Source organism: Stenotrophomonas sp. CFBP8994, from assembly GCF_034044835.1.
Taxonomy (GTDB): domain Bacteria; phylum Pseudomonadota; class Gammaproteobacteria; order Xanthomonadales; family Xanthomonadaceae; genus Stenotrophomonas; species Stenotrophomonas rhizophila_A.
The window spans coordinates 225,833-283,045 of sequence record NZ_JAXCWT010000003.1; the positions used below are offsets into that span (position 1 = coordinate 225,833).

Annotated in this window: 50 protein-coding genes and 1 pseudogene (1 of these 51 running past the window's edge); 20 read left to right on the forward strand and 31 right to left on the reverse strand. The window is 66.6% G+C overall.

All coding sequences use genetic code 11. The annotated features are described in order from the left end of the window. Positions 1-61 precede the first annotated feature (61 nt). On the forward strand, positions 62-952 hold the full coding sequence (locus tag SOM39_RS09515) for a DUF2145 domain-containing protein (RefSeq protein ID WP_320458203.1): 891 nt from the start codon (positions 62-64) through the stop codon (positions 950-952). A 29-nt stretch (positions 953-981) separates the two neighbouring features. Beyond that, complete coding sequence (locus SOM39_RS09520; protein ID WP_320458204.1) at positions 982-1,506, forward strand: hypothetical protein; 525 nt, start codon at positions 982-984, stop codon at positions 1,504-1,506. A gap of 13 nt (positions 1,507-1,519) precedes the next feature. Here the strand turns inward: SOM39_RS09520 and SOM39_RS09525 are convergent, their stop codons facing one another. Both SOM39_RS09525 and SOM39_RS09530 read right to left on the reverse strand, forming a co-directional pair. After that, positions 1,520-2,374, reverse strand: coding sequence for a nucleotidyl transferase AbiEii/AbiGii toxin family protein (locus SOM39_RS09525; protein WP_184124414.1), 855 nt, complete (start codon positions 2,372-2,374; stop codon positions 1,520-1,522). Continuing rightward, positions 2,367-3,278, reverse strand: a complete 912-nt coding sequence (locus SOM39_RS09530; protein ID WP_320458205.1) for a hypothetical protein — start codon at positions 3,276-3,278, stop codon at positions 2,367-2,369. Before SOM39_RS09530 ends, SOM39_RS09525 begins: the two co-directional genes overlap by 8 nt. A gap of 281 nt (positions 3,279-3,559) precedes the next feature. On the opposite strand from SOM39_RS09530, the gene SOM39_RS09535 reads away from it, so the two are divergent. Beyond that, complete coding sequence (locus SOM39_RS09535) at positions 3,560-4,114, forward strand: queuosine precursor transporter (RefSeq protein WP_217539028.1); 555 nt, start codon at positions 3,560-3,562, stop codon at positions 4,112-4,114. 335 nt (positions 4,115-4,449) lie between these two features. On the opposite strand, the gene glnE is transcribed toward SOM39_RS09535, so the two are convergent. Next, positions 4,450-7,284: a bifunctional [glutamate--ammonia ligase]-adenylyl-L-tyrosine phosphorylase/[glutamate--ammonia-ligase] adenylyltransferase gene (gene glnE, locus SOM39_RS09540; RefSeq protein WP_320458472.1), complete on the reverse strand. Its 2,835-nt coding sequence runs from the start codon at positions 7,282-7,284 to the stop codon at positions 4,450-4,452. A gap of 534 nt (positions 7,285-7,818) precedes the next feature. Between glnE and SOM39_RS09545 the strand changes: the two genes are divergently transcribed. After that, complete coding sequence (locus tag SOM39_RS09545) at positions 7,819-9,333, forward strand: acetyl-CoA hydrolase/transferase family protein (RefSeq protein WP_249833650.1); 1,515 nt, start codon at positions 7,819-7,821, stop codon at positions 9,331-9,333. Positions 9,334-9,552: 219 nt separating this feature from the next. Here SOM39_RS09545 and hglS read toward each other — a convergent pair whose 3' ends face one another. From hglS to SOM39_RS09590, 9 genes and pseudogenes are all read right to left on the reverse strand, one after another. Then, positions 9,553-10,917, reverse strand: a complete 1,365-nt coding sequence (gene hglS / locus SOM39_RS09550) for a 2-oxoadipate dioxygenase/decarboxylase HglS (RefSeq protein ID WP_320458206.1) — start codon at positions 10,915-10,917, stop codon at positions 9,553-9,555. A gap of 241 nt (positions 10,918-11,158) precedes the next feature. Next, positions 11,159-11,713 carry a hypothetical protein gene (locus SOM39_RS09555; RefSeq protein ID WP_320458207.1) on the reverse strand — a complete coding sequence of 185 codons (555 nt, stop codon included), beginning with the start codon at positions 11,711-11,713 and terminating at the stop codon, positions 11,159-11,161. A 4-nt stretch (positions 11,714-11,717) separates the two neighbouring features. After that, positions 11,718-12,467, reverse strand: coding sequence for an HAD family hydrolase (locus SOM39_RS09560; RefSeq protein ID WP_249833647.1), 750 nt, complete (start codon positions 12,465-12,467; stop codon positions 11,718-11,720). Positions 12,468-12,562: 95 nt separating this feature from the next. Further along, positions 12,563-12,979 (reverse strand): calcium-binding protein, encoded by a 417-nt coding sequence (locus tag SOM39_RS09565; protein WP_095364451.1) that lies wholly within the window; start codon positions 12,977-12,979, stop codon positions 12,563-12,565. A 219-nt stretch (positions 12,980-13,198) separates the two neighbouring features. Then, a complete protein-coding gene (locus SOM39_RS09570) occupies positions 13,199-13,576 on the reverse strand; it encodes a hypothetical protein (RefSeq protein ID WP_068848803.1) in 378 nt (125 codons plus the stop codon). 59 nt (positions 13,577-13,635) lie between these two features. Then, positions 13,636-14,363, reverse strand: a pseudogene (locus SOM39_RS09575) (M15 family metallopeptidase). Further along, positions 14,317-15,876, reverse strand: coding sequence for a serine hydrolase domain-containing protein (locus tag SOM39_RS09580; RefSeq protein ID WP_320458208.1), 1,560 nt, complete (start codon positions 15,874-15,876; stop codon positions 14,317-14,319). The pseudogene SOM39_RS09575 and the gene SOM39_RS09580 overlap by 47 nt, the downstream one beginning before the upstream one ends. Before the next feature lie 48 nt (positions 15,877-15,924). Continuing rightward, positions 15,925-18,951, reverse strand: coding sequence for a TonB-dependent receptor (locus SOM39_RS09585; RefSeq protein ID WP_320458209.1), 3,027 nt, complete (start codon positions 18,949-18,951; stop codon positions 15,925-15,927). 61 nt (positions 18,952-19,012) lie between these two features. Further along, a complete protein-coding gene (locus tag SOM39_RS09590) occupies positions 19,013-20,497 on the reverse strand; it encodes a transglutaminase-like domain-containing protein (protein WP_414715866.1) in 1,485 nt (494 codons plus the stop codon). Positions 20,498-20,629: 132 nt separating this feature from the next. Between SOM39_RS09590 and SOM39_RS09595 the strand changes: the two genes are divergently transcribed. The 6 genes from SOM39_RS09595 (at position 20,630) to SOM39_RS09620 (ending at position 26,733) form a co-directional block, all read left to right on the forward strand. Then, positions 20,630-22,072, forward strand: coding sequence for an SH3 domain-containing protein (locus SOM39_RS09595; RefSeq protein ID WP_249833643.1), 1,443 nt, complete (start codon positions 20,630-20,632; stop codon positions 22,070-22,072). Next, positions 22,072-23,178 (forward strand): dipeptide epimerase, encoded by a 1,107-nt coding sequence (locus tag SOM39_RS09600; RefSeq protein WP_068848791.1) that lies wholly within the window; start codon positions 22,072-22,074, stop codon positions 23,176-23,178. The genes SOM39_RS09595 and SOM39_RS09600 overlap by 1 nt, the downstream gene beginning before the upstream one ends. A gap of 29 nt (positions 23,179-23,207) precedes the next feature. After that, complete coding sequence (locus SOM39_RS09605; protein ID WP_320458210.1) at positions 23,208-24,056, forward strand: MurR/RpiR family transcriptional regulator; 849 nt, start codon at positions 23,208-23,210, stop codon at positions 24,054-24,056. A gap of 17 nt (positions 24,057-24,073) precedes the next feature. Beyond that, entirely contained in the window at positions 24,074-24,868 is a 795-nt protein-coding gene (locus SOM39_RS09610; protein ID WP_320458211.1) for a L,D-transpeptidase family protein, read from the forward strand. Then, positions 24,865-26,160 (forward strand): APC family permease, encoded by a 1,296-nt coding sequence (locus tag SOM39_RS09615; protein ID WP_320458212.1) that lies wholly within the window; start codon positions 24,865-24,867, stop codon positions 26,158-26,160. The genes SOM39_RS09610 and SOM39_RS09615 overlap by 4 nt, the downstream gene beginning before the upstream one ends. A gap of 210 nt (positions 26,161-26,370) precedes the next feature. Then, complete coding sequence (locus tag SOM39_RS09620; protein WP_068848783.1) at positions 26,371-26,733, forward strand: hypothetical protein; 363 nt, start codon at positions 26,371-26,373, stop codon at positions 26,731-26,733. A gap of 69 nt (positions 26,734-26,802) precedes the next feature. Here the strand turns inward: SOM39_RS09620 and yiaA are convergent, their stop codons facing one another. Next, positions 26,803-27,234 carry an inner membrane protein YiaA gene (yiaA, locus tag SOM39_RS09625; RefSeq protein ID WP_068848781.1) on the reverse strand — a complete coding sequence of 144 codons (432 nt, stop codon included), beginning with the start codon at positions 27,232-27,234 and terminating at the stop codon, positions 26,803-26,805. Positions 27,235-27,376: 142 nt separating this feature from the next. Here yiaA and SOM39_RS09630 point away from each other — a divergent pair, with 142 nt between their 5' ends. Next, entirely contained in the window at positions 27,377-28,534 is a 1,158-nt protein-coding gene (locus SOM39_RS09630; RefSeq protein WP_320458213.1) for a PQQ-dependent sugar dehydrogenase, read from the forward strand. Positions 28,535-28,760: 226 nt separating this feature from the next. Here the strand turns inward: SOM39_RS09630 and SOM39_RS09635 are convergent, their stop codons facing one another. The 5 genes from SOM39_RS09635 to tsaD form a co-directional block, all read right to left on the reverse strand. Next, complete coding sequence (locus SOM39_RS09635) at positions 28,761-29,384, reverse strand: hypothetical protein (RefSeq protein WP_320458214.1); 624 nt, start codon at positions 29,382-29,384, stop codon at positions 28,761-28,763. 128 nt (positions 29,385-29,512) lie between these two features. Then, positions 29,513-31,687: a beta-glucosidase BglX gene (gene bglX, locus SOM39_RS09640; protein WP_320458215.1), complete on the reverse strand. Its 2,175-nt coding sequence runs from the start codon at positions 31,685-31,687 to the stop codon at positions 29,513-29,515. Positions 31,688-31,769: 82 nt separating this feature from the next. Continuing rightward, the gene (locus tag SOM39_RS09645; RefSeq protein ID WP_093532980.1) at positions 31,770-33,032 is read right to left on the reverse strand and encodes a mechanosensitive ion channel family protein; all 1,263 of its coding nucleotides are present in this window, start codon (positions 33,030-33,032) and stop codon (positions 31,770-31,772) included. 102 nt (positions 33,033-33,134) lie between these two features. Further along, positions 33,135-33,488: a dihydroneopterin aldolase gene (gene folB / locus SOM39_RS09650; protein WP_093532979.1), complete on the reverse strand. Its 354-nt coding sequence runs from the start codon at positions 33,486-33,488 to the stop codon at positions 33,135-33,137. Positions 33,489-34,332: 844 nt separating this feature from the next. After that, a complete protein-coding gene (gene tsaD / locus SOM39_RS09660) occupies positions 34,333-35,358 on the reverse strand; it encodes a tRNA (adenosine(37)-N6)-threonylcarbamoyltransferase complex transferase subunit TsaD (protein ID WP_068848772.1) in 1,026 nt (341 codons plus the stop codon). Between the two features lie 167 nt (positions 35,359-35,525). On the opposite strand from tsaD, the gene rpsU reads away from it, so the two are divergent. The 6 genes from rpsU to SOM39_RS09690 all read left to right on the forward strand — a co-directional run bounded on the left by rpsU (position 35,526) and on the right by SOM39_RS09690 (position 40,879). After that, entirely contained in the window at positions 35,526-35,741 is a 216-nt protein-coding gene (rpsU, locus tag SOM39_RS09665; protein WP_002808376.1) for a 30S ribosomal protein S21, read from the forward strand. 115 nt (positions 35,742-35,856) lie between these two features. Beyond that, positions 35,857-36,303, forward strand: a complete 447-nt coding sequence (locus tag SOM39_RS09670) for a GatB/YqeY domain-containing protein (RefSeq protein WP_093532977.1) — start codon at positions 35,857-35,859, stop codon at positions 36,301-36,303. A 179-nt stretch (positions 36,304-36,482) separates the two neighbouring features. Further along, positions 36,483-37,433: a YihY/virulence factor BrkB family protein gene (locus SOM39_RS09675; RefSeq protein ID WP_083214047.1), complete on the forward strand. Its 951-nt coding sequence runs from the start codon at positions 36,483-36,485 to the stop codon at positions 37,431-37,433. A gap of 64 nt (positions 37,434-37,497) precedes the next feature. After that, positions 37,498-39,222, forward strand: coding sequence for a DNA primase (gene dnaG, locus SOM39_RS09680; protein ID WP_095364463.1), 1,725 nt, complete (start codon positions 37,498-37,500; stop codon positions 39,220-39,222). Positions 39,223-39,246: 24 nt separating this feature from the next. Beyond that, positions 39,247-39,834, forward strand: a complete 588-nt coding sequence (locus SOM39_RS09685; protein ID WP_320458216.1) for a beta-lactamase hydrolase domain-containing protein — start codon at positions 39,247-39,249, stop codon at positions 39,832-39,834. 52 nt (positions 39,835-39,886) lie between these two features. Then, complete coding sequence (locus tag SOM39_RS09690) at positions 39,887-40,879, forward strand: bile acid:sodium symporter family protein (RefSeq protein WP_184124380.1); 993 nt, start codon at positions 39,887-39,889, stop codon at positions 40,877-40,879. A 301-nt stretch (positions 40,880-41,180) separates the two neighbouring features. Here the strand turns inward: SOM39_RS09690 and SOM39_RS09695 are convergent, their stop codons facing one another. From SOM39_RS09695 to SOM39_RS09720, 6 genes are all read right to left on the reverse strand, one after another. After that, positions 41,181-41,921: a hypothetical protein gene (locus SOM39_RS09695; protein ID WP_320458217.1), complete on the reverse strand. Its 741-nt coding sequence runs from the start codon at positions 41,919-41,921 to the stop codon at positions 41,181-41,183. 482 nt (positions 41,922-42,403) lie between these two features. Further along, positions 42,404-43,228 carry a calcium-binding protein gene (locus SOM39_RS09700; RefSeq protein ID WP_320458218.1) on the reverse strand — a complete coding sequence of 275 codons (825 nt, stop codon included), beginning with the start codon at positions 43,226-43,228 and terminating at the stop codon, positions 42,404-42,406. A 72-nt stretch (positions 43,229-43,300) separates the two neighbouring features. Further along, positions 43,301-44,188: a heme o synthase gene (gene cyoE / locus SOM39_RS09705; RefSeq protein ID WP_068848761.1), complete on the reverse strand. Its 888-nt coding sequence runs from the start codon at positions 44,186-44,188 to the stop codon at positions 43,301-43,303. After that, on the reverse strand, positions 44,185-45,381 hold the full coding sequence (locus SOM39_RS09710) for a COX15/CtaA family protein (RefSeq protein ID WP_068848759.1): 1,197 nt from the start codon (positions 45,379-45,381) through the stop codon (positions 44,185-44,187). Before SOM39_RS09710 ends, cyoE begins: the two co-directional genes overlap by 4 nt. Positions 45,382-45,391: 10 nt before the next feature. Beyond that, complete coding sequence (locus SOM39_RS09715) at positions 45,392-45,967, reverse strand: hypothetical protein (protein ID WP_184124378.1); 576 nt, start codon at positions 45,965-45,967, stop codon at positions 45,392-45,394. A gap of 13 nt (positions 45,968-45,980) precedes the next feature. Next, entirely contained in the window at positions 45,981-46,712 is a 732-nt protein-coding gene (locus SOM39_RS09720) for an SURF1 family protein (RefSeq protein WP_320458219.1), read from the reverse strand. Positions 46,713-46,769: 57 nt separating this feature from the next. On the opposite strand from SOM39_RS09720, the gene SOM39_RS09725 reads away from it, so the two are divergent. Then, a complete protein-coding gene (locus SOM39_RS09725) occupies positions 46,770-46,988 on the forward strand; it encodes a twin transmembrane helix small protein (protein ID WP_068848753.1) in 219 nt (72 codons plus the stop codon). A 12-nt stretch (positions 46,989-47,000) separates the two neighbouring features. Here the strand turns inward: SOM39_RS09725 and SOM39_RS09730 are convergent, their stop codons facing one another. The 5 genes from SOM39_RS09730 to coxB are packed head-to-tail and all read right to left on the reverse strand — an operon-like array spanning position 47,001 to position 51,226. Next, positions 47,001-47,879, reverse strand: a complete 879-nt coding sequence (locus SOM39_RS09730) for a cytochrome c oxidase subunit 3 (RefSeq protein WP_068848751.1) — start codon at positions 47,877-47,879, stop codon at positions 47,001-47,003. A gap of 20 nt (positions 47,880-47,899) precedes the next feature. Next, a complete protein-coding gene (locus SOM39_RS09735; RefSeq protein ID WP_068848749.1) occupies positions 47,900-48,481 on the reverse strand; it encodes a cytochrome c oxidase assembly protein in 582 nt (193 codons plus the stop codon). Further along, positions 48,478-48,606: a hypothetical protein gene (locus SOM39_RS09740; RefSeq protein ID WP_320458482.1), complete on the reverse strand. Its 129-nt coding sequence runs from the start codon at positions 48,604-48,606 to the stop codon at positions 48,478-48,480. The genes SOM39_RS09735 and SOM39_RS09740 overlap by 4 nt, the downstream gene beginning before the upstream one ends. 8 nt (positions 48,607-48,614) lie before the next feature. Continuing rightward, positions 48,615-50,225 carry a cytochrome c oxidase subunit I gene (ctaD, locus tag SOM39_RS09745; RefSeq protein ID WP_320458220.1) on the reverse strand — a complete coding sequence of 537 codons (1,611 nt, stop codon included), beginning with the start codon at positions 50,223-50,225 and terminating at the stop codon, positions 48,615-48,617. A gap of 59 nt (positions 50,226-50,284) precedes the next feature. Continuing rightward, positions 50,285-51,226 (reverse strand): cytochrome c oxidase subunit II, encoded by a 942-nt coding sequence (gene coxB / locus SOM39_RS09750; RefSeq protein ID WP_217538214.1) that lies wholly within the window; start codon positions 51,224-51,226, stop codon positions 50,285-50,287. A gap of 442 nt (positions 51,227-51,668) precedes the next feature. On the opposite strand from coxB, the gene putA reads away from it, so the two are divergent. Further along, on the forward strand, positions 51,669-54,893 hold the full coding sequence (gene putA, locus SOM39_RS09755; RefSeq protein WP_320458221.1) for a bifunctional proline dehydrogenase/L-glutamate gamma-semialdehyde dehydrogenase PutA: 3,225 nt from the start codon (positions 51,669-51,671) through the stop codon (positions 54,891-54,893). Positions 54,894-54,962: 69 nt separating this feature from the next. Here the strand turns inward: putA and SOM39_RS09760 are convergent, their stop codons facing one another. Beyond that, entirely contained in the window at positions 54,963-55,610 is a 648-nt protein-coding gene (locus tag SOM39_RS09760; RefSeq protein WP_320458222.1) for a hypothetical protein, read from the reverse strand. A gap of 333 nt (positions 55,611-55,943) precedes the next feature. On the opposite strand from SOM39_RS09760, the gene SOM39_RS09765 reads away from it, so the two are divergent. Beyond that, on the forward strand, positions 55,944-56,435 hold the full coding sequence (locus SOM39_RS09765) for a ThuA domain-containing protein (protein ID WP_320458223.1): 492 nt from the start codon (positions 55,944-55,946) through the stop codon (positions 56,433-56,435). Positions 56,436-56,641: 206 nt separating this feature from the next. On the opposite strand, the gene SOM39_RS09770 is transcribed toward SOM39_RS09765, so the two are convergent. After that, on the reverse strand, positions 56,642-57,213 hold the 3' end of the coding sequence (locus SOM39_RS09770; RefSeq protein WP_210132165.1) for an outer membrane protein transport protein. The gene runs 772 nt beyond the window's last position; 572 of the gene's 1,344 nt are visible here — the last part of the coding sequence; the start codon falls outside the window, past its right edge; the stop codon is at positions 56,642-56,644.

Here is a 57,213-nt window from a genome sequence, read left to right on the forward strand (position 1 = left end):
CACACAGCCTGATGCCGCTATGATGCCGACGCGGCCCCGTACCGCTGGAGACTGAAACGCAATGGATCTGCCCTGCCCCGGATTGCCTGAGCACCCGCCATTGAAGCGCCTCGCGCTGCCGGCACTGCTGTGCGCGGCGTTGCTGCTGGCCGCGCCTGCGGCACAGGCGCAATCCCAACAGCCCGAATGCATGGAGCGCCACCCTACCCCGGCCGCGCTGGCGTCGATGTTCGATGTGGCACAACGCGCCGATGAAACACTGGAAGCGCTCGACGGCGTGGATGTGGTGGTCATCGCGCGCGGTGGCCAAGACCTGAGCAGATACGGCCTGCGCCACAGCCACCTCGCCTTCGCGGTCCGCGAGGACGATGGCAGCTGGCGCGCGGTGCATCTGTTGAACCACTGCAAGTCGCCGGAGTCTTCGCTGTTCCATGAAGGGCTGAGCAACTTCATCGGCGAAACCGGCACGCATACCGATCTGCGCGTGGGCGTGCCCACGCCTGCGGTGCGCGCAACCTTGAAGGCCATGCTCACCGCGCCGGGCATCCAGGCCAAGGCGCTGCACGAGCCGCGTTACAGCGTGGTGGCCTACCCCTTCAGCGTTGAATACCAGAACTCCAACCAGTGGGTGTTGGAAGTGTTGGCGGCGGCAATGGCGCAATCGCGCGACGGCACGCTGCTGGTGCGCCGTGCGCAGGTGCAGGCGTGGTTGAAGGAACAGCACTACCAGCCCAGCTCGCTGCACATCGGGGTGGGCAAGCGCTTGGGCGCGCGGTTCTTCTCGGCCAATGCCGCCACCACCGACCACCCGGCCAGTGAGCGCATTTCCGGCGACTATTCGGTGGTGACGGTGGAATCAGTCTTCGATTTCCTGCAGCAGCGCAAGGCGCTGGCGCAGGAGCTGAGCGTGGCGCATGTGCCGGTGGCCGGGATGGCGGCGCCGAAGCCGTAACGATTTTTCCCTTTGCAGAAGGAGTTGGCATGAAGCGTTATTCGATTCTGGCGGTGGCCCTGAGCGTGGCCATTGCAGCACCGCAGGCCGGTGCGCAGAACTTCACTCCGAGCCAGCAGTCGGTGAGCTACGCGGCGATCAGCGCGTATGTGAGCATCGCGGTGGTCACCGCGCCGATCTGGCTGACGGCGGCGGGCTTCAAGGGCTCGGCCAAGGGTTCGGAGCGGCGCACTGCGGCCAAGGACAAGGGCACCGGCGCTGCCGGGGCGAAGGCCGGCCCGTTGCCGCCGCTCACTGTGGAGAAGGTGGAGCGCCAGGCTGACGGCGCCTACCAGGTGGCGCTGAAGAATCCCGAGGCACCCGCCGACCTGGCCGTGGTGCAATGGCCGGCGCGCGACGACAACCCCGCGCAGGCGCTGAAAGCCGGCGATGTACTGGCCTTCACGCCCACCGAGGCCGGTGCCGGCTGGATGGTGGCCGACGCGAAGGGCACGCAGCTGGCGTTCCTGCCCACCACCGATGCGGCGGCCAGCAACCTGAGCGAACGCTGGTAGGCGAACCCGCCCGTTACCAGGGCAGCGCGCGGAAGTAGGCAGCAACCCTTTCGAAGGCAGGTGCAAACTCAGGCACCTCGCCTTCGATTTCCGACCGCAGCGTGTCGTAATCCTGCTCGGCGCGCGTCGCGATGTCCGGATCATCGAATGCGGTTGCGCTGAGCGGCACATCGCGGTCTTCGCACTTGATGCGAAGATCGCTCAGCACCTCCGCCCGCCATTGGGACAGATGAAGCTCAGCACGTTGGGTGAGCAGGTAGTTGAGGTCGAAGACGTCCTGCCGACGATTCCGGTTGCGGATGGGTTGCTGCAGCAGCGCCCGCATCTTCTCGGCAACGAGGGTGGTCAGCCCGTACACGCAAAGGTGACCGCTTTCACCGATCTCCACCTCTTCGAACGCAGGAATGCGTTCGCGGAAGCTGAAGTCGAGTGACAGTGAGAAAGGCGACTGGCCGGCAACCAACCTTCGGTGGGCGGCGGTGCCCTTCAGCGCGTAGCCGACGCTCATGGTCAGACTTACCCGGGTGCCCTGCCGGTTCGGCTTTACCCGGTGCCCCTGCAGACGGCATTCTACGTCGTGTCCGAGCAGCTCCCCCATTCCCGGCAGAACCTCAGCCATCAACGCGAGCGTCTCCTGCTCGGCCGCTTCAGTGAACGGCTTGGGCGTGGAGAAATCGATGTCCGTGGTGTACCTCGGGCTCGCGTAGTGCAGCGCCATCAGGATGCCGCCCTTCATGCACAGTAACGTGCGAAGTCGCGGTGTGCGGGCGATCGCCTCCAGGACACAATGCACCGCTTGGCGCATGACCGCCTGACGCGGATCCGTGGTGCGGACCCATGCAGGGATGTCATGCAGCAGGCTAGGCATTGATTGAGAGACTCCACTTTTCAGAAAACTCTGATGCGTATTCGGCCTGCGGGTCGAGCTTCCGCGAGCCACCGCGTGCAGTATCGGCAACCCACGCATCGATTTCTGGACGTTCTATCCCACATCGTTCATTGAGGATGTAACCAGCACGTACGCGGTCGATTTTTCCGCCGTGTGTGTTGAACTCGGCAAGGATGGGCGTGAGGTACATCCGTGCATGTTCTTCGAACACTTCAATGACATGGCGGATGCCACCGCAGAGGTCTGGGCGCTTGATCATGTCGAGGAACGTGCGGCCGATGCCCGTGACGCGAATCGCCCCATCCATGGCATACCGCCAATGCCCAGCTTCCTTGGTACGCAGGGTTTCGATGACCACGCCGTTGAGGCGCTTGATGACCGAGTACTGCAGCGGGGGCAGGTCTGCCTCCTGAAACGCGGCCAGCTGCCCGCCGAGCTCGTGCTCCATTCTCTGTTCGGCAAGCGTTCGCCACGACGCCGTGTCGAAGGTGACGAAGTAGAGGAGTTTGGGCAGCCGGTTGGTGAGGCCGTGGAACTCCATCGCACTCAGGAACGCGATGTGGCCGAATGGATCGATGGCGCACATCACTTCCCCTGGAGAGGCGTCCTTCCGACCAGGCACTCGCATCAGGGACTGGGGCAGGCCCCGTTCGGGCAGGAGAAGGGCGCCGCGCTCCAACAGAGCTTTGCGGCCTGAGAGGAAAGCGTCCCGATTCAGGCCACTGCGCGGCGGGCGGATAGCCCTGCCCTCGTATTCATCTTTCGCGAGCAGCTGAGTCAGGATGACCGCCAGCCCATGATTGCTGATGACTGGCAGGGTGAACTCTTGGCGGATCTTGAGATCGAGGGCGTCGCGCCAGGCGATGGCGGGGAGGTAGGACATGACTACGCGGACCCTCCTTGGGCGTCAGTTGGCGTGGTATACAATCAACGTCCTAAGGACGTTGATTGTATACCACGCTTGTTGCTGAGCTTCAAGTCACACCCGTGCAAGCCAGGGTCAGTTTCCTGGATTGTTAACATCTGGACACTATCGCTGACGTACCATAAGCGTCCTTAGGACGCTTATGGTACGTCAGCCAGGGCGCCGAACGAAGGCCGGGAAACTGGCGACGCCGGGAGAGTGCCTCGATAATGCGCCCCCTCCCCTCCAGCTGCTCCGCCATGACCGCCCGCCCTGCCATCGTGTTTGCCCCATTGACCCCGCGCTCCCTGCTGCTGGCGGTGTTGGCCATGGGCGCGGTGGTGCTGGGTTCGAACGTGCTGGTGCAGTACCCGATCAACGATTGGCTGACCTGGGGCGCTTTCAGCTACCCGGTGGCGTTCCTGGTGAGCAACCTGATCAACCGCCGGTTTGGCCCGGCGGCGGCACGGCGGGTGGCGTGGGCGGGGTTTGCGCTGGCGGTGCTGCTGTCGATCTGGATTGCGACCCCGCGCATTGCGGTGGCCTCGTGCCTGGCGTTCATTGCCGCGCAGCTGCTGGATATCACCGTGTTCGACCGGCTGCGCCGGGGGCACTGGTGGCGCGCGCCGATGGTGGCGACCACGTGCAGTGCGACGTTGGATACGACGATTTTCTGGAGCATCGCGTTCGCCGGTTCGAGTCTGCCGTGGGTGAGCTGGGCAGCGGGCGACCTGGCGGTGAAGCTGGCGATTGGTGTGTTCCTGCTGGCGCCGTTCCGCGCGTTGCTGTGGAAGATGGCGCCGCGCACGGCGTGAAACCGGGCGACGGTTGGGGCGTGGACGTCGGCGGGTGTTGCGTTTGTTTTTGCCCAAGGTCATGCGTTACCGAACGTTGCACCCATACGTGCAGTCGTTTGGAAACCGACCCTACCAGTGCATGTATCCCGGTTTCCGACCATGCGGCATTGCCCGCGATAGTGCATGTATCCCGGTTGCCGGCCATGCCGCATTGCCCGCGATAGTGCACGTATCCCGTGCCGCATTGCCCGCGATTCGGCGGTAGGGTCGCATCCCTATCGACCGCCGTTACGTTGCCCGCGTTCGGTTGCGGCATGAACATTGCCGGGGACGGCGTTTGTTTTTGCCCGGGGTCATGCGTTACCGGACCTTGCGCCGGTATCGGCGAAGGGCAGCTCTGCTGCTTCGCAGGTGGCGGTGATTACGCGTTGCGCTTCTTCCAACGCGGGGGTCAGGACCGCCAGGCGCGGCCTTCTGTCCAGCGTGCAGGCCAACCCTACGTCCAGCAGCGCGGCGTGCGCTTCGTGCAGCGCGTCGCGCGTGCCGCCCGGCAGCCAGGCGATGCCGGCCAGCTGGTCGATCAGGCTGGGGGTGTCCCGCGGCTCCAGCACCTCCGGGTGCGTGCCGGCGCTGTCCAGCACGCCGGTCTGCAGCAGGAACTCCAGGTCCACGATGCCACCGGCGCCCTGCTTCAGATCCCAGCGCGCGGCGTCGCTGCGGTCCAGTTCGGTGCGCATGCGGCCGCGCATTTTCACCACGTCGGCGTACAGCACCTCGCGCTCGCGCGGGCGCGCCAGCGTGGTGGCACGGATCCGTTCGAAATCGGCCAGCAGGCTGGCGTCACCGGCGATGCCACGCGCGCGGACCAAGGCCTGGTGTTCCCAGGTCCAGGCACGCTCGCGCTGGTATTCGGTGTAGCTGGCCAGCGAGGACACCAGCGAGCCCTTGCCGCCATCCGGGCGCAGGCGCACGTCGATGTCGTACAGGCGGCCGGCAGCGGTGACCGCGCCCAGCAGCGCCATCACCTTCTGCGCCAGGCGTGCGTACCAGCGGCCCGGGTCGAGCGGGCGGGCGCCGTTGCTGCTGTCCTGGTCGGCCGGGTGGTCGTGCAGGAACACCAGGTCCAGGTCCGAGCCGAACCCCAGTTCCAACCCGCCCAGGCTGCCGTAGCCGATGATGGCAAACCGCCCGCCCGGCACTTCACCGTGCGCGCGGCGCATGTCCGCATCGGCCATCGCCAAGGCGGTGACCACCACCGCCTGCGCGAGCTGGGCGAGCTGGCGGGTGCTGTCCACGGCGCGCTGGCGGCCATCCAGCGTGGCCAGGGCCATGCGGAAGCTCAGCGCAAGGCGGGTTTCATTGAGCAGGCGCAGCGCGGCTTCGGGGTCGTCCACGGCCAGCGGGGCATCGCACTCGGCCTGCATGGCGGCGGCATCGGGCATCGGGCCGGACACGCGCACATCCAGCAGTTCGTCCAGCAGCAGCGGGTAGGCGGCGATGCGCTCGGCCAGCAGCGCACTGCGGGCGAGCACATCCACCAGCCTGGCCAGTGCGCTGGGCTGTTCGTCGAGCAGTGCGAGGTAGCTGGTGCGGCGCAGGATGGCCTGCAGCAGGCCCAGCACGCGCTTGAGCGCGGCGTCGGGCTGCGGCGAGCGGGTGGCGGCGTGCAGCAGTGCGGGCAGTACGCGGTCGAGACGTGCGCGCGCGTTGTCGCTGAGCGACTTCACGCCGAGTGACTGGGCGAAGTCGCGCAGCGACTGGTCGGCGCCGTTGGGATCATGGAAGCCGGCATTGGCCAGCACCTCGGCATCACCGCTGTCGGGCAGGCCGCGCCAGTAATTGGCCAGCGCATCGGGGGCGGCCTGGCCGGCGCGCGGGGCGAGCAGCGCGGCGAACTCGGTGCTGACCCGGTCGCGCTGCACATCGAGTGCGGCCAGCAGCGCGTCCCAGTCGGCGTAGCCCAGGCCACAGGCGATGCGCAGGCGGTCGGTGGGGTCGGTGGGCAGTGCGTGGGTCTGGGCATCGCGCAGCATCTGCAGGCGGTTTTCCAGGCGGCGCAGGAACCGGTAGGCGTGCAGCAGGTCTGCGCCATCCTCCGGCGCCATCTGCCCGCAGGCGACCAGGGCGGGCAGCGCATGCAGCAGGCGGCGCTCGCGCAGGCTGGCTTCGCGGCCGCCGCGGATGAGCTGCAGCGCCTGGGACAGGAATTCGATTTCGCGGATGCCGCCGGGGCCGCGCTTGATGTCGTCGAACATGTCGCGGCGCGAGACTTCGGCGGTGATGGCCGCCTTCATTTCGCGCAGGCCATCGAGCGCGGTGAAATCGAGGTAGCGGCGGTAGACGAACGGGCGCAGGGTCTGCAGCCACGCTTCACCGGCGGCGATGTCGCCCGCCACGGCGCGCGCCTTGAGCCAGGCGTAGCGTTCCCAATCGCGGCCTTCGCGCTGGAAGTACTGGTCCATGCCGGCGAAGGACAGCGCCACGCGGCCGGCGCTGCCGAACGGGCGCAGGCGCAGGTCGACGCGGTGGCTGAAGCCGTCCACGGTGGTTTCATCGAGCAGGCGCGCCAGGCGCTGGCCGAGCCGGGCGAAGTATTCCTCGGCGGCGAGCGGGCGCGGGCCGTCGGATTCGCCGCCCTGCGGGTAGGCGTAGACCAGGTCCACGTCGGAACTGAAATTGAGTTCGCCGCCGCCCAGCTTGCCCAGGCCGAACACCACCAGTTGCTGGGTGCTGCCATCGGCGGCGCGGACCACACCGTGGCGGGTGGCGAATTCCTGTTCCAGCGCGGCCAGCGCCAGGCCCAGGCATTCCTCGGCCAGGCGGGTGGCGCCGGCCAGGGTGGCGGGTACGTCGTCGAGGCCTTCGAGGTCGCGCCAGATCAGGCGGCTGGAGCAGGCGGTGCGGTAGCGGCGCAGTCGCACGGGCCAGTCGGCGGGCTGCTGGGGATCCAGTTCCGGGAGCGGCAGTGGCGGGCAATCGGTTTGGGTCAATTGCGACAGAAGCGCGGGCTGCCGGCACAGGGTGTCGAGGGCGAAGTCGCTGGTGATGGCGAGCAGGCGGAGCTTGGCAAGGACCGGTTCCGGCGGCGGCCAGTTGCCTGAGTCGTTCAGGCTGAACGCAAGACGCGCAAGCGCGCGGTCGACGAGCGGGACAAGGGCGGCGGGAACGGCATCGGCGGAAATCGGCATAAGGCGATTATGCATGGGGCCGCACGCGGCACCCGAATGGCACGGTGCGTGTGGGGGTCCGTGTATGCGGCGCGGGCGTAGGGTCGGTTCCCAAACGACCGCCGATAACGGGTCCACGCCCGGTGACGCATTACCGTTGGACAACGCAAACGCCTTCCCCGCCGGAGGTCATGCCCCACCGAACGCGGGCGGTGCCACGGCAGTCGATTGGGATGCGACCCTACCGCAGGGCGGCCACACCGTGGTGTCCCCGTGAATGAATAGGGCACCTGCCAAATTCTGGACATAAAAAAGCCCGCTTGCAGCGAACTGCCAGCGGGCTCTGCTCCCTCCCCCACGTCGGGATGCAGGGCGATCTTCTAGGCTCCGCGAACAAGTTGCACGCTGCACTGCAAAACAATACTGGCGGGTACAGATGCCCTCATTTAACTGAATAGGACCTCATATACCGGGAGAACGCCATTCCACCTTGGTCGCACCCGGGACGGTGGTGCGATGGCGGATAATGAATATCCCCCACAAAACGTAGTCGTCATGTCCGTTGATCGCATTGCCGACGCGCGCCTGCGCGCTCGCGTTGTATCTGCCGAAGCCGCCGCCGCGCTGATCCAGCCGGGCGAAACGGTGGCCATGAGTGGTTTCACCGGCTCGGGCTACCCCAAGGCGGTGCCGGTGGCGCTGGCCCAGCGCATCGAGGCCTTCCACGCCGACAACCTGCCCTTCCAGATCAGCCTGATGACCGGCGCGTCCACCGCGCCGGAACTGGACGGCGCGCTGGCCAAGGCCGATGGCATCGCCATGCGCATGCCGTTCCAGAGCGACCCGGACGCGCGCAACCGCATCAATGCGGGGCTGCTGGACTACATCGACATCCACCTCAGCCACGTGGCCCAGCATGTGTGGTTCGGGTTCTATGGCGAGATCGATACGGCGGTGATCGAGGTGTCGGCGATCCGCGAAGACGGTTCGCTGGTGCCTTCCACTTCGGTGGGCAACAACAAGACCTGGCTGGACCTGGCCAGGAAGGTGATCGTCGAGGTCAACGAATGGCAGCCGGCCGGCGTGGACGGCATGCACGACATCTACTACGGCACGGCGCTGCCGCCCCACCGCAAGCCGATTCCGCTGGTGCACGGCAACGACCGCATCGGTGAAACGGCGCTGCGCTGCGACCCGGACAAGATCGTGGCGGTGGTGCGCACCAACGGCCCGGACCGCAACAGCCCGTTCAGCCCGATCGATGCCACCAGCGAGCAGATTGCGGCGTACCTGATCGAGTTCCTGCAGCACGAAGTGGCGCGCGGCCGCCTGCCGGCCAACCTGCTGCCGCTGCAGAGCGGCGTGGGCAATATTCCCAATGCAGTGCTGGCAGGGTTGGGCAAGAGCGGCTTCCGCGACCTCAGCGCGTTCACCGAGGTGATCCAGGACGGCATGCTAGACCTGCTGCGCGACGGGGTGCTGAGCTATGCCTCGTGCACCGGGTTCGCGCTGAGCCCGCAGGCCAATGAAACGTTCAAGGAGAACATCGATTTCTACCGCGAGCGCATCATCATGCGCACGCAGGAGATTTCGAACCACCCGGAACTGGTGCGCCGGTTGGGCTGCATCGGCATGAACGGGATGATCGAGGTGGATCTGTACGGCAACGTCAATTCCACGCATGTGATGGGCACGCGGATCATGAACGGCATTGGCGGTTCGGGTGATTTCGCGCGCAACGGGTTCCTGTCGGCGTTCCTGAGCCCGTCCACGGCGAAGAACGGCACCATTTCGGCGATCGTGCCGATGGTGAGCCATGTGGACCACACCGAGCACGATGTGTCGGTGATCGTGACCGAGCAGGGGTTGGCGGATCTGCGTGGGTTGCCGCCGCGCAAGCGTGCGCGGGTGGTGATCGATAATTGCGCGCACCCGGATTTCCGCGACCAGCTCAATGATTATTTCGAGCGGGCCAGCCGGGACAGTTATGGCAAGCACACTCCGCACCTGTTGCCCGAAGCGTTGTCGTGGCACCAGCGGTGGTTGGATACGGGGACGATGAAGGCCTGAGTGGTTGCAACAAAAAAACGCCGGGATTTCCCGGCGTTTTTTGTTCGCGATGGTAGGGTCGGTTCCCGAACGACCGCCGATAACGGTGCAACGTCCGGTAACGCATGACCCCGGGCAAAAACAAACGCCGTCCCCGCCGGAGGTCATGCCACAACCGAACGCGGAAAATTCCACGGCGGTCGATTGGGATGCGACCCTACCGGCGCATGCCGTTGCCAATTAGATTCGCAGACTATCGAGCGATTCCTGCTGCAGGCGCTCGTAAATCACGAACTCGTCTTCGACCTTCATGCCCAATGCCTGCTCGAACGCATCGCGGTTGGCATGGGCGGCATAGGCGCGCTGTTCTTCGCCGCCGAGGTTGGACTGGAAAATGCCTGCGGCACTGACCGGCAGGAAATCTTCGTAGACGATCGGGTCGGCACTGGCCATCCCTGCCGCTACCAGCGCTTCGGCCGGCAGGTCGCCCACGGCGGCCGGGTTGGCGCGGCCGGCGTCCGTGAGGGCGTAGCGGTAGTAGCCCAACCCTTCGCGGCGCAGGGTGTCGTGGTCGTCCGGGAAGGCGGTGAACGCTGCGGCCAGGCGCGTGGGGTAATCCTGCCCGGTGCTGCCGGCGCCGCCGGCATCGCGGGCCTGGGCCAGCAGCTGGTCGTACAGCGCGCGGCCCTTGGGGGTGAGGGCCAGGCCACGCTGTTCGATCTCGCCGAAGCGCGCGGTGTGGGTGCCGGCATCGGCGCCTTCGCCATCGGGGAAGCTCACCGTTTCCTCCAGCGCCTTGAAGCTGGTCTGGCGCAGCAGGATTGGGCAGCGGCGCGGCGGCGGGCCTTCGACCACGGCCTTGGCGTCGATGCCACGGGCGAGCATGCCGGCCTGCGCGGCGTCGATGTCCAGCGTGCGCGGGGTGAGGTGGTTGATGTGCGGGCCACGGAAGCTGACCACGTCGGCCACCAGGCGGTGTGCGTTGCTCAATGCCTCGTAGGTGGCCAGCGAGACGGTGGCATCGCTGTGCCAGCGGAAGGTTTCCAGTGCGGCCAGCACGAAACGGCGGGCATCGTTCTGGTCCAGGCCGCCTTCGCGTTCTGCCTGCTCGATCAGCGCCAGCGCGTCATCGGTGAAGATGCGGCGGCGCGCGAGGATGCGCGCGGATTCGTCGCGCAGGGCTTCGTCTTCGATCAGTTCCAGGCGCAGCAGCGAGGTGAACACGCGGAACGGGTTGGCGGCCAGCGCCGATGCGGTGCGCGGGCGGAAGGCGGTGGAATGCACCGGAACGCCGGCCACGGAGAGGTCGTAGTAGCCGATGGGGTACATGCCCATGACGGCGAACAGGCGGCCCAGGGTGGCCAGCTCCTCGGCGGTGCCGACGCGGATGGCGCCGTGGCGTTCCTGCGCCAGGCGGCCGCGCTCGTCATTGCGCTCGAGCTGCTCGGCCAGTGCCGGGTTGTCGGTGAGCACGGCATCGTTGATCTCGGCCACCAGGTCGACCAGGGTGCCGTAAAGCGGCACTTCGGTGCGGTACATGGTGGACATGGCCTGGGCGAACAGGCTGCGGATATCGTCGGGTGAAACGAAACGGTCGGCGCTCATTACGTACTCGGCAACGGATCACGGGGAACAGCAGGTGCCCATTGTCGCCGAGGTGGGCCGTACCGGGCGAGGTGCACAGCAGCATTGGGGGGAGTGCCCCACGCGGCGCATGGATGGGTAGGGTTGGTTCCCAAACGACCGCCGATAACGGGTCAACACCCGGTAACGCATGACCGACGAGCGGAGCAGGAGCCGTCCCCGCCGAAGTTCATGTAGTCCGGCGCAGATGGGGCCTGGAGGGTCAGCGGGCGCGTTTGGTTTCGGCGTCAGCAGCGGCTTTGTCGCGCTGGGCGCGGTCGCCGAGCTGGCGCTTGAGGGTGGCGTCGAGGGTGACCGGGCGGTCCCAGTGGTCGTGGCTGGCCACGATGGCGTGGCGCAGGGTGCGCCAATGCGTGTTGCTGGGGGTGACCGGCATGTTGGTCACCACGTCGGCCCAGCGCTTGTCTTCGCCTTCGTCGGGCACGAAGCGCGACCAGGCCTGCACGGCATCCCGGCAGGAGCGCTCGGTGGCCTTGGCCCAGAAGCAGGCGAAGTAGATGTCACCCGCCTGCCAGCCATGGGTGTAGAACAGCGCGGCGATGTAATCGCGCGGGACACTGGCGTAGCGCGCGACCTCGTCGAGGAAGCTCTCCGGGTAGCGCTCGGCGTAGTGGTTGATGTCCTGCAGCTGGTCATCAACCCAGACGTCACCGGTGTGGACCTGGTAAGCCTGGGATTTTTCCGGGGTCTGCTGCGCGGCCGCCAGCAACGGCAGCCACAGCAGCAGGGCAACCAGCAGCAGGCGCAGGCGCTTCACCGGCTCAGCCGCCCGCCGCCTTGGCTTCAATGGCGCGCAGGGCCTGCGGCCAGTCGAACGCGGTGGCCGCTTCGACCATGCGCGGCTCATCGGCGGCCACGCCATGCTGGGTTTCATGCGCCCAGGTCACCGCATAAGGTGTGTGGATGCCCCAACCGCCCAGGGTGACCACCGGTTCGATATCCGAGCGCAGCGAATTGCCGACCATGACGAAACGCTCCATCGGCAGGTCGAACTCTTCGAGCACGCGCGCGTAGGTTTCCGGATCCTTCTCGGACACGATCTCGATGCGCGGGAACAGGTCACGCAGGTTGGCCACCTTGATCTTGGCTTCCTGGTGGAACAGGTCGCCCTTGGTGATCAGCACCACTGGATACTCGCGGGCGATTTCGGCGACGGACTCGCGCACGCCATCAATCAGCTCCACCGGGTGGCGCAAGGTGTCATGGCCGATGTCGAGGATCAGCTGCAGGTCGCGTGCGGCAATGGTCTTTTCAGTGATCTCGATGGCCGCTTCCAGCATCGACAGGGTCATGCCCTTGACGCCGTAACCGAACACGCCGAGGTTGCGCTGCTGCACTTCGAGCAGGTGGCGCGCGGTGGCGGTGTCGTGCACGTCGATGTAGCGCGACAGGATGTCGAGGTAATCCTGCTCGGCCTTGCGGTAATAGTCCTCGCTCTTCCACAGCGTGTCGTCACCGTCAAAACCGACCAGACCGATGGCGCCGGTGGGCGCTGGCATGGAGGTCATCATCGGGCAAGGATACCAAGCGCAAAAGAAGGAAGGGCGGCCCAAGCCGCCCTTCCAGGCCATTCACCGTTGTCCAGCGGTTTCAGGCAGTTGCGTGGTTAGCGGCCCGGGGCGGCGTTGCCGCCGGCTGCGGCGCCCTGCTGGGCGGCGACGTAGGCTTTGTACTCGTCCGGGGTGAGCTTGCCGTCTTTGTTGGTGTCGGCCTGGTCGAACACCTGGGCAAGGCCTGCGTTCACCTGGGCCTCGGTCTTGCTGATGGCGCCGTCACCGTCGGTATCGACGCTGGCCCAGGTCTGGCCGCCACCGCCGCCGGCCTGCGCAGAGGCCTGGGCAGCCGCGCCGGTGGCCGCATCTGCCGCCTGGTCTGCCTGGGCCGCCGACTGCTGGGCCTGCGCGGCCTGGGTCTGGGCCTGCGCGGCACTCTGCTGTGCGGTCTGTGCCATCGCCGGAATGGCCAGAACACTGCCGGCGGCGACGATCAGGGCGATCAGGGGCTTGCGGTTGCGAATAGTCATCGGGTGGTCTCCTTGTGGGATGTTGCGCGGCTCGTTGTTTTCCGCACGGCCCCACACTGACACCCCGTTTGTGAATCGACCTTGCCCTGCAACCGGCCTGCGCACACAGTCTTAACCACACGCGCGCAGCGCTCCGTTACCCCTGCGGTTACGCGCAGGTGAGCGGTTGGTAAGACGATCATTCAATCGGCGCGGATTTAACCGGATGCGAACGAAAACTCAGGGGTTGCTGGCGTTTTTTTCGCCTGAGCGGGAACTGAATATCAGCCAGCCCAGCGCAACACCGCCCAGCGCACCAGCCACTTCAATCACCACCCGCGAGCCCAGTTCGTTCGGATCGTGGATGGTGGCCAGGAACAGGCGTGCATACAGCGGGGACTCCAGCCGCATCATGCCCATGTAGAACAGGTTCCAGGCATCGATGCCGGCCGACGCGACCACGGACATCACGCAGGCCCAGCCAATCGCATGCCCGTCGGACCACCCCGCCCAGCGGCACACCCGGTGCCACAGTGCGTAGACCAGCAGGCCGACCAGCAGGGCGATGAGCCCGGCTTCCAGCGTGCCCAGCAATCCAAAGTGCAGCGGCAGGTTCATCGTGGTCCGGGCGTTGGGGGAGCGCGCATTGTAGCGGCGCGCCGCCCGGACGCAGGGGCTCAGCGCACCGGCACGTCGAAGGCGGTGGTCGGGCTGGGCTCGGGGGTGAGGGTGAAGTGCCACCATTCCTGCGGATAGTTGGCAAAGCCCTGGCGCTGCATGGCCTGCAGCAGGGTCTGGCGGTTGCGGTACTGGGTGGGGGTGATGTCGGGCGCGTTGGTATGCGCGCGCGGGCCGAAGAAGTCGAAATCGGTGCCCATGTCGACCACGCGGCAGGGGTCGCTGCGGCAGTCGAGCAGGCCCAGGTCGACGGTGGCGCCCCGGCTGTGGCCGGAGGTTTCGGCGATGTAGCCGCCCAGCAGCGCGGGTTTGTCGAGGCTGGGGTACTGCTGCGCCTTGCGCGACTGCTCCAGCGGGTCGTTGGCCCAGTCCACGAAGGCCCGTACCGATTGTGCGGGGCGGTAGCAGTCGAACAGCTGCAGGCCGTATCCATTGGCGCGCAGGTCGGCTTCCACCTCAGCGCCTTGGCGGGCGGTCGCAGCAGGAAGCATTTGGGCGCTTCGTAGCCCGGCACCGGGCGGCCGGTGAAGTTGTTGCTGCCGGCGTAGCGCATGTCGAGTTTGATATCCGGCGCCAGCGTGGTGATGTCGACCAGGCCGGCCTGTTCGGCGGTGCGCACCAGGGCGATGTGGACCGGCTGGGCCGAGACCACCGCGGGCGCGGCCAGGGCGAGCAGCAGGCTAAGGGCAATCGCCGATGCGGGTGAAGTGCAGGTCCTGGTAGTCATAGCTGAAGTCGATGTCCGGATCGATCGCGCTCAGGCGGAGCGTCGGCGGGGTGCCCGGCTCCACCTGCAGCCAGGGTTCTGCATCCGCCCCGAGGGTATCCCACTGCACCAGCCAGCGGGAATCGAGCTGCATCACGGTTCCGCGCAGTGTGGGCGATTTGTCCACGCTGAAGCGCACGGTGTTGTTTTCAGGGCACAGGCGCGCCTGGCCCAGCCAAGGGTCGCGATAGAGGCCTTGCCATTGCGCGGTAGCGGCGACGCCGGCGGCTTTGCGGGCGGTTGTGTCTGGCAGCGCGTGGGTGGTGCTGCGGCGCTGGGTTCGTTCGGCCTGCAGTTGTTCGGTGTAACCGGCAACGGTCTGTCGTTGCGCCGGGGCGGTGTAGTGCTTCAGCGCGGCCTGCATCAGCACGGTGCGCGCATCCTCGCCTTCGCCGTTGATCAGGATCACCACGCCCACCTTGCGGTCCGGCAGCAGCGCGAGCGAGGAATACATGCCCGACAGCGTGCCGGTGTGGGCGACCTTCCACTGCCCGTCCATGTCCGACAGGCGCCAGCCGTAGCCATAGGCGGAGAAGTGCGCGTTGTCCCAGCGGCGCTGGCGTTCGCCGAGCGGCATGGGCATGTGCGCGGTCCACAGCGCGCGGCGCTGGGGTTCACTGAGCCAGCCAGGCACCCGCGTGGGATCCAGCAGGACCTGCATCCAGCGCGTCATGTCGCGCAGGCTGCAGCGGATGCCGCCGGCCGCCATCGAGGTCAGGTCCGGGGCGACGTCGGTATCGGCGTTGACGACCACATTGCCACTCCCGCGCCGGGCATGCGGTTGCGCGACGTTGCCCACCTTCGCCACCGACCACGTGCCGGCCTGGCAGCGGGTCATGCCGAGCGGGCTGAACACTTCCTCGCGCAGCAGCTGGTCATAGGGTTTGCCCCCGGCGGCGGCGGCCACTTCACCGGCCACCACGTACATCAGGTTGTCGTAGGCGTAGCCACTGCGGAAGCTGGTGACCGGCTTGAGATGTTCCAGGCCGGCAATGATGTCGGTGCGGGTGAACGCATTGGGTTCGGGCCACAGCATCAGGTCGCCCGCACCCAGGCCGAGCCCGCTGTTGTGGATGAGCAGGTCGCGGACCTGCATGTGTTGGGTGACCCACGGGTCGCGCATGCGGAACTGCGGCAGGTACTTCGTCACCGGGTCGTCCCAGGCGAGCAGGCCACGGTCGACCAGCCGCGCCAGTACTGCGGCGGTCATCGCCTTGCTGTTGGAGGCGATCTTGAACAGGGTGTCGGCGTCGATCGGCTCGCCGCTGCCGGCGCGGCGTTCGCCACGGGTGCCGGTGAATACCACCTGGCCGTTGTCGACCACCGCCATGGCGATGCCGGGCAGGTGATGGTGTTCGACGGTGGCGTCCAGCATGGGGGTGAACGGGGACGGGCCGGCCGCTGACGCAGGCAATGCGGCCGCCAGGGCGAGGGACAGCAGCAGCGTCGTGGATCGGAACGGAGGCGTGTGCATGGTTACCGTATCGGCGGGGGACGGTCCTGCCGTCCCCCGCGCTGTCTATCAGAAGTTCCAGGTCACCATCAGCTGGGTGTAGCGCGGGGCCTGCCAGCGCGTGCCGGTGTTGAAGGTGTTCTCGCGGTACTGGCCCGGCTGGGCTTCGTAACGCTGGTGGACGTTGATGACGGTCTGGTTGTTGAACAGGTTGAATACCGACAGCCGGGCGCTCAGGTCGATGCCTTCCACCGGCAGGCGCCAGGTGACATTGGCGCCCATGGTCCAGGTCCACGGCAGGCGACCATAGGCACCGCGCGGGGTGTATTCGAACTGGCGCTGGTCGTACGGGCCGGAGCAGTTGGCCACGCACAGCCAGCCGGTGCCGCCGCCACCGCTTTCGTTGGAGGTGCTGCCGCCAGCCACGGTGTCGTTGGGCCACATCACGCCGAAGGCGGTGATCGGGCCACCGGACTGCACCTGCAGCGTGGTGCCGAACGACCACTGTTCGTTGAGCGCGTAGGCAGCGCGCAGCTTGAACTGGTGGCGGAAGTCATTGAACAGTACGCCATAGCGTTCGTTGTTGGACGGGTGGTCCCAGTGCTGGACCATGCCGGTGTCGCCGTAGCCGGTATCGGAGTTGACCGGGCCTTCGAAGTTGCCGTCGCTGCGCGACCACAGGTAGGAGGCGTTGAACAGCCACTTCTCGTCCCATGCGCGATCGATCTGGAATTCCAGTGCCTTGTAGGTGCGCTTGGGCTTGGAGTAGCCCACCACTTCACCGCTGCCGCCCTTGCGGTAGCCGCTGTTGGCGGTATCGATGGTGATCCAGCCTTCGGTGGTGCAGCCGATGCTGGAGTCGCCCCAGATGGTCAGGCTTTCGCCCGGATTGGCGATCGGCCACAGGGTGGTGCCGGTCGGGCCGCACGGGGTGTAGTTCAGGCGCATGTCGTCCAGCGCGCGGTCCATGGTGCGGTAGGTGGCGTTGACGCCCCACGACCAGGCCTGGTTGATCATGCTCTGGAAGCCGAGGATGTATTCATCCTGGTACACGGCCTTGAGGTCGCGGTCCACGCTCTGGCGCAGGTCGGCCGCGCCGGTGTTCATGCGGGTATCCACCGGGCCGATCTGCTGGCCGATGATCGGTGCCATGTAGGGCGCACCGGTGACCGGGTTGGCCTGCTGCTGCCAGCCGTTCAACACGAAGTAGGAGTACTCGTCGGTGAGGCCGCCGGCGAAGTTGACGTTGATGTTGTTGGTCACCGGCAGGTAGTAACGGCCGGCGTTGCCGAACAGCTTGGTGGTGGCATCACCCTTCACGTCCCAGGAGAAGCCCACGCGCGGTGCGATGAGGTCGTCCATCTTGATGAAGGCATTGCCATCGGCGGTGCGGTTCTCGAAGCGGTCCCAGCGCACGCCCAGGTTGAGCATGAGGTTGTTGGTGACGTTCCAGATGTCTTCCAGGTAGAAGGCGTTGGCTTCGGTTTCGAAGGTACCTCCGGACACGCGGTTGCGCCCGCGCAGCATCTCGGTGACACCCGGCGGCACGAAGGCGTTGGCGCCATCCCACACTTCATCGCCGGGGCGGGCTACGTAGGCGGTGTAGCTGAGCTGGGTCGGGCCCGGGTAACGGGTGGACTGCTCGGTGGTCATCAGCTCGCGGTCCACGCCGAAGCGCAGCAGGTGGCGGCCGAGCTGCCATTCGAAGTCCAGGCGGGCCACGTCGCGGGTGTCGTCGCGCTCGGCCACGGCAGCGCCGGTCGGGTGGCAGCCGGGGCGCAGGCCGTTGAGCTGGCCCAGGCGCGAGGCATAGCTGGGGTCGGTGAACACCGGGCTGCAGGCTTCATCCAGCGAGGAGCTGGTGAACGCACGCTGGTTGTTCTGGCCGACCATGGCGCGGGCAGTGAAGTTCTCGCCGAAGTGGCCGGTGTAGGTGGCCGAGTAGTTGCGGCCGCCGCTTTCGGTCACCGAATCGCCGCCCCATCCGCCGATCTGGTTCTCGTCCCAGTCATAGTTGTAGGAGCCGTTGGTGACATCGCCTTCGTCGGAGAACGCCAACAGGGCCAGGCTGTGGTTGTCGGTGATGTTCCAGTCGAGCTTGGCGCCCCAGAAGCCGTTGTTGGCTTCGTTCTTGAACCAGGTCAGCGCGTCGTTGGAGGTGTTGTGGCCATGGTCATTGCGGTCTTCGTACATGGCAAACAGGAACAGCTTGTCCTGCACCAGTGCGCCCGAGCCCCAGACGTTGGTCTTGAAGAACGAGCTGTCGTCACGGCTGGCATAGGAATGCGCGGTGCCGTCGCGGTGGAAATGGTCACGGCCGCTGGAGCGCCACGCGCTGGGTTCGGCGGTGACTTCCACGCCGCCCTGCAGTTCGTTGCTGCCCGAACGGGTCACCGCGTTGATCACGCCGCCGGTGGAACGGCCGAACTCCACCGAGTAGCCCCCGGTCTTGACCTGGAACTCGCTGAAGAAGGCGAACGGTGCGCTGGAGAAGCCGCGCCGGGTGTACATGTCGGTGACGTTGAGGCCGTTGATGAACACCGCGTTTTCGGCCACCGAGGAACCGGCGAAGGACAGGCCGCCAAACGTGGAGTTGCCGCCGACCACGCCGGGCGCCAGCAGCGCCACCGCGCTGAGGTCCTGCGCCACGGGCAGGCGCTGCAGTTCCTGGCGGTTGACGTTGAACGAGGTTTCGGTGGTGGATACGTCCACGCGGTTGACCACGCGCGTGCCGATTACCTGCAGGGCATCGAGGTTGACCACGCCGCCGCCACTGGCCAGGTTCACCGTGGTGGTGCCGCCAATGGCCACGCTGACCGCCACCGGGTCGCCGAGCTTCTGGCCGTCGCGGCTGAGCTGCAGTTGGTAATCGCCTACCGGCAGCTGGCCGAGGCGATAGCTGCCATCGGCGCTGGCGGTGACGGTGCGGGTCAGGCCGGTGCTGTTGCTGACCACGGTGACCTGGTCACCGGCGCTGGCCCGGCCGGCCACCGCACCACTGACTGCCTGTGCGTATGCAACCGTTGGCAGCACGCTGCCGAAACACGCACCCAATGCGACGCATAGCGCCGCCCGCTTCAAACCGTTCGCTTTCATTCCCTGCTCTCTCCTTCAAGGGTGAAAAATTAATGTTGATCACCCCACCAACGGTGGGGTGCTACCGCGGTGTGGCAGGCACCACGTGCGACTGGAAGTCGTAATTCCATTGATCGAAGTACAGGTTGCCGCCGGACCATTCGACTTCGCCGCGCTGCGAATCCACGGTGTCCGAGCGCGGGTGCTGCTTGGCCGGCTGGAACGGCTGCTGGAAATCGTCGTTGAAGGCGATGCGGTAGGCATCGAGCCCGCCGAAGTAGAAGTCGCGCAGCGCCGGGTCCGCGCTTTGCAGGCGGCCGGTAGTGACATCCATCGGCACCCAGCCATACGGGGCCAGGTACAGCGCGCCCCAGTCGTGCAGGTTGTTGTAGCCCACGGCATCGTCCGAATAGACCATGCCGGACTGCCAGCGCGCGGGAATGCCGTTGAGGCGCAGCAACGCGATCAGCAGCAGCGTCTGCTGGCCGCAGTCGGCGTGGCCGGCGTGCAGGGCGTAGTCGCTGATGTTGGAGATGGTGGAGTATTCGCGGGCGCCGGCCCACGGGATCTGATCGACCGCGTCGAACAGCTTCTGGGCGATGCGGTACGGATGGGTTTCATTGCCGACCACGCGCTGTGAGAACGCGCGCAACACCGGGGTGAACACCACGTGCGGCGGCTGTTCGGCCAGGTAGGGCTGCAGCGCCGCATCGGCCGGCGTGGGCAGCACCTTGGCCGGATCGATCTCGATGTGGCGGGCGTAGACGGTGACGGCGTAGCGGATCTCGAAGCGGGTCGGCTTGCCTGCCACTGCTTTCTGCTGCAGATGGACGGTGCGCTGCTGGGCGGCTTCCGGCGCGATCACTGCGCCGCTTTTGGGGCCGATCCAGCTGATGTCTTCCTGCTGGCCGGGAATGGCGCGCGGGTAAGGAATCCATGCCTGCAGCAGTTCGCCGGCGGGCACGGCATCGGGTTTGACCGTGATCGACTGGGTGACTTCCACACGGCGCGGCACCACGCTGCTGGTGCCGCTGGCCTTGGCCGCCGCGATCACTTCTTCATGGTGCGGGGCGAGATTCTCGTACGGGCCATCCACCGGCAGTGGGACGCTGGGCGCGCGGCGTGCCTTGGCTTCGGCGCTGACCCGGAACAGGTTGGCTGGCGCGCGCTTGAAGTAGCGGCGTTCACCGTCGATATCCAGGTGTTCGATCAGGCCGGCGGCATCCCAGCGCGCGAACTCGTCATCGCGCAGGTCCGGGATCTGCTTGCGCACCAGGGCCTTGGCGGCGGCCCCGTCCAGGGTGAAGTCCAGGCGCATGCGGCGCATCCGCTCGCGCTGGAACGCATAGGCGGCACGTGCCTCTGCGCTGAGCGCGGGGTCGTTGATGGCCGCAGCGATGCGGGCATCGGCAGCGGCAAAGTCACCGTGGTCGATCTGCACCACCACCGCATCCAGCGCCGGCCCCTGCGCCCCGGCCGAGGCAATGCCCAGCAGCAGGCACGCCGTTGCGGCGCGCCGGGCGAAGGTCGAGGCAGGAGAACGCGGTTTGCGTACGGGCAGATCCACGGCGACACTTCCCAAGGTGCAGGTGGTAATCGCTGTGTAACACGGGCCTGACAGGTGGTCAATAATTTATTCTTGCTTTCGCTGGAAAAAGGAATAAATATTCCTGACGCTTTCGAGGAGGGTGACCGCTCCATGATCCAGGCTTCCCCCCGCCGCCCCGTGCGGCCTGCGTGGCTGGCGCGCGCCCTGCTGGTGGCGCTGACGCTGCTGCCCGCCGGCGCGACCTGGGCCGACGCGCCCTTTGCGCCGCCGGCGGCATTCGGCGGCGTGACCGAGTTGCGCGAGGCCTACCTCGACCCGGCGTTCTGGGCGGCCCGGTTGCCCGATGCCGACCGGGTGATCCTGGATCGCGCCGGCATTGCCGCGCAGAACTCGCGGATGCGCGCTGAAGACGACTCCATCCATGACCTGCGCGCGCTCCCTGCCCAGCTGACGCGTGCGCGGGTGCTGGCCGACATCCAGGCGCTGTCGCGCTGGCCGACGAAGCCGTTGTTCGGCGAAGACGAGCAGCCGATTCCCGCCACGGCACGTACCGCCATCGAGGCGAACCTGGCCCTGGCGGCCATTCCCGCCGAGCGCCCGCTGCAGTACGGGCTGGTGACCCACCGCGCGGCGCTGCGTGCGTTCCCCACCGCGCTGCGGGTGTTCACCGCGCAGGGCGACACCGATATCGACCGCTTCCAGGAATCGGCGCTGTTCCCCGGCGACGCGGTGGCGGTGCTGCATGAAAGCGCCGACGGCCAGTGGCTGTTCGTCACCAGCGAGCGCTATTCGGCGTGGATTGAGAAGCGCTACGTTGGCATTGGCAGCGCGGACACCGTGTTGGGCTACGGCCAGCAGGGTCCTTACCGGGTAGTGACCGGCGCCACCGCCTTCACCGCATTCACCCCGGAAGAGCCGCGCGTGTCGCGGCTGCAGCTGGAGATGGGCGTGCGCGTGCCGGTGCTGGCCGACTGGCCGCTCAACCAGACCGTGAACGGCCAGCAGGCGCACGCCGCGCACGTGGTGCAGCTGCCGGTGCGCAATGCCGATGGCACGCTGGCGCTGGTGCCGGCGCTGCTGCCGCGTTCGCAGGACACCGCCAGCGATTACCTGCCGTTGACCCCGCGCAACGTGCTCACCCAGGCGTTCAAGTTCCTGGGCGAGCGCTACGGCTGGGGCCATTCTTACGACACGCGTGATTGCAGCGGCTTCGTGTCCGAGATCTACCGCAGCTTCGGCGTGCTGGTGCCGCGCAATACCAGCGCGCAGGCAGTCAGCCCGGCGCTGGACCGCATCGCCTTCAGCGACAAGGACGGCAAGGACAGGCGCAACGCGGCCGTGCAGCAGCTGCAGGTGGGTGACCTGGTCTACATTCCCGGCCACGTGATGGTCACCATCGGCCAGCTCGACGGGCAGACGTGGATGATCCACGACACCGCCGGCGGCAGCTGGTTCGGCCACGACGGCAATCGCGTGCAGGCTCACCTCAACGGCGTTTCGGTGACTCCGCTGCAGCCGATGATGGCCAGCGACACCGTGAGCTACATCGACCGCATCACCAACATCCAGCGCATCCGGCCCCAGACTCCTTGATGAAAATCACCGACATTGAACTTGGCATGCTGCGCGTGCCGCTGAAAACCCCGTTCAAGACCGCACTGCGCACCGTGGATACGGTGGAAGACGTGGTGGTGCTGGTGCGCACCGACACCGGCCACACCGGCTATGGCGAGGCGCCGGCCACGGCGGTGATCACCGGCGATACCCACGGTTCGATCATCGAGGCGATCAACACCTTCATCAAGCCGCGCCTGGTCGGCCAGGACGTGGCCGAACTCAACCGCAACTGCGCGCTGATCCAGTCGTCGATGGAGCGCAACACCAGCGCCAAGGCGGCGGTGGAAATCGCGGTGTACGACCTGTGGGCGCAGCTGCACAAGGCGCCGCTGTACCAGATGCTGGGCGGTGGCGACCCGGTGATCACCACCGACATCACCATCAGCGTGGATTACATCGACAAGATGGTGGCCGATTCGCTGTCGGCGATCGACCGTGGCTTCGAGTCGCTGAAGATCAAGGTCGGCAAGGACATCGGGCTGGATATCGAGCGGGTGAAGGCGATCCACGCCGCCGTGCAGGGCCGCGCCCTGCTGCGGCTGGATGCCAACCAGGGCTGGACCGCCAAGCAGGCGGTGCACGCCATGCGCACGCTGGAAGAGGCCGGGGTGGTGCTGGAACTGCTGGAGCAGCCGGTGAAGGCGGCCGACATCAGCGGGCTGAAGTACGTGACCGACCGGGTCAACACGCCGGTGATGGCCGATGAGAGCGTGTTCAACCCGGGCCAGGTGTTCGACCTGATCCAGCAGCGCGCGGCCGACATCATCAACATCAAGCTGATGAAGACCGGCGGGCTGTCCAACGCGATCCGGATTGCCGACATCGCCGCCATCTACGGGGTGCCGTGCATGATCGGCTGCATGATCGAATCGAGCATCAGCGTGGCCGCGGCCGTGCACCTGGCGGTGGCAAAAAGCGAGATCATCACCAAGGTGGACCTGGACGGCCCGTCGCTGGGGCAGTTCAATCCGGTCACCGGCGGGGTACATTTCAACGAGTCGGAGATCACCATCAGCGATGCGCCCGGCCTGGGCATCACCGAGGTGCGCGGGTTGGAGATGATCAAGCCGCCGCGCTGGTAACGTCCCCCCGTCCCCTTTTTGATGACCCCATGCCGCCCCTGGTGAAAATCCGCTCCGAGCGTGACCACATGTCGGCGATCGAACGCCGCATCGCCGATTTCATCCTCGACAATGCCCACCTGCTGCGCGATTACTCGTCGCAGCAGCTGGCCAGCGCGCTGGGCATCAGCCAGTCCAGCGTGGTCAAGTTCAGCCAGAAGCTGGGCTTCAAGGGCTACCCGGACCTGAAATACTCCATCGGCCAGGCCGTGGCCCGCGCCGGCAGCGATCCGGCCGCCGGCCCGCCGGCCGCCGCGCCGGGCAACGATTACGACCAGCTGGCCGAGCGCCTGCGCCTGAGCCGCACCGCGGCCGACGAGGAAACCCGGCTGGCCAACCTGCAGGTGGACGTGGAAGCGATCGTGCAGCTGATCGACGGCGCGCCCAAGCTGTTCGTGTACGGGCTGGGCGACGATGGCCTGTACGCGCGCGAGTTCGCGATGCGGCTGTCGCTGCTGGGCATGCTCACGGTGCACCACGCCGACCCGATCCTGATGATGGCCAACCTCTCGGCGGCGCGGCCGGGCGATGTGCTGCTGGTGTTTTCCGAATTCGGCAAGCTGCCGCAGCTGTTCCAGCTCTCGCGCCAGTTCCAGGACGTGGGCGGCAAGGTGGTGTCGATCACCCGGCACAGCGCCAACCCGCTGCGCGCGCACGCCGATGGCGCGCTGGTGGTGTGCGCGCACGATCCGGCGCCGCACGTGGCGCAACTGTTGTACCGTTCTGCCTTGCAGTCGCTGCTGGACTTCGTGTTCGTGCTGCTCTGCCACGCCAACCCGGACCGCCACCGCCAGCTCGGGGTGAACCTGGAACGGATCGAACACCTGATCGACACCTGATTCCCGGAGTGCACCCGATGCTGTCGCTGCTGCGTACCGCCTTTGCCACCGTGCTGGTTGCCAGCGCCCTGCCCGCGTCGGCACTCACCCCCGTGGCCACGCCGCTGCTGGACAACGGCCAGATGATCGTGGTCACCACCGACGGCTGGGATGCCAGCCAGGGCCGCCTGCAGGCCTATGCACGCACCGCGCAGGGCTGGCAGCCGCATGGCGCCGCGTTCGATGTGACGGTGGGCCGCAACGGCAGCGCCTGGGGCGTGGGCGTAGCGCCCGCGCCGAACGGCAGTGGGCCGCAGCAGCCGGGCGAGCCGGTGAAGCAGGAAGGCGACGGCCGCAGCCCGGCCGGGATGTTCAGGATCGGCCCGGCGTTCGGCTATGCGCCGAAGGTAGCCAGCGCGATGCCCTACCAGCCGATGCTGGAGAGCAGCTACTGCATGGATGTACCGGATTCGAAGTACTACAACCGCATTGTGGATGCCGACGTCGTGGGTGCCGATGCGGTGGAAGGCTCCACCGAACCGATGCGGCTGGACCTGCACAACAAGGGCGACGTGCGCTACCGCGAGGGCTTCGTGATCGAGCACAACCCGAACGCGGAGCCGCGCCGGGGCAGCTGCATCTTCGCGCACCTGTGGCGCACGCCGGGTGAGGCCACCGCCGGTTGCACGGCGATGCAGCCCGAACACATGCGCGGCCTGCTGGCCTGGCTGGATCCGGCCCAGCGCCCGGTGTTCGTGCTGCTGCCGCGCGCGCAGTACCAGCGGCTGCAGCAGGACTGGCAGCTGCCGGCCCTGCCGAAGGCCGCACGATGAGCGCCGCGCCCGAACCGCAACTGGAACGCGCGGTCAGCCGCTGGCAGATCGTGGGGTTGTCGATCAACGATGTGATCGGCAGCGGCATCTACCTGCTGCCGGCCGCTACGGTGTTGTTGCTGGGGCCGTTCAGCCTGTGGGGCGTGGTGGCAGCGGGCATCGTGGTGGCACTGCTGGTGCTGTGCTACGCGCAGGCGGCCAGTTACTTCGATGAACCCGGCGGCAGTTACCTGTATGCGCGCGAGGCGTTCGGGCGCTTTGCCGGGTTCGAGATCGGCTGGATGATCTGGCTGACCCGGATCAGTTCGGCGGCCGCGTTGAGCAACGCGCTGGCCGATGCGGTGGCACGGTTCTGGCCCTGGGCCGGGCACGATGTGGGCCGGGTGCTGGTGATCGTGGCCTCGCTGGGGTTCCTGACTGCGGTGAACGTCGCCGGTGTGCGCTCGGCGGCGCGGACCGGGATCGTGCTGGTGATCGGCAAGATGCTGCCGCTGCTGCTGTTCGTGGCGATCGGCGCGTTCTACGTGGATACCGACCTTGCCTTCTCCGGCACCCGCCCGGACCCGCACGACCTGCAGCGCATGGGCGAGGCGGCGTTGTTGCTGCTGTATGCGTATGCAGGCTTTGAGAACATCCCGGCCGCGGCCGGTGAGTACCGCAATCCGCGCCGCGATATTCCGTTCGCGCTGATCACCATGATCATCACGGTGACGGTGATCTACGGCGCGGTGCAGTTCATCGCGCAGGGCACGCTGCCGGGCCTGGCCGATTCGGCCACACCGCTGGCCGATGCTGCCGCCGGCTTTGGCGGCGAGGCGCTGGCCCTGATCCTCACGGTGGGCGCGACGATCTCCATCCTGGGCACCAACAGCAACACGATGATGATGGGCCCGCGCTTCCTGTTCGCCCTGGCGCGCGATGGCTACGGGCCAAAGCTGCTGGCGCAGGTGCACCCGCGCTTCCGCACGCCGGCGGCGGCGATCGTCACCCAGGGCCTGATCGCGCTGGTGCTGGCGTTGTCCGGCTCGTTCGTGCAGCTGGCGCTGCTGTCGATGACCACGCGCCTGTTTGCGTACATCGGCACGGCGGCAGCCGTCATCGTACTGGCCCGCCGCTTCCGCGACCGCCCCGGCGCATTGAAGCTGCCCGGCGGCCCGCTGATTCCGATCCTGGCGCTGGTGCTGTGCCTGGCGCTGTTTGCCAGTGCCAGCTGGCAGAACATCGCCGCCGCGCTGATCGCATTTGCGGTGGGCGGGGTGATCTACCTGTTGCCGCGCAAACAGGAAGGGTGACGGGCGGCCGGGCACCGCGCTCAGACACGCATGGCGTGTCTCTACAGCTGGCCACGTACGCGTAGTGACACGCCATGCGTGTCAACGCCATCCGTGCCAGCCGACCCGATTAAACGCCAGCACGAAACCTTGATGCAGCATTCACCCCACGCGCCCGCCGCGTTAACCGGCCTCCGGATACGTTGAAGCCTCACCCAACCGGAGCCCCACATGAGCCCTGACTACCAGATTCCCGGCCGGGTGCCGGAAGACGGCGTGCCGCGCGAAGCGGTCTCGGATTACTGGCGCGAGCGCTTCAGCGCCGAGCCGTACTACGACAGTGACCTGGCGTTCGAAGACTACGAGCCGGCTTATTACCTCGGCTACAGCTCCCGCCACGCCCGCACCCGCGCCGATGAAATGATCGACGCCTACGAGCAGGTGGAAGCCGAACTCGAATCGCGCTGGGCACGGGAACAGGCCACCAGCAAGCTGACCTGGGCGCAGGCCCGCAACGCAGTACGCCGTGGCTGGGACGAATCCACCGCCCTGCACCAGTCACACCTGGACAAGGGCGTCCCGCGCGGTACCTGAAGCGAAGCGCGCCCAGAACGGGATGCGCCCTGCCAAGGTTGCATCCCGATCAAACCGCTCGCGCCTGGCTTATTCAGCGCGCGGAATCGGCGGAATCTCGCGATCACCCGCGGCCATCAGGTCGCGGGTGTTCTTCTGTACGGCCACGGCGCCAAACAGACTCAGCGCGAAGGCCATGCCGTAGAAGCCCTTTTCGCTGAGCAGCAGGGTGGCGTTCCAGAGCCCCACCAGCAGGAGCAACAGCGACACCAGCAGCGCGAACCAGCACAGCGAGTAATAGAGGCTGCTCACCGGAATGCCTTCCACCCGGTCGCGCACGCTCTTCTGCAGTGACACGGCGGCGAACAGGCCGAACAGCAGCAGGGTGAGGTAGTAGCCCTTTTCGTTCAGTGCCATTTCGGCGTTGAACAGGCCGACCAGGTACGCCACGGCGCCCAGCAGCAGTGCGGTCCACGAGGCGGCGATGAACGCCGGAGACGGTTTGGTGACCTGAGGCTTCATTGTTCAAACTCCCTTTTGATGGCGCCTACGGTAGCCGATTCCCCCGCACCCGCCTACGGGGGTGACGTATGGTCCACGCCCCCTTGATGGCCATGGTGTACAACAACGGCTGGCCATTCGCGTCCCCTTCCGGAGATTTCCCATGACCCGCCGCCTGCTGCTCAGTCTTGCCCTCGCCGCCACCCCCGCCCTGTTCACCACCGCCTGCGTGGCCGCCGATACGCCCGCGGCGGCCGCCGCGCCCGCGCTGGAAAAGGCGCAGTGGCCGTTCACCGCCACCGAATTTGCCACCTTCGACCAGCCTTGGGCGATGAGCTTCCTGCCTGATGGCAGCCTGCTGGTGACCGAGAAGGAAGGCCGGTTGAAGCACTTCAACCTGACCACCCGAAAGAGCGCGGAGATCACCGGCGTGCCCAAGGTGGCCTACGGCGGCCAGGGCGGCTTCGGGGATGTGCTGCCGCACCCGGACTTCGCGAAGAACGGCTTTGTGTACCTGAGCTACGCCGAGGAAGGCGACAAGGATACGCGCGGTGCCGCCGTGGGCCGCGCCAAGCTGGTGCTGGCCGCCGATGGCAGCGGCACGCTGGAAGACTTCAAGGTGATCTGGCGCCAGACCCCGAAGGTGGAAGGCAAAGGCCATTACGGCCACCGCCTGGCCTTCGGACCGGACGGCAAGCTGTGGATCACCTCCAGCGAGCGGCAGAAGTTCGATCCGGCGCAGGACATGTCCGGCAACCTGGGCAAGATCATCCGCCTCAACGACGACGGCAGCGTGCCGGCCGACAATCCGTTTGCCTCCCAGGGCGGCGTGGCCACGCAGGTGTGGTCATTGGGCCATCGCAACGCGCTGGGCATCGCCTTCGATGCGCGCGGCAAGCTGTGGGTGCACGAGATGGGACCGGCCGGTGGCGATGAGTTGAACCTGATCACGCGCGGGGCCAATTACGGTTACCCGATCGTGTCCAACGGCAACCATTACGACGGCCGCGACATTCCCGACCACAGCACGCGCCCGGAATTCGCCGCGCCGAAGGTGACCTGGACCCCGGTGATTTCGCCGGCCGGTTTCATCATCTACAGCGGCACGCTGTTCCCGCAGTGGACCGGCAGCGGCTTCATCGGCGGGTTGTCGTCCACCTCGCTGGTGCGGGTGGCCTTCGACGGCGACAACGCGCGCGAAGCCGAGCGCTTCCTGATGGGCGAACGGATCCGCGAAGTGGAACAGGGCCCGGATGGCGCGATCTGGCTGCTGGAAGATGGCAGCAAGGGCAAGCTGTTGAAGCTCACTCCGAAGGGGTGATGCAGGTGGGAGCGCCGGGCGATGCCCGGCCTTCCCCGCCGACGTTCATGCCATTACCGAACGCGGGCAATGCCACGGCGGTCGATCGGGATGCGACCCTACCAGCGCGCAGTCCCGACCGGCCCAACCGGCCCGGTCGGCGGTGATGGGGGTAGGGTCGGTTCCCAAACGACTGCCGCTGCGCCATCAACATCCGGTAACGCATGACCTCCAACGAAGGCATGCGTCATTGTCCGATATTGTTGACCTTGACGTCGCTCTTCGTGCATTCCTTGTCCAGGCAGGTGCCGTTGATCCACACCTCGCCCTGGCCCAGCATCACGCCCTGCCAGTTGACGAACAGGGTGTCGAACTTCTGCTCGGCGATCAGCTTGGCCAGCGCCGGGGTCACGATCCTGTCGTAGTCGCGCTGGAAAGCGGCGGCATCAGCCACCTTCTGGTTCTTGCCGGCGATGGTGACCCGCACCGGGTACCGCATCAGCCCGGCCACCGCGGCACGGTCACCTGCGGCAACACCACGCTGCAGTTCGTTGAACACACTTTCGTACGGGGCGGCATCCCCCAGCAGCTGGGTGATGCGCTCGCGTGCGCCACCCTCTGCTTCGGCAGATGCATCCGCAGGCGTCGCCGCCGAATCGGTCCCCGCTACCGGGGGAGCCGTATCCGGCGTGGCCGCCGTGCTGGGCTCCACCGCATCCGGCGACAACCCGGCCTGCGGCGCATCCTCGGCGGCCGTGGGCGCGGTGACCGGCGGCGATGTCGAAGGCGCCGCCGCTTCATTGGCCGGCGGCGTGGGCTGGCTGCACGCAGCCAGCATCAACGTGGGTAGCAGGATCTTGATCAGGCGCATGCACGGCTCCGTCGATATCTCGAAGATGCCAGCGTAGCCCGCATGGCGTGCAGCACCCATGACGGTAGTGCCAGGCCCTGCCTGGCAAGCGCGCGGTGATGGATCGCCGGGCAGGGCCCGGCGCCACATCACTTGGCCAGCAGCTCGAAGATCACCGGCTCACCGGCGGCAGACGACGCACACACCCACACATCGAACTGGCCCGGCTCCGCACGGAACACGCCATCACGGCCGGTGAAGCCCAGCGCATGACGATCCAGCGTGAAGCGCACGTCCGTGCTCTCGCCCGGCTGCAATGCCACCTTGCGGAAATCCTTCAGCTCGCGCACCGGCCGCACGCGGCTGGCCACGCGGTCGTGGATGTACAGCTGCACCACTTCCTCACCCGCCACCGCACCGGTGTTGGTCAGGGTGGTGGTGATCTCCAGCGTGTCATCCCAGCCCAGCTGGGCGCTGTTCAACTGGGGCACGCCGTAAGCGAAGGTGGTGTAGCCGAGGCCGTGCCCGAACGGATACAGCGCCGCGTTCGGAATCTCGCGCCAGCGTGCCTTGAACTCCGACATGGTCGGCAGTTCCGGGCGGCCGGTGCGCGGGTGGTTGTAGAAGAATGGCTGCTGCCCCGATACCTGCGGGAAGCTCACCGGCAGGCGGCCGGACGGGTTGTAATCGCCGAACAGCACATCGGCCACGGCCGGGCCGGTCTGCGTGCCCAGGTACCAGGTGATGGCCACAGCCTGCGCATTGCGCACCGCACCCTGCAGGGCCAGCGCGCGACCATTGCGCAGCAGCACCACCAGCGGCTTGCCGGTCATCGCCACGGCCTCGGCCAGTGCCTGCTGCGCTGCCGGCAGGGTGATTTCCACGCGCGACTGCGCTTCGCCGCTGTAGCGCTGCGGTTCGCCCAGCGCCAGCACCACCACGTCTGCACGCAGTGCGGCGGCGACGGCCTGTTCGATGCCGTCCTGCACGGCTGCTTCCAGGTCGCAGCCGGGTACGATCTCCAGCAGGCTTTCATCGCTGATCGCCGCGCGCACGCCGGCTTCCAGGGTGACGTAGCGCGACTTGTCGCCGAACAGCGTCCAGCAGCCTTCGATGTTGTCGCGGTCCTGCACGAACGGGCCGATCAGGGCGATCTTCTGCCCCTCCTTGCGCAGCGGCAGCACGTTGCCGTCGTTCTTGAGCAGCACGATGGAACGGCGCGCGGCATCGCGCGACAGTGCGTCATGCGCGGCGATGTAGGAGGTATCGGCTTCGCGCACCGGATCCAGCGAACGGTAGGGATCGTCGAACAGGCCGATCGCTTCCTTCAGGTTGAGGATGCGGCGCACCGATTCGTCCAGCGTGGCCATCGGCACCTCGCCGCTGTCGATCAGTCCCGGCAGGTGTTCGGCATAGAAGCCGCTCTGCATGCTGAGGTCCAGGCCGGCGGTGAAGGCCTTGGCGGTAGCGTCGCGGTCGTCGGCGGCATAACCGTGCGCGACCAGTTCCATGTCGGCGGTGTAATCGGAGATCACCACGCCCGGGAACTGCCACTCACCGCGCAGGATGTCGGTAAGCAGTTCGGCGTTGGCGCTGGCAGGCACGCCGTTGATGTCGTTGAAGGAGGACATCACGGTGATCGCACCGGCCTCGAATGCGGCCTTGAACGGCGGCAGGTGCACGTCGCGCAGGGTCTGCGGCGAGATGTCCACCATGTTGTATTCCATGCCGGCCATCACCGCGCCGTAGGCGGCGAAGTGCTTCGGGGTGGACAGCAGCGCGTCGGCGGCGCGCAGGTCCGGCCCCTGGAAGCCGCGCACGCGGGCGGCGGCGAACGCGCAGCCCAGCACCACGTCTTCACCGGCGCCTTCGGCACCGCGGCCCCAGCGCTGGTCGCGGGCGATGTCCACCGCCGGTGCGTAGGTCCAGTGCAGGCCGGCCGCGGTGGCTTCGACGGCGGTGGCGCGCGCGGTGCGCTGGGCCAGGTCCGGTTCGAAGCTGGCCGCTTCGCCCAGCGGGATCGGGAACACGGTGCGCATGCCGTGGATGACATCGGCGGCCAGGATCACCGGAATGCCCAGGCGGCTTTCTTCCAGAGCGACCTGCTGGATGCGGCGGCCGGCCTCGACGCCCACGCCGTTGAACAGCGAGCCCACCTTGCCTTCGCGCACCTGCTGCAACACCTGGTCGGCGTTGCTGACATTGGCTTCGGGGTTCACGTCCGGCGCGAACGGCCGGACCATGTCCGCGAACACACCCAGCTGGCCGACTTTTTCTTCGACGGTCATCTGGGCAATGAGGGTTTCGATGCGATCGGAGGCCACCGGCTATCCTTATGAAAACGTTTACAAGGCCGAGATTCTAGCGTTCCCGCCGCCAGCAAAGCAAAGCGCGGGGCACAGGAGCTTACTCTGCGGCGGCCCGCTGCTGCTGTGCGGTCATCAACATGGCATCGCTGGAGGCCTGGAACACGCGCAGCCCGAACGCCGGCAGGATCGCCAGCAGGTGGTCAAACACGTCTGATTGAATGCCTTCGTAGCCAGCCCAGGCGGTGGTGCGGGTGAAACAGTACACCTCCAGCGGCAGGCCTTCGGTGGTGGGCTGCAGCTGCCGTACCAGCAGCGTCATATCCGTATGGATGCCGGGGTGCTGGCGCAGGTAGCGCTCCACGTAGGCACGGAAGGTTCCCAGGTTGGTAACCCGGCGCGCGTTCACCGCCGCCACGCCCTTGGCCTGCAGCTGGGTGTTCCACTGGGTGAGCTCGGCCTGCTTTTCCCGCAGGTAGTCGCCCAGTACCGCGAACTGCTCCAGCCGCTGCAATGCCGCCGCGTCCAGGAAGCCCACGCTGTGCTGGTCCAGGTACAGCGCGCGCTTGATCCGGCGGCCGCCGGCTTCCTGCATGCCGCGCCAGTTCTTGAACGACTCGGTGACCAGCTTCTTGGTCGGGATGGTGGTGATGGTCTTGTCGAAGTTCTGCACGGTGATGGTGTGCAGGGCGATATCGATCACATCGCCATCGGCGTTCTGGCTGGGCATTTCGATCCAGTCACCGAGCCGCACGCGGCCATCGCCGCTGATCTGCACGCTGGCCACCAGCGACAGGATGGTGTCCTGGAAGACCAGCATCAATACGGCGGTGGCGGCGCCCAGGCCGGCCACCATCGGGCCGAGCTTCAGGCCCAGCAGTTCAGCAACAATGACCAGGCCTGCGGCCGCGAAGACCACGATCTTCACGACCTGCAGATAGCCCTTGATGGGCTTGTTGCGGGCATCGGGGCGGCGCTCGTAGAGCTCGTTTGCCGCATCCAGCGCGTGCGAGACCGCCAGCGCGACGGTCAGGACCGCCCAGGCCCGGCAGGCGCCGATGATGAATTCCACCAGCTGTGGCGGCAGATCCGGGACGATCCGGATGCCGGCGGCGATGACCATGCTGGGCACCACGTTGGCCAGCCGCGAGATCACCCGCAGGTTGCTGCCGCCTTCCGTGCCGGGCAGGCGGCGCACCAGCCGGCGCAGGCCGCGCAGCAGGATGCGCTTGGTGACGAAGTTGGCCAGCCAGGCGGCCAGCGCCAATGCGCACAGCACGATGGTGGTGTAGGCCCAGGGCCAGGGTTCGAGGGTGTCCTGCAGGTTTTCCAGGAGTTGTACTGCGATTACGGCGTCTACCATCGTTTACGGGTTCTCTTGGTATTGCGAGGGCCGACTGACAGTCGGCGCGACCGGGGCGCGGCCCGTGCGACAGCTGCGCGGTCAGTGCCGGGCAGCGGTGCCTCAGGCGGCGCTGCGCTCGATGATCACGCCCACGGCCTTGGCGCCACGCACCGCGCCGGGCTTGCTGAGCTTCAGGCGCAGCCACTGCACGTTGAATTCGCGCAGCACGATCTCGGCGATGCGCTCGGCCAGGGTTTCAACCAGGCCGAAGTCGGATTCGCGCACGAACTGCTCGATGCGCTTGCTCACGGCCTTGTAATTCAGGGTGTCGGCGATGTCGTCGCTGGCCGCCGGCCTGCGGTTGTCAAAGCCCATTTCCAGATCGAAGCGCAGGGTCTGGCGGATGCGCCGTTCCCAGTCGTAGATCCCGATCAGGGCATCGATCTCAAGCCCTTCGATGAATACCTTGTCCATAGGAGTGCCACGTAGAAGATGGCGACCATGGTAACGGGACGGCCCCGAACGTGCCTCGAACCGGTGCCTGGCGGCGCCCGATGTGAAATGCGGGTCGAAAAAGACAAAGGGCCCCGCGCGGGGCCCTTTGCTTTAACTCTTGTCCCCGGGTGGAGATGGGATACCCATCCGCGAGTCCCGGTGGCGCGTGAGGCAGAAATTACGTGGGCGGCGCTACGCCGTCAACCATTGTTGACTGGAATTGGGACGAGTTTCGCTCTTGCGGTCGATTCAATAGAGACAGTCAATCAGGCTCCGCAGATCGATTGAGACAACCTCGCAACAGCCTCCTGATCCCTGATGTTCACAGCACCGCCTGCCACTCCATCCTCCACCCATCGGACATGAGGGGCCAGCAGTGTGCATATGGAAGACGCAGTAAGACGTGCTTTGTCGGAAGAACGGCTGCGCACATTCGATTGTGCAGTCACCTGCAGCACACAGTGCACACCACTCGAACTTTACCTCTGGAATGCACGCATCTCCGCCGCGTTTCTGGTGCCGCTGCACATTGGCGAGGTGGTGACCCGCAACGCCGTATCCGATGCGCTTACCCGAATCCATGGGCCGCGGTGGGATGCCATTGCACGGGATCCGGGCTGAGATGCACCGTGATCTCGAGCAGATCCGGCGTCTGCGTAATCGTATCGCGCACCATGAACCCATCTTCGGGAGGGCATTGGCCGACGACTATGCGGCCATCGAGCGAGTAGTGAAGCTGCGCTGCCCGCGCACAGCGGCATGGATGGCCGGACACGATATGGTGAGGCCACTGCTGCGGAATCGACCGGTCTGACGCCGACTGCTACACCGCCGGCAGCGTCGCCATGTCCCAGCGCGGGGTGACCTGCACCTGCGGCGGGTTGTGCTGGCCGGCCTCCAGGCGCAGCGCGCCGGCGAAGGCGATCATGGCGCCGTTGTCGGTGCACAGCGAAGGGCGCGGGAAGCACGCCCGGCCACCGCGGCGTTCGGCCATCTGCTGCAGCTTGGCCCGCAGGCGCTTGTTGGCGCCCACGCCACCGGCCACCACGATCACGTCGGTACCGGCCGCATCCAGCGCGCGCTCGCATTTGATGGCCAGCGTTTCAACCACGGCATCTTCAAAGCCGCGCGCGATGTCGGCGCGGGTCTGCTCGCTCTGGTCGCTGTCGCGCCAGGCCAGCAGCACCTGGGTCTTCAGGCCGGAGAAGCTGAAATCCAGCCCGGGCCGGTCGGTCATCGGGCGGGTGAACTTGAACCTGCCCGGGGTGCCCTGTTCGGCCAGGGCCGCCAGTTGCGGGCCACCCGGGTACGGCAGGCCCATCAGCTTGGCGGTCTTGTCGAAGGCTTCGCCGGCGGCATCGTCCAGGGTCTCGCCGAGCAGGCGGTACTGACCGATCCGGTCTACCGCCACCAGCTGGGTATGCCCGCCGGACACCAGCAGGGCCACGAACGGCGGCTCCGGCGGGTCGTCTTCCATCAGGGGGGCCAGCAGATGGCCTTCCATATGGTGGACGCCCACCGCAGGCACCTCCAGCGCCCAGGCGAGCGAACGGGCCACGCCCGCGCCCACCAGCAGGGCGCCGACCAGCCCCGGGCCGGCCGTGTAGGCCACCCCGTCGATGTCGCCCACGCCCAGCCCCGCCTCGGCCAGGGTCTGGCGGATCAGGGGGAGCAGCTTGCGCACGTGGTCACGGCTGGCCAGTTCAGGCACCACCCCGCCGTATTCGGCGTGAAGGGCGATCTGGCTGTACACGGCATGGGCGCGCAGGGCGTCCGGGCCGGCCACGGCGGTGTCATACACCGCCACACCGGTCTCATCGCAGGAAGATTCGATACCAAGGACTCGCATAACGGGTATTATGGACCTCTTGAGGCCTTGGCAGACGTACCGCCGACGTGCCCTTCACTACCCCAGGCCAGGATCTTTGCCGGGGTGGGTTGCAACTTCTTTTCTCGCCGCTATAATGTGCGGCTCTCACCGGGCGTGACCCGGTTCTACTGTGTCCCGGAGATTCCATGCCCAGCGTTAAAGTCCGCGAGAACGAGCCCTTCGAGTTTGCGCTCCGTCGCTTCAAGCGCACCTGCGAAAAGGCCGGCGTGCTGGCCGAAACCCGCAAGCGCGAGTTCTACGAAAAGCCGACCCAGGAGCGCAAGCGTAAGGCTGCCGCTGCTGTGAAGCGTCAGCTGCGCCGCTCGTCGCGCGACGTCACCAAGCGTCAGCGCCTGTACTGATCGGACGCAACTTCGATGCGGCAGGCTTGTCCTGTCGCGACGGAGCCGAAGCCGGAACGCGCGAGCGTTACCGGCTTTTTGCGTTTCCACCCTTTTCATCGATACGAGGTGTTCCATGAGCCTGAAGCTGCAGCTCACCGAAGACATGAAGGCCGCCATGAAGGCGGGCGACAAGCACAAGCTGTCCGTGATCCGCCTGATCAAGGCGGAAATCCAGCGCCGCGAAGTGGATGAGCGCGTCGAGCTGGACGACACCGCTGTGATCGCCGTGCTCGACAAGATGGTCAAGCAGCGCAAGGACTCGATCAGCCAGTACGAAGCAGCCCAGCGTGAAGACCTGGCGCAGATCGAGCGCGACGAACTGGTGGTGATCGACACCTACCTGCCGGCCAAGATGGGCGAAGCCGAGATCGTGGCTGCGATCCAGGCCGCCGTTGCCGAAACGGGCGCCGCCAGCGCTGCCGACATGGGCAAGCTGATGGGCGCGCTGAAGCCGAAGCTGGCCGGCCAGGCCGACATGGGCCTGGTCTCCAAGCTGGTGAAGGCGCACTTCGCCGGTTGAGTGAGCGGGGGGACACGACCAACGGTATGCCCACGCTGCGCGCGGGCACCCTTCGGGCCGTCGTAAACGACGTTAGGTGCGGCTTTCGCCGCACCTTGCGTGTCCTAGCGGTAGGCGCCCACCGTTGATGGGCCCGCGTTTCACCCGGTCTTCGAACCGGGCCTGCTAGAAATCCAGGCATGTCTTCGCTGCCGCCCTCTCCCGCGCCCGAGCCTGCGCACGACCCTTCCCGCGTTCCGCCCCGCCTGCGCAAGTACGTGGACCGGCTTGAACGCAGCTTTCCGGTCGCCGTGGGCAAACGCTTCGTCGATGTGGACGTGCTGACCCAGGCCGCATCGGTGTCCTTCTATGCCCTGCTGTCGATGGCGCCGTTGCTGGTGCTGCTGCTGTGGCTTACCGCTTCGCTGTACCCGCCCGCACAGCAGGCGCTGATCGGCCAGATCAACGATGTGGCCGGCAGCAGCGCGGCCACCGTGGCCGATACCGTGCTCAAGAACGCCGACAACCAGCCCTCGATGGGCTCGCTGGCCGGGATGTGGAGCACGCTGTTGCTGTTCATCGGCGCCACGGCGGTGTTCGCCCAGCTGCAGAACGCGCTCAACCTGATCTTCAACACCAGCGGCGAACGCCTGGACGGCATCGTGGCGTGGCTGCGCAAGCGCGTGTTTTCCTTCGGCGTGGTGCTGGCGCTGGGCTTCCTGCTGATCCTGTCGATGACCGCCACCACCATGCTGCAGGTGGCGTTCGCGCAGCTGCCCTCGGTGCTGCCGGCGGTGGGTTACCTGACCAGCCTGCTGCTGTACACGGTGGGCTTCGCATTCCTCTACCACTACCTGCCCGACCGCCGCGTGGCCTGGCGACAGGCGTTCATCGGCGGGGTGATCACCTCGGCGCTGTTCGCGCTGGGCCGCTATGCCATCGGGCTGTACATCGCCACGGTGGCGCCGGGCAGCGCCTACGGCTCGATGGGCGCGCTGGTGATCTCGCTGGTGTGGATCTACTACGCCACGGTGGTGTTCTTCGTGGGCGCGCTGATGACGGCGGTGATCGACGAGCGCCTGCGTGCCCGCGTGCACCTGGCCGAGGCCGGCATCGTGCCGCCGAAACCGGGCGAAGGCACCGCCAGCTAGTAGACTAGCGGGGTCCCCCGCTTCCGTGCGTGGCCGTTGCCGGCCGTGCCCCCTGCTGCTGCCCATGGCCCGTATCCCCGACGCATTCATCGACGACCTGCTGGCCCGCTCCGACATCGTCGAAGTGGTGGGCAGCCGCGTGCCGCTGAAGCGCCAGGGCAAGGAATATTCGGCGCGCTGCCCGTTCCATGACGAGCGCTCGGCCTCGTTCACGGTCTCGCCCACCAAGCAGTTCTACCACTGCTTCGGCTGCGGCGCGCACGGCACCGCGATCAGCTTCCTGATGAACTACGATCGCCTCGAGTTCCTCGACGCGGTCGATGAGCTGGCCAAGCGCGTGGGCATGGAAGTACCACGCGATACCCAGCCGCGCACCGCCCAGCAGCAGGACGACAGCCGCGAGCTGTACGCCGCGCTGGATGCGGCCACGCGCTTCTTCCAGAAGTCGCTGGAGGGAAGCGACACCGCCCGTGCCTACCTGGACCAGCGCGGCGTGGACGAGGAAAACCGCACGCGCTTTGCGATCGGCTACGCACCCGATGGCTACAGCGCGCTGAAGGATGCATTGGGCAAGGACGAGCGGCGCATGAAGCTGCTTGACCGCGCCGGGCTGTTTTCCAAGAACGACCGCGGCCATGTCTACGACAAGTTCCGCGACCGGGTGATGTTCCCGATCTTCGACCGGCGCGGGCGCGTGATCGCCTATGGCGGCCGGGTGCTCGAGAAGGACGACGGCCCCAAGTACCTCAACTCGCCCGAGACCGCGCTGTTCCACAAGGGCCGCGAGCTGTACGGCCTGTGGCAGGTGCGCCAGGCCAACCAGAAGATCGAACGGCTGATCGTGGTGGAAGGCTACATGGACGTGGTGTCGCTGTTCCAGTTCGGGGTCACCCAGGCGGTGGCCACGCTGGGCACGGCGACCACGCCGGACCATGCCGAGCTGCTGTTCCGCAACGCGCCGGATGTGTTCTTCTGCTTCGACGGCGACGCCGCCGGCCGCCGCGCCGGCTGGCGCGCGCTGGAATCGGTGCTGCCGCGCATGAAGGATGGCCGCCAGGCGTTCTTCCTGTTCCTGCCCGATGGCGAAGACCCCGACACCATCGTGCGCAAGGAAGGCAAGGACGGCTTCGACGAGCGCCTGAAGCAGGCCACGCCGTTGTCGCAGTTCTTCTTCGATGAGCTCACCCGCGAAGTGAACATGGCCACGCTGGATGGCAAGGCACGCCTGGCCGAACGCGCGCGGCCGATGCTGGCGCAGATTCCCGATGGCGCCTTCGGCGACCTGATGAAGCAGCAGCTGGCCACGTTGACCGGGCTGGGCGCCAAACCGGCCGCCGCGCCGGCATCGCGCCCGCCGGCACGCGCCGTGGCACCCGCGCAGCGGCGCAGCCTGGTACGCGCGGCCATTGCCATCCTGCTGCAGCAGCCGTCGCTGGCGATGACGCTGGAAGGCCACCACTTCGGTGGCCTGCGCCTGCCCGGGGTGGAGCTTCTGATCGAGCTGCTCACGCTGGTGGAACAGCGCCCGGACATCAGCACCGGCGCACTGCTGGAGCACTTCGAAGGCCGCGAAGAGCAGGAATCGCTGCACAAGCTGGCCGCGCAGACGCTGCCCGGCGATGAGGCGATGTGGAACCAGGAACTGCACGATGCGGTGGCGCAGCTGGAAAAACAGCTGTTGCTGCAACGTCTTGAGGAGCTTCAGGCAAAGCAGCGGCAGCAGGGTCTGGACGATACTGACAAGTACGAACTGCGCGAGCTGTTGAAGGCGCGCGCCACGCTGCGTTGACCGATGAGGGAGGAAGGTGAAGTGATGCGACGTTGGAACCGCCCCGCCTTCTTCAGTGCCTTCCTGCTGTGTCTGGTTGCCCTGGCTCCGGTGGGCAGCGAGGCAGGGCCTCGCTCTACGCAGGACGGGTTGGATGCTCGGCTGGTAGAGCGAGGCCCTGCCTCGCTGGCCGACGCCGACCTCGCCCGAACCTTCAGGAATCCCGCCAAAGACCTCTACACCGGCGGGCAACCGACTGCAGCACAACTGCAGCAGGCCGCCACGGCAGGCATCACCACCGTGATCGACCTGCGCCAACCCACCGAAGACCGCGGCTTCGACGAAACCGCCACGGCGGCGTCGCTCGGCCTGCACTACGTGCGCATCCCGGTCGCCGGTGCTGCCGGCCTTACCCCCGCCAAGGTGCAGGCCCTGCAGGCCGCACTGGCCCAGGCCAAGGGCCCGGTACTGCTGCACTGTGCCTCCGGCAACCGCGTCGGCGCGCTGCTGGCCCTGATGAAAGCGCAACAGGGCGCATCCACCGAACAGGCCCTGCAGTTCGGCCGCGAGGCCGGCATGACCTCGCTGGAAGCCCAGACCCGCACCCTGCTCGAGCAGGACACCGCGCGTTGATGCTGCTGCCGCTTCACCCCCTTTCCCCCTGCTCTACAGGAGCCTGCCCACCATGACCCGCTGGTGGTCGCGCCTGCGACCGGACAACTTCACCCTCGCCCTGCTCGGCACCGTGCTGCTGGCGTCGTTCCTGCCGATGCACGGTCCTGCGGCCATGGTGCTGGACGATGTCACCGACGTGGCCATCGCTGCGCTGTTCTTCCTGCACGGCGCGCGCCTGCCGCGCGAATCGATCATGGCCGGGCTGCTGCACTGGCGCCTGCACCTGACCATCCTGGCCTGCACGTTCGTGCTGTTCCCGCTGTTCGGGCTGGCGTTCAAGCCGCTGGATGGCTGGCTGCTAACCCCCGAGCTGTACATCGGCGTGCTGTTCCTGTGCGCGTTGCCGTCCACGGTCCAGTCATCGATCGCGTTCACCTCGCTGGCGCGCGGCAACGTGCCCGCAGCAGTGGTCAGCGCTTCGCTGTCCAGCATCCTCGGCGTGTTCCTCACCCCGCTGCTGCTGGCCCTGCTGGCCGGCACCGCAGGCGGCATGCACAACCCCGGCCAGGCCATCCTGAGCATCATGCTGCAGCTGCTGGTGCCCTTCGTGGCCGGCCACCTGCTGCGCCCGTGGATCGCCCGCTGGGTGGAACGGCAGCGCGCGCTGCTGCGCTATACCGACCAGGGCACGATCCTGCTGGTGGTGTATTCGGCCTTCGGTGAAGCGGTGAACGAAGGGCTGTGGAGCAAGACCCCGCTGCTGTCGCTGCTCACCGTGGCGGTGGTGGCGGCGGTGCTGCTGGGCATCGCCATGCCGACGATTGCCTTCCTGTCACGGCGGCTGGGCTTCAACCGCGAAGACCGCATCACCATCCTGTTCTGCGGCTCGAAGAAGAGCCTGGCCACCGGCGTGCCGATGGCCAAGATCCTGTTCGCCGGCGGCAGCCTGGGCGCCATCGTGCTGCCGATCATGATCTACCACCAGATCCAGCTGATCGTCTGCGCGGTGATCGCACAGCGCTACGCACGCGACCCCGTGGTGAACCCCGCGCCATTGGACTGACGGCGCAGCGCGCGGTACGCGGTACGCGGTACGCGGCACGCGGCACGCGGTACGTGGCACGCGGTACGCGGCACGCGGCACGCGGCACGCGGCGATGTTGGTAGGGTCGCTTCCCAAACGACCGCCGATAACGGTGATCAGCCGATGGTGGGCATGACAATCATCGGAACTGCGCTTTGCGACGTGGCGTCGGCCAGGGTCATGCCGCCACCGCGCTGATCATTGCTACCGGCGGTCGTTTGGGAAGCGACCCTACCGAGCGGTCCCGCTGCCACCAGCGGGACCGCGAGCCATCGCCGCTTCAGTCCCTCACGGCCGCGGCGATCTCCTGTAACACGGCGGCTTTGGGCCCCACGTCTCCTTCGCCCGTGGCAATCAACGTGTAGACCTTGCTGTCTCCAGCCCAGACCAGCGTTGCTCGGCTGCGACCCCTGTCATCAGCGACCAGTTCGAGTTTCGCCGGCGTACCGTTGACGCGGGCGTTCTGTAGTTCGGCAATTACCTCGATGCTTGTGCCCGGCGTACGATAATTGTCTTCATTGAACTCAACGATTCCCACTCCATTCAAACGATAGAATCGAGTCAGGCCACTGGACTTCAGGCCGTCCAGAGCGCCGCTCGGTTCCATTCCCATCAGCTCTGCTGCGCCGAGCATCGTGCGTTGCAGGTCGGTGGGTGGAGTAGGCAACCGACCACGCAGTTCGGCGTTGGAACGCACGGTCCTTGGCAATGAAGAGATCATTGTCGCCTGGGAGGGAATCTCACCATCGGTGACCTGTTTCACCCCTGACGCGTTCCTGGCCATCTCGGCACGGAAGTGTTGCTTGACCTCCTCCGGTGCATCCAACTCAGACAACGGAATGATGCGATAGGTGCCTTCCAGTTCCCCGCGGCGGGCACCAGGACTACTATCTTCAAGTGCGGCACGCATGGTGCGCTCGTTAAGCCACTTTCCTACGGCATCTACCTCGTTCTGAGCGCCATGGCCTTGGGCGCTGCACAGCAGCCCGGAAATCAAGAAGGGGATGGTCAGAGACTTCATCAAGTTCACCATTCGGTCAGGCTGCAGTTGACTGCATATGTGTGGCGAGTGTTCACCGCTCCTGTTACCACCGCTCCCATGATGCCTTTGGACAAGGCCATTCGAACTCCAGCAGATTGCGCGAGCAGATTCTCGCGTGGTCTGTTCTACGGAGCTGCTTCCAATGAAAGTGGGCGCTGCGTCTTGTTACCTGCTCGGGAAATCGGGGCCACACTTCGTCGCGGAGGTTCCCTATAGGCGACCGTGCTTGATGCGCCAAGGCAGGACGATCCGCGCTCCGTTCGGATTGGGCATGGACAATCAAGACTGGATACAACATGTCGCGAGCGGCAGATGGCAATCGCCGTTTCGACGGGGGCATGTCCGGCATTACTCCGTCATGGGTCATGCCGCCACCGCGCTGATCATTGCTACCGGCGGTCGTTTGGGAAGCGACCCTACCAATGCCGTTCCCAGCCCAGCGTGTTCCGCGCCGACCGGCGTCAGCGGTCGGTCAACGTGCCTACGCTCAGCTCCGGCAGGTACACCCATACGTCGTACGTGCGATCCGGGTCCGTGTCGGCGACCGGATCGCGCGCCGGCCGCTCGAGCAGCGGCATCGCGCGGCAGGGGCTCATGCAGTGCCAGGTGTGGCCACGCAGTGCCTCTACGCGCACGCTGTACAGCGGCAGGTCCAGAAGGAACGCCGTCATGGTGCGATGCTGCATTTCCGGGGGCGCATCTTCGAACGGGTGGCGCATCGCATGCACGTTGCCTGTCAGTACCAGCATCCGCGACGCACTGGGCAGCGCGTTGAACTGTTGGCGCACATGGGTGGCCATCTCCGCGTCGCGATCCACGTCGCTGTCGTACGCGCTGATCTCAATGTCGTAGCCCGCTACAGCGATATCGCGACCCTGTGCCCGCAGCACGCGCAGCGTTTCGATCAACGCCAGCATGTCGCGGCTGCGCCGCCCGTCATGCTGGCCATCTTTCACCCGCCAGAACGGCGAGGTGCGCAGTGCTTCGCGCGCATCCGCATCGCCGTTGGAGCGCAGGTATCGTGCCAGTGCCGCGTTCTCGCTCATCGGCAGCTCCAACCCCAGCCGCACGGACGCGTTGTCGCGGCTGTAGCGTTCCATCAGGTCGGCGACCAGCAGCGGCGTTTCGGCGGTGCCGTGGTATTCGCCGAGCACCACCAGCCGGTGGTCGCCCGCCAAGGTCACGATCTGTGTTGCGGTGTCACCGACACCGCCTGCCGGCACGGCGGCGGCTGTGCCGCACACCATCGAAGCCACCATCACAGCCATCCAGAGCCATCGCTTCATGCCGTCACGTCCTGTTGGGGTCATGAAAGCAATGGCGACGCGATGGCCGCTTTCAAGGCCGGCGCAGGAACCTCACAGGAACGGCAGCATCCAGTGGTCCACCATCAGGAACGCGAACAGCGCCATGAGGTAGACGATGGAGTAGCCGAACATCTTCATCGAGAACAGCTCGTCCGGCGGGTTGAGCATGCGCCAGGCGTACCAGAGGAATACGGCGTTGAGCACCACCGCGCCGCCCAGGTAGAACAGCCCGCTCATGCCCACCACCGTGGGCAGGATGCTGACGATGGCCAGCACGATGGAGTACGCCATGATCGACTTGCGGGTGTAGGCCACGCCATGGGTGACCGGCAGCATCGGGATCTTGGCCTTGGCGTAATCTTCGCGGCGGAAGATTGCCAGCGCCCAGAAATGCGGCGGGGTCCAGATGAAGATGATCAGCACCAACAGCGAGGCATACGCCCAGTCCCACGGACCCTGCATGCCGGTGATGGCCGCCCAGCCCAGCAGCGGCGGCGTGGCACCGGCGAGACCGCCGATGACGATGTTCTGCGAGGTGGCGCGCTTGAGGTACACGGTGTAGATCACCGCGTAGCCGATCAGCGAGGCGAAGGTCAGCACGGCGGTGATGACGTTCACCCAGAGCACCAGGATGGTCATCGACAGCACGATCAGCGCGCCGGCAAACACCAGCACCTGCCACGGCTTGACCTTGCCCACTACCAGCGGCCGCCACGAGGTGCGCGCCATCTGCGCGTCGATCTGCGCGTCCAGCAGCTGGTTGATGGCCGCTGCGGCCGAGGCCGCCAGCCAGATGCCGAGGAAGCCCAGCGCGCCGCGCACGGCCTGCTCGGCGGTGGGCAACGCGGGGATGGCCAGGAACATGCCCACCAGCGCGGTGAACACGATCAACGCCACGACCTTCGGCTTGGTCAGGTCCCAGTACTGCCGCACGCTCATGGTGTCGCCCCAGCGGCTTCATCCACCACGTCGGAAGGCGCGCGCAGGCGCGCCATCAGCGTGACCAGCACGAACAGCAGCGCGACCGCGCCGCCGCTGTGCGCCACCGCCACTTCCAGCGGCACCGCCAGCTTCACGTTGAGGATGCCCAGGGTGATCTGCGCCACGACCAGCAGCCCCAGCGCGCTGGCCCAGCCGCGCATGCTCGGCAGCCGGTACAGGCGCACCGCCAGCCACAGCAGGTACACCGCCACGACAACGGCAAACATCCGGTGCGCCATCTGGATCGCGATGCGCGAAGCGCCATCGAGCACGCCCCCTTCGTAATCCACGCCGATGCCACGCCACAGCGTGAAGCCTTCCTTGAAGTCGTGCTGCGGCCACCACTGGCTGACGCAGCGCGGGAAGTTATCCAGCGAGGCACTGCCGCCGCCGCAGGCCAGCGCGGCGTAGTTGGCGCTCACCCAGCCACCCAATGCGATCTGCATGACCAGCACGGCCACGCCGATGCGCAGCAGCCACTTCAGCTTCGGCGCCTGCACCAGGGTGATCGGCATGTGCGTGGCGCGCCAGGCCATCCACACCAGCAGCCCGAACATCAGCATGCCGCCGAGCAGGTGGCCCATCACCACGATGGGCTTGAGCAGCAGGGTCACCGTCCACATGCCCAGCAGCGCCTGGAAGATCACCACCGCCAGCGTCAGCAAGGCCGCGCGTGAGAGGTCGATGTTGTTCCAGCGCAACGCGGCGATCAGCAGGATCACTTCGCCGGTGATGGCCAGGATGCTGGCCAGGACATGCATGCCCATCATGTACAGCGGTATGCCGGTGGCCACCAGCACGCACGCGGTAACCACGGCAGTGGTGCCCCAGCGTCGGCGGCGCGTGGCCAGCAGTGCCAGGGTGAGGATTTCGATGCCCAGCGCGCCGGCCAGGAAACGGTGCACCTGCTCGCGCCACGCCTTGTGGGTTTCCAGCGGGCGGATCTTGGCCGCTTCGTGGCCGATCACTTCCTGCGCATGCTGCGGCCAGGTCACGCGGCCATAGCACGTGGGCCAGTCCGGGCAGCTCAGGCCGGCATCGGACAGGCGCACGAACGAACCAAACATGATCGTGCTGGCCGTCATGATCAGGGCGAACCACGCCAGACGGTGGAAATTGCGATGCAGCGCCGGGCGCGCGGTGGGGTTCATCAAACGGAACTCACTTCAGTTTCAACAGCGTGGCCATGTCCTTGCGCAGACCGGCCAATTCGAATCCCGGCGCATACCGCATGATCACGAACCCGTTCGGGTCGATGACATACACAGGCGTGCCGGCGGCGTCATCCACGGCGGGCAACACGGCACGCAGGTTCGGCTGGGGGGCCAGCACGCGCAGGGCGGGAAAGCCCTGGACCTCGGCCGGCGGCGTACCCAGCCACAGGATCTCGACATTATCGGCCCTATGGCCGAACAGCTGCCACACCTTGTCCAATCCCTGCGACAAAGTGACGCACTCGGCCGCGCATCCCGGGGCCGGCGCTACCAGGATGCGCCAGACATGGGCATCGGGGTTCCACGGGTACGGTTGGCCGTTGGCCAGGGTGGGCGGCAGCGCGCGCGCGTCCACCGCCGGGGTGAACACTTCGCCGGTGTTGCGGTGGGCGGCCGGCTGCCAGCCGGCGAAGCGCAGCACGCCGGCCAGCGCCATGACCCCGAAGAACAGGCCGAACAGGGCTACCAGGGTCCAGCGGCCACGGTTGCGGGCCTTGAGCTGTTCCGGGGTGATGGCATTCATGCGTGGGATTTTCTCATGGAAGGAGGGGGCGTGCCGGGCGCCGCCGGCGCCATTCGAGGGCGAGGGCGACGATCAGCACGGTCAGGGCCAGGCCGAACCACTGCACGGCGTAGCCGAGGTGGCGGCTGGGCGGCAGGGTGTTGGGCAGCAGCTCCAGGTCGCGGGCGTAGCCGCCGGGCAGCGCGGGATCCAGGCGCAGTACCGGGCCATGCAGGCTGCCCGCGGGCAGTGCCAGCGTGGAGGCCACGTCATCGGGCGGCATGCGGTTGGCCAGCCACACACCCGGTTGCGGGGTCGCGGTGAATGCCGGGCCCAGCACCAGCCCGCTGGCTGGCGGCGGCGCCAGCAGGCCGGCCACCTGGGCGGGGCCGTCGCGCGGCACGATGGCCGGCAGGGTGCGGTCGCCCGGCATCGGCAGCCAGCCCAGGTCCACCAGCACCACCGCGCCGCCATCGCTGCGGAACGGCTGGTACACCTTGATGCCGGCGCGGCCTTCGCGGGTCTGGTTGTCCAGCAGCACGGTGCCGGGCAGGAAGTGGCCATGGTCCTCCACCCAGCGCAGCTGCACCGGTGCAGCCTGCGCCTGGGCCAGGCTGAGGGTCTGCGCACGGGCCGGCAGCTGCTGGTCCAGCAGCGCCTGTTTTTCATGCATCCGCTGCAGCTGCCAGCGGCCCAGCTGGCAGAACGCGAGGATCACCAGCACGGCGACGACCCAGCCGATCAGGCGCGTGTGCTGGCGCATCATGACAACGCCGGCAAAACGCGGTCAGATAGGCATACCCGCCCTGCCCTAGAGCTGCGCATGAATGATTCGTTGAAGACCCTGCTGGTAATCGCGTTTCTGATCGTCATCGTCTGGAATCTGGGCGCGGGGCTGTATTACCTGCTGGTCGACCGTGGCCAGACCAAACGCACGGTCAATGCGCTCACCCGCCGCATCGCGGTATCGGTGGCGCTGATCGTGCTGGTGGCCATCGGCATCTACAGCGGCTGGATCAAACCCCACGGCGTGGGCGGCTGATACCGCCCGACGCTACAGCACGTAGACGAACAGGAACAGCATCAGCCACACCACGTCGACGAAGTGCCAGTACCACGCGGCGGCCTCGAAACCGAAGTGGTTGTCGCGGGTGAAGTGGCCCTTGGCCGAGCGCAGCCACATCACGATCAGCATGATCGTGCCCAGCAGCACGTGCGCACCGTGGAAGCCGGTGAGCATGAAGAACGTGGAGCCGTAGATGCCCGAGCCCAGCGTGAGGTTGAGCTCCTTGTAGGCGTGGATGTATTCCTCGGCCTGCAGGGTGAGGAAGAACGCGCCCAGCAGCACGGTGATGCCCAGCCACACCAGCAGCTGGCGGCGGTGGCCGGCCTTGAGCGCATGGTGGGCGATGGTGAGGGTGACGCCGGAGGTAAGCAGGATCAGCGTGTTGATCAGCGGCAGGCCCCAGGCCGGAATGGTCTGGAAGTGGCCGCCGATGGCGCCCGGGCCGTTGGTCGGCCAGGCGGCCGAATAGCCATCCCAGAGCAGTTCATTGGTCATCACCCCGTCGCCCTCGCCGCCCAGCCACGGCAGGCCCAGGTTGCGGGTGTAGAACAGGGCGCCGAAGAAGGCACCGAAGAACATCACTTCGGAGAAGATGAACCACACCATGCCCATCCGGAACGAGCCGTCGACCTGGTGGTTGTAGTTGCCGGCCTGCGATTCGCGCACGACGTCGCTGAACCACCAGAACAGGGTCAGCACCAGCATGGCGATGCCGGCGTAGAAGGTCCACTTGCCCCAGCCGGCATCATTGAGCCAGCTGGCCACGCCCACCATGGTGACCATCATCGCGATGGAGCCGATGAAGGGCCACTTGCTGTGGGTGGGCACGAAGTACACGTTGGCGTCTGGGCTGTGCTGGGTGGCCATGATCGGTATCCGGGTACGTATCAGGGTGCCGAGCGCGCGGTGGCCGGCGGGGTCGCCGTGGCCAGCTGCGCCGACAGCGCGTCGTTCTTGTAGAACGTGTAGGACAGGGTGATGGTCTTGATGTTGGCTGGCAGGTCCGGGTCGACGATGAAACGCACCGGCATGTCGCGTTTCTCGCCGGCCACCAGGGTCTGCGCGGTGAAGCAGAAGCATTCGGTCTTGCTGAAGTAGCCCGAGGCCTTGGCCGGGGCCACCGACGGCACCGCGCTGCCCACCAGCGCGTGGTCGCTGTCATTGCGCGCGTAGTACAGCGCTTCGTTGAGCTCGCCGGGCACCACGTCCATGGTCAGCTGTTCGGGGTGGAAGGCCCACGGCAGCTTGGAGTTCACCCCGCCATCGAACTGCACCCGCACGGTGCGCTTGGCTGCGCCGGGCGCGCCCACCGCCGCCGCACCGGGGCCACGCTCCAGCCGCACCCCGAACACCTTTTCGCACGCGATGCGATACAGCGGCACCAGCGAGAAGGTGAGCACGAACACCGCCACCGCCACCGCGATCAGGCGCGGCAGCCCGGCATGCGGTGCGGGGCGGGTCTCGCTCATCGGCCCAGCACCCCGCTCAGGATGAAGCCGACATAGACCAGGATCGCGACCGCGCCGACCCACAGCGCGGTGCGCCGTGCGCGATGGCGGCGGGCAGCCAGATCCTGTTGATGGACATCATGCATGGCGGACCTCAGTGGGTGATGTCGTCATGGGCCAGATCGCCCGGGCGGATGGTCGGCGGTACGATGAAGGTATGCGCCGGTGCCGGTGACGGAACCGTCCATTCCAGCCCGCGTGCACCTTCCCAGGCGCGGTCAGCGGCCTTTTCGCCGTTGCGCAGCGAGGCGATCAGGATCGCAGCCATCATGAACGGGGTCACGAACATGCCGAACGCGCCGATGGAGCTGATCAGGTTCCAGTCGGCGAAGGCCACGCTGTAATCGGGAATGCGGCGCGGCATGCCGGCCAGGCCCAGGAAGTGCTGCGGGAAGAACAGCAGGTTCACGAAAATGATGGACCACCAGAAGTGCACTTTGGCCCAGAACTCGCTGTACATGCGCCCGGTCCACTTCGGCCACCAGTAGTACACCGCGCCGATCAGCGCGAACACCGCGCCGGTGACCAGCACGTAGTGGAAGTGCGCCACCACGAAGTAGGTGTCGTGGTACTGGAAGTCGGCCACCACGATGGCCAGCATCAGGCCGGAGAAGCCGCCGATGGTGAACAGGATCACGAAGGCGACCGCCCACAGCATGGGCGCTTCGAAGGTGAGCGAACCGCGCCACATGGTGCTCACCCAGTTGAAGACCTTCACCCCGGTCGGGATGGAGATCAGCATGGTGGCGAACATGAAGTAGATTTCGCCGCCCAGCGGCATGCCCACGGTGAACATGTGGTGGGCCCAGACGATGAAGGACAGGAAGGCGATCGCGGCGATCGCGTACACCATGGCCTGGTAACCGAACAGCGGCTTGCGGCTGAAGGTGGGGATGATTTCACTGACCACGCCGAACGCCGGCAGGATCATGATGTACACCTCCGGGTGGCCGAAGAACCAGAAGATGTGCTGGAACATCACCGGATCGCCGCCGCCGGCCGCGTTGAAGAAGCTGGTACCGAAGAACTTGTCGGTGAGCAGCATGGTCACCGCACCGGCCAGCACCGGCATCACCGCGATCAGCAGGAAGGCGGTGATCAGCCAGGACCAGCAGAAGATCGGCATCTTCAGCAGGTCGATGCCGGGCGCGCGCATGTTGAGCACGGTGGCGATGATGTTGATCGCGCCCATGATCGAACTGATGCCGGCCACGTGGATGGCGAACACGGTGAACGCCACGTTGTAGCCGCCCTGCAGCGACAGCGGCGGGTACAGGGTCCAGCCGCCGGCCGGCGCGCCGCCGGGCAGCAGGAAGGTGAGCAGCAGCAGGCTGAAGGCCACCGGCAGCAGCCAGAACGACCAGTTGTTCATGCGCGGCAGCGCCATGTCCGGTGCGCCCACCTGCAGCGGGATCATCCAGTTGGCCAGGCCGACGAAGGCGGGCATGACGCCACCGAAGATCATCACCAGCGCATGCACGGTGGTGAGCTGGTTGAAGGTTTCCGGCTTCACGAACTGCAGGCCGGGCTGCATCAGCTCGGCGCGGATGATCACGCTCATCGCCGCGCCGATGATGAACATGATGAAGCTGAAAAGCAGGTAGAGCGTGCCGATGTCCTTGTGGTTGGTCGAGAAGAACCAACGTTCGAAGAACGACTGCTGATGCCCGTGATGCCCGTCGTGATCAACTGCGGAATGCGCCATCGCCACACCACCTCGTTGGTTCGGTATCAGCGCGCGCCGCACGGCGCGCGCGGTTCGTATCAGGCGTTTTCAGGCGCCGGTGCAGCTGCGGGTGCAGCCTCGGGTGCGGGCGCCGCCGGGTCTGCGGGCGCAGGTGCGGCTTCCGGTGCGGCCGGTGCCGGCGCCGGATCGGGCGCCTTGGGCCGCTTTCCGGCCAGCCACTTCTGGAAATCTTCCTTGGACACCGCTTCCACCACGATGGGCATGAAGCCATGGTCCTTGCCGCACAGTTCGGCACACTGGCCGCGGTACACGCCGACCTTCTCGATGTTGGTCCAGGCTTCGTTGACGAAACCGGGAATGGCGTCCTGCTTCCAGCCCAGCGCCGGCACCCACCACGCATGGATCACGTCATCGGAGGTGATGACGAAACGCACCTTGGTGTCGACCGGCAACACCAGGCGGTTGTCCACGTCGAGCAGGTAATGCGGGTGGCTTTCGCGGTCGGGTACCTTGCCGCTCTGCCGGACCCGGTCGGATTCGCGGTCCAGGCGGCTGGTGAAGGTGACGTCTTCACCCAGGTATTCGTACTTCCACATCCACTGGTAGCCGGTGACCTTGACGGTCATTTCGGCATCGCGGGTGTCGTAGAACTTGATCAGGTTGGCCGTGGCCGGCCACGCCATCACCACCAGGATGATCACCGGAATGACGGTCCAGACGATCTCGGCCCTGGTGTTGTGGCTGAAGGTGGCGGCGACCGCCCCCTTGGATTTGCGGAACTTGAAGATGGCATAGAACATCGCGCCGAATACCAGCACGCCGATGACAGTACACACCCACAGGGAGAACATGTTGGATTCCCAGGCCAGCCGCGAGCTCTGGGTTACCCCCTTGCCCATGTTCAGCTGCCACGGAACCGGGTCGGCCGATTGGGCCCACGCCAGTGCCGGCGCCATCAGCGCTGCCCCACACCCCACTGCCTTTGCGAACTGCGTGCCCCACTTTCTGCGTTGCTTCATTGCCTAGACCCTTAGCGTCGTCGGTTGCAGCCATCGCTGGCCACTAGCAAGCCTTCTGGTTCTCTTCCCGCCGACGATCAGCCCCCACCCCATGGGGGTATGCACTGAACACCGGCGATCGACCGGGTGCGGATTCATCTCCGCACACACCGTTCATTCGAGCGCCCGTGGGGGACGCGTGTTCCTGCCGCAGGAAACGTCTCGATGGTAGCCCTGATCTCGCGCGACCGGCAAGGGTCCATTCACAGTTTTGACAATGGTGCAATACAGCATAAGCATCGGCAGCTGTTTTGACGAAATCGGCACAGTTTTTAACGACACCGCTGGATCCTCCGAATCCCCCTGTATGAAAGGCTATGACCGTAATCGGCGGCGCATCTCCGATTGCTTTCACGGATGAAAAAGCGATTAAAATGGTCAAGTTTTCCACGAGCCAACCGGCATGACCGCATCTTCCGCGCTTCCCCCTGCCCCGGCCCCGTCCGGCGCCTCCCGCCCGCCGCTGCTGTCCCCCGAGCTGCCGGCCGTTCCCAATGCGTTCCGCCAGGCGATCACCGATGCCTGGATGAAGGACGAGGCCAGCCACGTGCGCGAGCTGCTGGCGCAGGCGCGCCTGCCCGCGGACGAGCAGGCGAAGGTGCAGGCCACCGCCGCCGACCTGGTCAAGCGCGTACGCGTGCGTGCCAAGGACCAGGGCGCGATCGAAGCCTTCATGCGCCAGTACGACCTGGGCAGCGAGGAAGGCGTGCTGCTGATGTGCGTGGCCGAAGCGCTGCTGCGCATTCCGGACCAGGAGACCGCCGACAAGCTGATCCGCGACAAGCTCGGCGAAGCGGACTGGAAGAAGCACCTGGGCGGCAGCGATTCGGTGCTGGTCAACGCCTCCACCTGGGGCCTTATGCTCACCGGCCACATCGTGCAGATCAACGACTCCACCCGCGCCGACGTGCCGGGCGCGTTCGCGCGCCTGATGGGCCGCGTGGGTGAGCCGGTGATCCGCCTGGCCGTGCGCCAGGCGATGAAGATCATGGGCCACCAGTTCGTCATGGGCCGCACCATCGACGAAGCGCTGTCGCGCTCGCACAAGGGCGACAACGCCAGCTACCGCTATTCGTTCGACATGCTTGGCGAAGGCGCGCTGACCATGAAGGACGCCAAGCGTTACCTGGAAGACTACCGCCGCGCGATCCACTCCATCGGTGGCGACCACAAGGCCCGTGGCGGCCGCCCGGATGGCGACGTCAATTCGGCCCCGGGCATTTCCATCAAGCTGTCGGCGCTGTACCCGCGCTACGAGCACGCCAAGCGCGCGCGCGTGATGTCCGACCTGGTCCCGGGCGTGCTGGAACTGGCACAACTGGCCAAGTCGTACGGCATCGGCTGCACGGTGGATGCCGAGGAAACCGACCGCCTGGAACTGTCGCTGGACATCATTGAAGCGGTGGTGAGCGATGCCTCGCTGGCCGGCTGGGAAGGCTTCGGCGTGGTGGTGCAGGCGTACCAGAAGCGCACCCCGTACACGATCGATTACCTGGCCGACCTGGCCCGCCGCATCGGCCGTCGCCTGCAGGTGCGCCTGGTGAAGGGCGCGTACTGGGACGCGGAGATCAAGCGCGCCCAGATCGACGGCCTGCCGGCCTACCCGGTGTTCACCCGCAAGCAGAACACCGACGTGTCCTACCTGGCCTGTGCCAAGCGTCTGTTCACCCATGCCGATGCGATCTACCCGATGTTCGCCACGCACAACGCGCACACCATCGCGGCGGTGCAGGCGATCGCGCAGGGTGGCCAGTACGAACACCAGAAGCTGCACGGCATGGGTGATGACCTGTACGCCGAAGTGGTGCCGGCCCACCGCCTGAACGTGCCGTGCCGCGTGTACGCCCCGGTGGGTTCGCACGAAGACCTGCTGCCGTACCTGGTGCGCCGCCTGCTCGAGAACGGCGCCAACTCCAGCTTCGTCAACCGCATCACCGACGACGCGGTGGCCATCGATGACCTGATCCGCGATCCGGTCGAAGCCGTTGCCTCGTTCGATTCCATTCCGCACCCGAAAATCCCGCTGCCGGTTGACCTGCTGCGCAGCCAGAACCACGACAGGAAGAACTCCATGGGCGTCAATCTCGCCAACGACAACGATCTGCGCGCCCTGGCCGAGCAGCTCAACGCCGCCGTCAAGCCGTGGCAGGCCGCTCCGCTGGTGCCGGGTGCACAGCCCACCGGCGCGCTGTTGAACGTCGTCAACCCGGCCGACACGCGCCAGGTGGTGGGCCAGTGGCAGCCGGCCGACAGCGCCACCGTGGAAAAGGCCCTGGCCAACGCCGTGGCCGCCCAGCCGCAGTGGAACCGCACCCCGGCCGCCAGCCGCGCGGCGATCCTCGAGCACGCTGCCGACCAGCTGGAAGCCCGCCTGCCGGAATTCATGTCGCTGTGCGTCAAGGAAGCCGGCAAGAGCCTGCCCGACGGCATCGCCGAAGTGCGCGAAGCGGTGGACTTCCTGCGTTACTACGCCAAGCAGGCGCGCGAGCAGTTCGGCCATGCCGAAAAGCTGCCCAGCCCGACCGGTGAATCCAACGAGCTGCAGCTGCATGGCCGCGGCGTGTTCGTGTGCATCAGCCCGTGGAACTTCCCGCTGGCGATCTTCCTGGGCCAGGTCAGCGCCGCGCTGGCCGCCGGCAACAGCGTGATCGCCAAGCCGGCCGAACAGACCAACCTGATCGGCTACTACGCGGTGAAGCTGCTGCTGGACGCCGGCGTGCCCGAAGGCGTGGTGCAGTTCCTGCCGGGCGACGGCGCCACCGTGGGTGCCGCGCTCACCGCCGACCCGCGCGTGGCCGGCGTGGCCTTCACCGGTTCGACCGATACCGCGCGCGCGATCAACCGTGCGATGGCTGCACGCGATGCCGCCATTGGCGTGCTGATCGCCGAAACCGGCGGCCAGAACGCCTTCATCGCCGATTCCTCGGCGCTGCCGGAACAGCTGGTCAAGGATGCGATCGGTTCGGCGTTCACCTCGGCCGGCCAGCGCTGCTCGGCCGCGCGCGTGCTGTTCGTGCAGGACGACATCGCCGACAAGGTGATGACCATGCTGGCCGGTGCGATGGCCGAGCTGAAGATCGGCGACCCGGGCCTGCTGTCGACCGACGTCGGCCCGGTGATCGATGCCGATGCGCTGCAGATCCTGCAGGAACATGCGGTGCGCATGGAGAAGGAAGCGCGCCTGATCGCCGCTGCCGAGCTCAGCGAAGCGGCCGCGCACGGCACCTTCTTCGCGCCGCGTGCGTATGAGCTGAAGAACCTGGACCAGCTGCACAAGGAAATCTTCGGGCCGGTGCTGCACGTGATCCGCTGGAAGGGCGACCAGCTCGATGCGGTGATCGACCAGATCAACGCCACCGGCTACGGCCTCACCCTGGGCGTGCATTCGCGCATCGACGAAACCGTGGACCGCATTTCCTCGCGGGTGAACGTGGGCAACGTGTACGTCAACCGCAACCAGATCGGTGCGGTGGTGGGCGTGCAGCCGTTCGGCGGCCAGGGCCTGTCCGGCACCGGTCCGAAGGCCGGCGGCCCGCACTACCTGCTGCGTTTCGCTACCGAGAAGACCGTCACCGTGAACACCACGGCGGCCGGTGGCAATGCGTCGCTGCTGACGTTGGGCGATTGATCGACGTGGTGATGGTTTGAACGAAAAACCCCGCGAAAGCGGGGTTTTTTGTGGGTGATGCCGACGCCGTCATTCGGCGTGGATGGCCTCGATCTCATCGCGCATGAGCAGTTCTTCGCCCATGTAGCGCTCGAATTTGATGCGGCCAAATCCCGGTGCGTACCAGGCTTCCATGCGGTTGTCTTCGAAGGTCGCGCTGACGTGGCAGGTGTCCTTGAAGGTGCGCGGCTGGTCGTCGACCGTGGCCTCCACGTCTTCGAAGCCGACGAAGGTGTAGTCGTTGAAGCCGTCGTAATCCACCGGCTCCACCGTTTCTTCCACGTGGTGGGTGCGTTCGCCGCTGCCGTTGATCACGAAGCGCTCGCCCGGCCTGGCGGTCTGCGGGAAGGTCGGCGCGGGCTTGAAGGTATCGGTCATCACCGGCCGGGAGGCGTCGCCACCCCAGGCGGAGATGCCGTAGCGGTCCTGGCCCAGCAGCTGGCGGCCGCTGGCATCGTAATAGGCGGCCGTACCGACGCCACCACCGGCGCTCTGCACGCGGATGGCCTGCTGGCCGGCGAACTCCGCCTTCTCGATGGTCAGGGTTTCATCGCCGGTGGAGAAGCGCAGGCCCGGGGTGAGGGAGAAGCAGGTGGCGAAATCGGCGGCGGCGAAAGCCGGCGCGGCCAGCGCGGAGAGGGCGAAGGCCAGGGTGGAACGAAGCAGAACGGGCGACATGTGGTTTCCTTGTCATGGATCGTGGAGCGGTTCCTGCGCCGCAGGCGGCATCCGGCCGGCTGCACGCGGACCGGGATTGTACGGGGCTGTGGCATGATCCGGCCATGCGCCCAAATGTCCTGCCGTTGCTGTTGGCGATGTTCCTGTCCACTGTTCCCGCGGCCATGGCGGCGGCCAACGAGCGCGTGCTGGTGTTCACCAGTACCGCCAAGTTCCGCCACGACTCCATTCCTACTGCCGTGAGCACGCTGCGCCTGCTGGCCGAGCGCGAGCGGATGGCAGTGGACCGCTGCCGATTTCAACGACGCCAACCTGGCCCGCTATCGGGTGGTGGTGTTCGCCAACACCACCGGCGATGTGCTCGATGCCACCCAGCAGCAGGCGATGGAGACCTTCATCCGCGCGGGCGGCGGGTTCATGGGCGTGCATTCGGCCGCCGACACCGAGTACGACTGGCCCTGGTATGGGCAGCTGGTGGGCGCGTATTTCAAGAACCACCCCGAAGGCCTGCAGTTCAGCCGCGTGCAGCCTGAGCGCGAGGGCAAGCCGCAGGGCACCTCGTGGCCGGTACGCGACGAGCTGTACAACTTCCGCAGCAACCCGCGTGGGGCCGTGCAGGTGACCGCCACGGTGGACGAGCGCATGTACCAGGGCGGCACGATGGGTGCCGACCACCCCATTGCGTGGTGCCACCGGTTCGATGGCGGGCGCAGCTGGTACACCGGCCTGGGGCATGACACCGGCCTGTACCGCAACCGCGATTTCCTGGCGCACCTGCGGCAGGGCCTGTTGTACGCCGCAGGACGTTCGCCCGCGTGCGGGTAGAGCCGACTGTCAGTCGGCTGCCGTTCGCATGAAGCCGTAGACCGCGCGTAGAGCAGCCGACTGACAGTCGGCTCTACCGGTGCGGTTTCGCATCCGCGTCCGCATCCCGTTTCGCATCCGGTTTCGCATCCGGTTGCCGACCCACAACGCAGAAGGCCCCGCTTGCGCGGGGCCTTCCGTCTGTTACGCGGCGCGAACGCCGTGGATCAGAACTTGTAGTTGAACGAGGCCGCCAGCACGTCGCCGCGGACCTTGTACTTGCCGTTCAGCGAATTGCCCTGGTTGTTCGTGGTGGCCGGAACGATGACGTTCGGGTCGCTGGTGAACAGGTGGGTGTAGCCGAAGTTGTACTCGGTGTTCGCCGACGGGGTCCAGCCCACGCCCAGCGACAGCCACTTGCGGCTGGTGTCCGGCACGCGGACGTCGCGGTGCGCGTCGGTGGTCGGGGTCTGGTCGTACGCCACGCCGCCACGCAGGGTGACGGTGTCGCTCAGCTTGAAGTCGGTACCCAGCGAGACGAAGGTCGTGTCGCGGTAGCCGAATTCCAGCACCGAGTCCGGCTGCGCCGAGGCGTAGTCGATGGTGACCTGGTCGAACGCGGTCGACCAGGCAGTGCGGGTGACGTCACCCATCACGGTCCAGCGGTCGTTGACGTTGTGGGTCACGCTCAGGGTGGCCGACGCCGGCAGGGTCACGGTGGCCTTGCCCGAGGTGGTCACGAAGCGGCCCGGCTGGGCGACGGCCAGCACGGCAGCGGCGTTGGACGGCACGTCGAAGG

Bases quoted from the DNA above. Each gene is read 5' to 3' on its own strand.
- SOM39_RS09515 (WP_320458203.1), top strand. From the start codon at position 62: ATGGATCTGCCCTGCCCCGGATTGCCTGAGCACCCGCCATTGAAGCGC.
- SOM39_RS09520 (WP_320458204.1), top strand. From the start codon at position 982: ATGAAGCGTTATTCGATTCTGGCGGTGGCCCTGAGCGTGGCCATTGCA.
- SOM39_RS09525 (WP_184124414.1), bottom strand. From the start codon at position 2,374: ATGCCTAGCCTGCTGCATGACATCCCTGCATGGGTCCGCACCACGGAT.
- SOM39_RS09530 (WP_320458205.1), bottom strand. From the start codon at position 3,278: ATGTCCTACCTCCCCGCCATCGCCTGGCGCGACGCCCTCGATCTCAAG.
- SOM39_RS09535 (WP_217539028.1), top strand. From the start codon at position 3,560: ATGACCGCCCGCCCTGCCATCGTGTTTGCCCCATTGACCCCGCGCTCC.
- glnE (WP_320458472.1), bottom strand. From the start codon at position 7,284: ATGCCGATTTCCGCCGATGCCGTTCCCGCCGCCCTTGTCCCGCTCGTC.
- SOM39_RS09545 (WP_249833650.1), top strand. From the start codon at position 7,819: ATGTCCGTTGATCGCATTGCCGACGCGCGCCTGCGCGCTCGCGTTGTA.
- hglS (WP_320458206.1), bottom strand. From the start codon at position 10,917: ATGAGCGCCGACCGTTTCGTTTCACCCGACGATATCCGCAGCCTGTTC.
- SOM39_RS09560 (WP_249833647.1), bottom strand. From the start codon at position 12,467: ATGATGACCTCCATGCCAGCGCCCACCGGCGCCATCGGTCTGGTCGGT.
- SOM39_RS09565 (WP_095364451.1), bottom strand. From the start codon at position 12,979: ATGACTATTCGCAACCGCAAGCCCCTGATCGCCCTGATCGTCGCCGCC.
- SOM39_RS09570 (WP_068848803.1), bottom strand. From the start codon at position 13,576: ATGAACCTGCCGCTGCACTTTGGATTGCTGGGCACGCTGGAAGCCGGG.
- SOM39_RS09580 (WP_320458208.1), bottom strand. From the start codon at position 15,876: ATGCACACGCCTCCGTTCCGATCCACGACGCTGCTGCTGTCCCTCGCC.
- SOM39_RS09585 (WP_320458209.1), bottom strand. From the start codon at position 18,951: ATGAAAGCGAACGGTTTGAAGCGGGCGGCGCTATGCGTCGCATTGGGT.
- SOM39_RS09595 (WP_249833643.1), top strand. From the start codon at position 20,630: ATGATCCAGGCTTCCCCCCGCCGCCCCGTGCGGCCTGCGTGGCTGGCG.
- SOM39_RS09600 (WP_068848791.1), top strand. From the start codon at position 22,072: ATGAAAATCACCGACATTGAACTTGGCATGCTGCGCGTGCCGCTGAAA.
- SOM39_RS09605 (WP_320458210.1), top strand. From the start codon at position 23,208: ATGCCGCCCCTGGTGAAAATCCGCTCCGAGCGTGACCACATGTCGGCG.
- SOM39_RS09610 (WP_320458211.1), top strand. From the start codon at position 24,074: ATGCTGTCGCTGCTGCGTACCGCCTTTGCCACCGTGCTGGTTGCCAGC.
- SOM39_RS09615 (WP_320458212.1), top strand. From the start codon at position 24,865: ATGAGCGCCGCGCCCGAACCGCAACTGGAACGCGCGGTCAGCCGCTGG.
- SOM39_RS09620 (WP_068848783.1), top strand. From the start codon at position 26,371: ATGAGCCCTGACTACCAGATTCCCGGCCGGGTGCCGGAAGACGGCGTG.
- yiaA (WP_068848781.1), bottom strand. From the start codon at position 27,234: ATGAAGCCTCAGGTCACCAAACCGTCTCCGGCGTTCATCGCCGCCTCG.
- SOM39_RS09630 (WP_320458213.1), top strand. From the start codon at position 27,377: ATGACCCGCCGCCTGCTGCTCAGTCTTGCCCTCGCCGCCACCCCCGCC.
- SOM39_RS09635 (WP_320458214.1), bottom strand. From the start codon at position 29,384: ATGCGCCTGATCAAGATCCTGCTACCCACGTTGATGCTGGCTGCGTGC.
- SOM39_RS09645 (WP_093532980.1), bottom strand. From the start codon at position 33,032: ATGGTAGACGCCGTAATCGCAGTACAACTCCTGGAAAACCTGCAGGAC.
- folB (WP_093532979.1), bottom strand. From the start codon at position 33,488: ATGGACAAGGTATTCATCGAAGGGCTTGAGATCGATGCCCTGATCGGG.
- tsaD (WP_068848772.1), bottom strand. From the start codon at position 35,358: ATGCGAGTCCTTGGTATCGAATCTTCCTGCGATGAGACCGGTGTGGCG.
- rpsU (WP_002808376.1), top strand. From the start codon at position 35,526: ATGCCCAGCGTTAAAGTCCGCGAGAACGAGCCCTTCGAGTTTGCGCTC.
- SOM39_RS09670 (WP_093532977.1), top strand. From the start codon at position 35,857: ATGAGCCTGAAGCTGCAGCTCACCGAAGACATGAAGGCCGCCATGAAG.
- SOM39_RS09675 (WP_083214047.1), top strand. From the start codon at position 36,483: ATGTCTTCGCTGCCGCCCTCTCCCGCGCCCGAGCCTGCGCACGACCCT.
- dnaG (WP_095364463.1), top strand. From the start codon at position 37,498: ATGGCCCGTATCCCCGACGCATTCATCGACGACCTGCTGGCCCGCTCC.
- SOM39_RS09685 (WP_320458216.1), top strand. From the start codon at position 39,247: ATGCGACGTTGGAACCGCCCCGCCTTCTTCAGTGCCTTCCTGCTGTGT.
- SOM39_RS09690 (WP_184124380.1), top strand. From the start codon at position 39,887: ATGACCCGCTGGTGGTCGCGCCTGCGACCGGACAACTTCACCCTCGCC.
- SOM39_RS09695 (WP_320458217.1), bottom strand. From the start codon at position 41,921: ATGAAGTCTCTGACCATCCCCTTCTTGATTTCCGGGCTGCTGTGCAGC.
- SOM39_RS09700 (WP_320458218.1), bottom strand. From the start codon at position 43,228: ATGAAGCGATGGCTCTGGATGGCTGTGATGGTGGCTTCGATGGTGTGC.
- cyoE (WP_068848761.1), bottom strand. From the start codon at position 44,188: ATGAGCGTGCGGCAGTACTGGGACCTGACCAAGCCGAAGGTCGTGGCG.
- SOM39_RS09710 (WP_068848759.1), bottom strand. From the start codon at position 45,381: ATGAACCCCACCGCGCGCCCGGCGCTGCATCGCAATTTCCACCGTCTG.
- SOM39_RS09715 (WP_184124378.1), bottom strand. From the start codon at position 45,967: ATGAATGCCATCACCCCGGAACAGCTCAAGGCCCGCAACCGTGGCCGC.
- SOM39_RS09720 (WP_320458219.1), bottom strand. From the start codon at position 46,712: ATGATGCGCCAGCACACGCGCCTGATCGGCTGGGTCGTCGCCGTGCTG.
- SOM39_RS09725 (WP_068848753.1), top strand. From the start codon at position 46,770: ATGAATGATTCGTTGAAGACCCTGCTGGTAATCGCGTTTCTGATCGTC.
- SOM39_RS09730 (WP_068848751.1), bottom strand. From the start codon at position 47,879: ATGGCCACCCAGCACAGCCCAGACGCCAACGTGTACTTCGTGCCCACC.
- SOM39_RS09735 (WP_068848749.1), bottom strand. From the start codon at position 48,481: ATGAGCGAGACCCGCCCCGCACCGCATGCCGGGCTGCCGCGCCTGATC.
- SOM39_RS09740 (WP_320458482.1), bottom strand. From the start codon at position 48,606: ATGCATGATGTCCATCAACAGGATCTGGCTGCCCGCCGCCATCGCGCA.
- ctaD (WP_320458220.1), bottom strand. From the start codon at position 50,225: ATGGCGCATTCCGCAGTTGATCACGACGGGCATCACGGGCATCAGCAG.
- coxB (WP_217538214.1), bottom strand. From the start codon at position 51,226: ATGAAGCAACGCAGAAAGTGGGGCACGCAGTTCGCAAAGGCAGTGGGG.
- putA (WP_320458221.1), top strand. From the start codon at position 51,669: ATGACCGCATCTTCCGCGCTTCCCCCTGCCCCGGCCCCGTCCGGCGCC.
- SOM39_RS09760 (WP_320458222.1), bottom strand. From the start codon at position 55,610: ATGTCGCCCGTTCTGCTTCGTTCCACCCTGGCCTTCGCCCTCTCCGCG.